This window comes from Magnetococcales bacterium, from assembly GCA_015228815.1.
Classification (GTDB): domain Bacteria; phylum Pseudomonadota; class Magnetococcia; order Magnetococcales; family UBA8363; genus UBA8363.
Genome location: JADGCV010000001.1, coordinates 173015 through 230685 on the forward strand (window position 1 = coordinate 173015; position 57671 = coordinate 230685).

General features: G+C 57.3%; 47 protein-coding genes (2 of these 47 running past the window's edge). 22 read left to right on the forward strand and 25 right to left on the reverse strand.

The features are described 5' to 3' along the window. Positions 1-687, forward strand: partial view of a cadmium-translocating P-type ATPase gene (cadA, locus tag HQL76_00775; GenBank protein MBF0107695.1) — the 3' end only. 1755 nt of this gene lie to the left of the window's left edge; 687 of the gene's 2442 nt are visible here — the last part of the coding sequence; its start codon lies beyond the left edge, outside the window; the stop codon is at positions 685-687. 78 nt (positions 688-765) lie between these two features. Here the strand turns inward: cadA and HQL76_00780 are convergent, their stop codons facing one another. Then, the gene (locus HQL76_00780) at positions 766-3144 is read right to left on the reverse strand and encodes a bacteriohemerythrin (protein ID MBF0107696.1); all 2379 of its coding nucleotides are present in this window, start codon (positions 3142-3144) and stop codon (positions 766-768) included. Positions 3145-3514: 370 nt separating this feature from the next. Here HQL76_00780 and lsrF point away from each other — a divergent pair, with 370 nt between their 5' ends. Beyond that, positions 3515-4390 (forward strand): 3-hydroxy-5-phosphonooxypentane-2,4-dione thiolase, encoded by an 876-nt coding sequence (lsrF, locus tag HQL76_00785; protein ID MBF0107697.1) that lies wholly within the window; start codon positions 3515-3517, stop codon positions 4388-4390. A 108-nt stretch (positions 4391-4498) separates the two neighbouring features. On the opposite strand, the gene HQL76_00790 is transcribed toward lsrF, so the two are convergent. From HQL76_00790 to HQL76_00805, 4 genes are read right to left on the reverse strand one after another with little or no spacing between them, the layout of a single operon-like run. Next, positions 4499-4972 carry a hypothetical protein gene (locus HQL76_00790; GenBank protein ID MBF0107698.1) on the reverse strand — a complete coding sequence of 158 codons (474 nt, stop codon included), beginning with the start codon at positions 4970-4972 and terminating at the stop codon, positions 4499-4501. Positions 4973-5005: 33 nt separating this feature from the next. Then, on the reverse strand, positions 5006-6388 hold the full coding sequence (locus HQL76_00795; protein MBF0107699.1) for a sigma-54-dependent Fis family transcriptional regulator: 1383 nt from the start codon (positions 6386-6388) through the stop codon (positions 5006-5008). Next, positions 6385-9210, reverse strand: a complete 2826-nt coding sequence (locus HQL76_00800; protein ID MBF0107700.1) for a hypothetical protein — start codon at positions 9208-9210, stop codon at positions 6385-6387. The genes HQL76_00795 and HQL76_00800 overlap by 4 nt, the downstream gene beginning before the upstream one ends. Beyond that, positions 9207-10214 (reverse strand): sigma-54-dependent Fis family transcriptional regulator, encoded by a 1008-nt coding sequence (locus HQL76_00805; protein MBF0107701.1) that lies wholly within the window; start codon positions 10212-10214, stop codon positions 9207-9209. The genes HQL76_00800 and HQL76_00805 overlap by 4 nt, the downstream gene beginning before the upstream one ends. Positions 10215-10433: 219 nt before the next feature. Here HQL76_00805 and prmB point away from each other — a divergent pair, with 219 nt between their 5' ends. Next, positions 10434-11351 (forward strand): 50S ribosomal protein L3 N(5)-glutamine methyltransferase, encoded by a 918-nt coding sequence (prmB, locus tag HQL76_00810; protein ID MBF0107702.1) that lies wholly within the window; start codon positions 10434-10436, stop codon positions 11349-11351. Positions 11352-11606: 255 nt separating this feature from the next. Here the strand turns inward: prmB and HQL76_00815 are convergent, their stop codons facing one another. Both HQL76_00815 and glyQ read right to left on the reverse strand, forming a co-directional pair. Continuing rightward, positions 11607-13712: a glycine--tRNA ligase subunit beta gene (locus HQL76_00815; protein MBF0107703.1), complete on the reverse strand. Its 2106-nt coding sequence runs from the start codon at positions 13710-13712 to the stop codon at positions 11607-11609. Between the two features lie 13 nt (positions 13713-13725). Then, positions 13726-14616, reverse strand: coding sequence for a glycine--tRNA ligase subunit alpha (gene glyQ, locus HQL76_00820; protein ID MBF0107704.1), 891 nt, complete (start codon positions 14614-14616; stop codon positions 13726-13728). Positions 14617-14831: 215 nt separating this feature from the next. Here glyQ and HQL76_00825 point away from each other — a divergent pair, with 215 nt between their 5' ends. After that, complete coding sequence (locus HQL76_00825; GenBank protein ID MBF0107705.1) at positions 14832-16133, forward strand: 3-deoxy-D-manno-octulosonic acid transferase; 1302 nt, start codon at positions 14832-14834, stop codon at positions 16131-16133. Continuing rightward, complete coding sequence (lpxK, locus tag HQL76_00830; protein MBF0107706.1) at positions 16108-17214, forward strand: tetraacyldisaccharide 4'-kinase; 1107 nt, start codon at positions 16108-16110, stop codon at positions 17212-17214. Before HQL76_00825 ends, lpxK begins: the two co-directional genes overlap by 26 nt. Here lpxK and HQL76_00835 read toward each other — a convergent pair. After that, positions 17167-17868 (reverse strand): HPP family protein, encoded by a 702-nt coding sequence (locus tag HQL76_00835; protein MBF0107707.1) that lies wholly within the window; start codon positions 17866-17868, stop codon positions 17167-17169. The two genes, lpxK and HQL76_00835, sit on opposite strands and share 48 nt — an antisense overlap. 171 nt (positions 17869-18039) lie before the next feature. Between HQL76_00835 and HQL76_00840 the strand changes: the two genes are divergently transcribed. The 5 genes from HQL76_00840 to treZ all read left to right on the forward strand — a co-directional run bounded on the left by HQL76_00840 (position 18040) and on the right by treZ (position 21573). Further along, positions 18040-18381 carry a hypothetical protein gene (locus tag HQL76_00840; GenBank protein ID MBF0107708.1) on the forward strand — a complete coding sequence of 114 codons (342 nt, stop codon included), beginning with the start codon at positions 18040-18042 and terminating at the stop codon, positions 18379-18381. 20 nt (positions 18382-18401) lie between these two features. Beyond that, positions 18402-18779, forward strand: a complete 378-nt coding sequence (locus tag HQL76_00845; GenBank protein ID MBF0107709.1) for a hypothetical protein — start codon at positions 18402-18404, stop codon at positions 18777-18779. Then, positions 18769-19401, forward strand: coding sequence for a class I SAM-dependent methyltransferase (locus HQL76_00850; protein MBF0107710.1), 633 nt, complete (start codon positions 18769-18771; stop codon positions 19399-19401). The genes HQL76_00845 and HQL76_00850 overlap by 11 nt, the downstream gene beginning before the upstream one ends. 89 nt (positions 19402-19490) lie before the next feature. Beyond that, complete coding sequence (locus HQL76_00855) at positions 19491-19703, forward strand: hypothetical protein (GenBank protein MBF0107711.1); 213 nt, start codon at positions 19491-19493, stop codon at positions 19701-19703. Then, complete coding sequence (gene treZ, locus HQL76_00860) at positions 19693-21573, forward strand: malto-oligosyltrehalose trehalohydrolase (GenBank protein ID MBF0107712.1); 1881 nt, start codon at positions 19693-19695, stop codon at positions 21571-21573. Before HQL76_00855 ends, treZ begins: the two co-directional genes overlap by 11 nt. Here treZ and HQL76_00865 read toward each other — a convergent pair. From HQL76_00865 to HQL76_00915, 11 genes are all read right to left on the reverse strand, one after another. Continuing rightward, complete coding sequence (locus HQL76_00865; GenBank protein MBF0107713.1) at positions 21570-23057, reverse strand: hypothetical protein; 1488 nt, start codon at positions 23055-23057, stop codon at positions 21570-21572. The genes treZ and HQL76_00865 overlap by 4 nt on opposite strands. Positions 23058-23102: 45 nt before the next feature. Further along, entirely contained in the window at positions 23103-23483 is a 381-nt protein-coding gene (locus tag HQL76_00870) for a response regulator (protein ID MBF0107714.1), read from the reverse strand. Continuing rightward, positions 23455-23802 carry an STAS domain-containing protein gene (locus tag HQL76_00875; GenBank protein MBF0107715.1) on the reverse strand — a complete coding sequence of 116 codons (348 nt, stop codon included), beginning with the start codon at positions 23800-23802 and terminating at the stop codon, positions 23455-23457. Before HQL76_00875 ends, HQL76_00870 begins: the two co-directional genes overlap by 29 nt. Before the next feature lie 104 nt (positions 23803-23906). Further along, positions 23907-26069 (reverse strand): chemotaxis protein CheA, encoded by a 2163-nt coding sequence (locus HQL76_00880; protein MBF0107716.1) that lies wholly within the window; start codon positions 26067-26069, stop codon positions 23907-23909. Between the two features lie 63 nt (positions 26070-26132). Continuing rightward, positions 26133-26621 carry a purine-binding chemotaxis protein CheW gene (locus HQL76_00885; GenBank protein MBF0107717.1) on the reverse strand — a complete coding sequence of 163 codons (489 nt, stop codon included), beginning with the start codon at positions 26619-26621 and terminating at the stop codon, positions 26133-26135. 84 nt (positions 26622-26705) lie between these two features. Then, positions 26706-28916, reverse strand: a complete 2211-nt coding sequence (locus tag HQL76_00890) for a methyl-accepting chemotaxis protein (GenBank protein MBF0107718.1) — start codon at positions 28914-28916, stop codon at positions 26706-26708. A 110-nt stretch (positions 28917-29026) separates the two neighbouring features. Further along, entirely contained in the window at positions 29027-29251 is a 225-nt protein-coding gene (locus HQL76_00895) for a hypothetical protein (protein MBF0107719.1), read from the reverse strand. 472 nt (positions 29252-29723) lie between these two features. After that, a complete protein-coding gene (locus HQL76_00900) occupies positions 29724-31154 on the reverse strand; it encodes a sigma-54-dependent Fis family transcriptional regulator (GenBank protein MBF0107720.1) in 1431 nt (476 codons plus the stop codon). A 44-nt stretch (positions 31155-31198) separates the two neighbouring features. Continuing rightward, positions 31199-32926 carry a PAS domain-containing protein gene (locus tag HQL76_00905; GenBank protein ID MBF0107721.1) on the reverse strand — a complete coding sequence of 576 codons (1728 nt, stop codon included), beginning with the start codon at positions 32924-32926 and terminating at the stop codon, positions 31199-31201. A gap of 98 nt (positions 32927-33024) precedes the next feature. Further along, entirely contained in the window at positions 33025-33693 is a 669-nt protein-coding gene (locus HQL76_00910) for a hypothetical protein (GenBank protein MBF0107722.1), read from the reverse strand. Between the two features lie 49 nt (positions 33694-33742). Next, entirely contained in the window at positions 33743-34978 is a 1236-nt protein-coding gene (locus HQL76_00915; GenBank protein MBF0107723.1) for a glyceraldehyde-3-phosphate dehydrogenase, read from the reverse strand. Positions 34979-35161: 183 nt separating this feature from the next. Between HQL76_00915 and HQL76_00920 the strand changes: the two genes are divergently transcribed. After that, a complete protein-coding gene (locus HQL76_00920; protein MBF0107724.1) occupies positions 35162-35590 on the forward strand; it encodes a DNA-binding protein in 429 nt (142 codons plus the stop codon). Positions 35591-35649: 59 nt separating this feature from the next. Here HQL76_00920 and HQL76_00925 read toward each other — a convergent pair whose 3' ends face one another. Beyond that, positions 35650-39882 (reverse strand): phosphoenolpyruvate synthase, encoded by a 4233-nt coding sequence (locus HQL76_00925; GenBank protein MBF0107725.1) that lies wholly within the window; start codon positions 39880-39882, stop codon positions 35650-35652. Positions 39883-40089: 207 nt separating this feature from the next. Between HQL76_00925 and HQL76_00930 the strand changes: the two genes are divergently transcribed. Genes HQL76_00930 through HQL76_00940 form a run of 3 tightly spaced genes read left to right on the forward strand, consistent with a single transcriptional unit; the run spans position 40090 to position 42012 of the window. Further along, positions 40090-40527, forward strand: coding sequence for a type II toxin-antitoxin system RatA family toxin (locus tag HQL76_00930; protein MBF0107726.1), 438 nt, complete (start codon positions 40090-40092; stop codon positions 40525-40527). A gap of 2 nt (positions 40528-40529) precedes the next feature. Further along, the gene (locus tag HQL76_00935; protein ID MBF0107727.1) at positions 40530-40964 is read left to right on the forward strand and encodes a type II toxin-antitoxin system RatA family toxin; all 435 of its coding nucleotides are present in this window, start codon (positions 40530-40532) and stop codon (positions 40962-40964) included. Between the two features lie 55 nt (positions 40965-41019). Next, positions 41020-42012, forward strand: coding sequence for a DsbA family protein (locus tag HQL76_00940; protein MBF0107728.1), 993 nt, complete (start codon positions 41020-41022; stop codon positions 42010-42012). Here HQL76_00940 and HQL76_00945 read toward each other — a convergent pair. After that, complete coding sequence (locus HQL76_00945) at positions 41978-42586, reverse strand: tRNA (cytidine(34)-2'-O)-methyltransferase (GenBank protein MBF0107729.1); 609 nt, start codon at positions 42584-42586, stop codon at positions 41978-41980. The two genes, HQL76_00940 and HQL76_00945, sit on opposite strands and share 35 nt — an antisense overlap. 220 nt (positions 42587-42806) lie before the next feature. Between HQL76_00945 and petA the strand changes: the two genes are divergently transcribed. The 3 genes from petA (at position 42807) to HQL76_00960 (ending at position 45449) form a co-directional block, all read left to right on the forward strand. Beyond that, a complete protein-coding gene (gene petA, locus HQL76_00950) occupies positions 42807-43334 on the forward strand; it encodes a ubiquinol-cytochrome c reductase iron-sulfur subunit (protein ID MBF0107730.1) in 528 nt (175 codons plus the stop codon). Positions 43335-43404: 70 nt separating this feature from the next. Continuing rightward, positions 43405-44604 carry a cytochrome b/b6 gene (locus HQL76_00955; protein ID MBF0107731.1) on the forward strand — a complete coding sequence of 400 codons (1200 nt, stop codon included), beginning with the start codon at positions 43405-43407 and terminating at the stop codon, positions 44602-44604. 17 nt (positions 44605-44621) lie between these two features. Then, a complete protein-coding gene (locus HQL76_00960) occupies positions 44622-45449 on the forward strand; it encodes a hypothetical protein (protein MBF0107732.1) in 828 nt (275 codons plus the stop codon). Between the two features lie 66 nt (positions 45450-45515). Here the strand turns inward: HQL76_00960 and HQL76_00965 are convergent, their stop codons facing one another. From HQL76_00965 to HQL76_00975, 3 genes are all read right to left on the reverse strand, one after another. Then, a complete protein-coding gene (locus tag HQL76_00965) occupies positions 45516-48035 on the reverse strand; it encodes an AMP-binding protein (GenBank protein MBF0107733.1) in 2520 nt (839 codons plus the stop codon). A 62-nt stretch (positions 48036-48097) separates the two neighbouring features. Then, the gene (locus HQL76_00970; protein MBF0107734.1) at positions 48098-48388 is read right to left on the reverse strand and encodes a DUF2312 domain-containing protein; all 291 of its coding nucleotides are present in this window, start codon (positions 48386-48388) and stop codon (positions 48098-48100) included. 169 nt (positions 48389-48557) lie between these two features. Next, complete coding sequence (locus HQL76_00975) at positions 48558-50663, reverse strand: hypothetical protein (GenBank protein ID MBF0107735.1); 2106 nt, start codon at positions 50661-50663, stop codon at positions 48558-48560. Between the two features lie 161 nt (positions 50664-50824). Here HQL76_00975 and HQL76_00980 point away from each other — a divergent pair, with 161 nt between their 5' ends. From HQL76_00980 to HQL76_00990, 3 genes are read left to right on the forward strand one after another with little or no spacing between them, the layout of a single operon-like run. Beyond that, positions 50825-51766 (forward strand): dihydroorotate dehydrogenase, encoded by a 942-nt coding sequence (locus HQL76_00980; GenBank protein MBF0107736.1) that lies wholly within the window; start codon positions 50825-50827, stop codon positions 51764-51766. Between the two features lie 47 nt (positions 51767-51813). Continuing rightward, positions 51814-52752, forward strand: coding sequence for a 4-hydroxy-3-methylbut-2-enyl diphosphate reductase (gene ispH, locus HQL76_00985; GenBank protein ID MBF0107737.1), 939 nt, complete (start codon positions 51814-51816; stop codon positions 52750-52752). 4 nt (positions 52753-52756) lie between these two features. Further along, on the forward strand, positions 52757-53113 hold the full coding sequence (locus tag HQL76_00990) for a PilZ domain-containing protein (protein MBF0107738.1): 357 nt from the start codon (positions 52757-52759) through the stop codon (positions 53111-53113). Between the two features lie 74 nt (positions 53114-53187). Here the strand turns inward: HQL76_00990 and HQL76_00995 are convergent, their stop codons facing one another. Then, positions 53188-56277, reverse strand: coding sequence for a hypothetical protein (locus tag HQL76_00995; protein MBF0107739.1), 3090 nt, complete (start codon positions 56275-56277; stop codon positions 53188-53190). A 510-nt stretch (positions 56278-56787) separates the two neighbouring features. Between HQL76_00995 and HQL76_01000 the strand changes: the two genes are divergently transcribed. Both HQL76_01000 and HQL76_01005 read left to right on the forward strand, forming a co-directional pair. Further along, positions 56788-57441 (forward strand): transglycosylase SLT domain-containing protein, encoded by a 654-nt coding sequence (locus HQL76_01000; GenBank protein ID MBF0107740.1) that lies wholly within the window; start codon positions 56788-56790, stop codon positions 57439-57441. Between the two features lie 201 nt (positions 57442-57642). Then, positions 57643-57671, forward strand: the 5' portion of a protein-coding gene (locus HQL76_01005) for an RNA-binding protein (protein ID MBF0107741.1). The gene runs 295 nt beyond the window's last position; 29 of the gene's 324 nt are visible here — the first part of the coding sequence; the start codon lies at positions 57643-57645; its stop codon lies beyond the right edge, outside the window.

Genomic DNA, 57671 nt, shown 5'->3' on the forward strand with positions numbered 1-57671 from the left:
TTGTTGCGCCGGGAAGGGATCGATGGTTCCACGGTCGAGACGCTTCTCGAAAGACTGGAACGGCTGGGACGTACCGCCATGGTGGCGGCGGTCGATGGTCGGATCGTGGGGATCCTCGCCGTGGCCGATGTCCTCAAGGAAGAGAGCGCGTTGGCCGTGGCAGGATTGAAGGCGATGGGTCTTGAGGTGGCGATGATCACCGGTGACAACGTGCGTACCGCCCAGGCCATCGCCTCGGAGGTGGGCATTGAACGGATCCTGGCCGAGGTCCATCCGGAACGCAAAGCCGAAGAAATCGCCCGCCTGCAATCGATGGGAAAAACCGTGGCCATGGTCGGCGATGGCATCAACGACGCCCCCGCCCTGGCCCAGGCCGATGTCGGAATCGCCCTGGGAACCGGAACCGATGTGGCCATGGAAAGTGCCGCGGTGACATTGATTTCGGGGGATCCACGCGGGGTGGCGGTGGCCATCGAACTGTCCCGGGCCACAATGACCAACATTCGGCAGAATCTTTTCTGGGCCTTTGCCTACAACATCATTCTGATTCCCTTGGCGGCTGGGGTATGGTTTCCCTGGACCGGGGTGCTCCTGTCTCCGGTGATCGCGGCGGCGGCAATGGCGTTTTCGAGTGTGACGGTGGTAAGCAATGCCTTGAGATTGCGGCGGTTCGCTCCTCAACCATAGTTGGTGAAAATAGCACGGTCGAGGCCGGGACGCGGCGAATCCATTCCCGGTCGCGTTTGCCAAAGGCATCATCCACCGTCAGGACACGCCTCGTTCGTTCAAAAAGGGCGCGTATTTTTTATCGACCTTCATGATGTGCTGCGTCAACCATGATTTGAGGAATCCCAGCAGGGCCGGTGCTGCCCGATCATCGCCACGTTGCAGACGGTCGGAAAATTCCTGTACCCGTGTCAGCAGTTTTTCATGCGCTTCCTTGTGCGTCACCGCATCGGGAAAACCATGAGCGGCAAATAAATCCTCTTCGTGACGAAAATGTTCTTCCGTGTAGCGCAACAATTTTGGCAATACCTGCTCAAGCGCTGTCCGTGATTCCCCGGTCTTGATGGAGACATGGAGTTGATTGATCATTTCCACAAGGGATTTATGTTGGCGATCGATGTCGTGAATGTTGACCTCAAGTTCATTGGACCAGGGGAATAGCGATTCGCTGGGCAAAGTCCTGGAGGTGACCATGCGTTGGTTCGCTTTCTGGGCCTGCCGCGATTCTTCGATGGAGTCATTGAATTGGATGACGGGTTGCGGTGTTTCTTCCTCGTCGTCCAATGTAAAGAACCGGACCTCCTCCAATAATTCCTCGGCCCGTTCCGTCATTTCCCGGGCCATCGACGCCATCCGTTCCACGGAATCGTTATTGCGTTGAATGATCTGGTCCAACTCGCGAATGGTCTGATTGACCTCCTCGGCGCCCCGGTTTTGTTCTTCGGAAGCGGTGGTGATTTCCTGTACCAGTCCGGCGGTCCGTTGTATGTCAGGCACCAACCGGACAATGATCGCTCCCGCCTGCTCAGCCACCTGCACGGATGAGGAGGACAGTTGACCGATCTCTCCGGCAGCGATTTGTGAACGTTCCGCCAATTTGCGCACCTCCGCGGCGACCACCGCAAACCCTTTGCCATGTTCACCCGCCCGGGCCGCCTCGATGGCGGCATTCAGGGCCAGAAGGTTGGTTTGGCGGGAAATTTCCTCGATGATGCCAATCTTGTCGGCAATCGCCTTCATGGCATTCACCGCCTGGGCCACTGCCTGGCCTCCATTCGTGGCATCGCTTGCCGCCTGTTCGGCCATTTGTCTGGTAACCCGGGCATTCTCGAAATTTTGCCTGATGTTGGTCATCATCCGTTCCATGGCGAAGGCGGTTTTTCCAATGCGGTCCGCCTGAATGGTGGACCCCGATGAGATCGCTCCCGCTTCGTCACGTACCACGAAACTGTTTTCCATGACCTGCCGAGAAACGCGCTGAATGGTGCCGACCGTTTTTTTCAGATTGCCGACCATCCCTCTTATGGCGCCATAAATGCCTCCACCATAAGCACATGCCCCAAAACGGACCGTGAGATCGCCGTGGGAAACCTGTTGACCAATTCTGGCGACATCCTCCAGGTCGGCCATGTCGCAACCGAGCTGACGGAGAATCTGGCGGGTATAGAAAAGATTCATCACATTGGAAAGAATCAACACCGTTGCCAGCAGTGCCGACATCATGAACAGTGACTGGATGGCATTGGTTTTCAGCGTCTGGATCGAGGTCAGGAGATCATCGGCGACTCTGTCCTCCACCTTTTTGACCAAGTCTATTTTTTCGGTAATGACGGCGAACCAGGTATTGGGATCGATGCCAAAAGCGCCCGTTCCGGCTTTATCGAATGCGACCTGGCGCATCTGTTCCACCTGATCCACGGCCTTGCCCTTGACGGTCTCCCTGAAGAATGAATATTCCTCCGGTGTCGCCTGGGCCGCGAACACCAGCATGTGACTTTCCTGTCCTCCCACCAGCTTGGCGAATTTTTGCAACATTCCTGGCGCAAAGCCATCACGGGCAAAGGTGTTGGTCAGTGTGGCCCGTTCCAGCCCCATCCGTTCCTTGGCATGCAACAGGTTGACATAGGCACTGGCCCGGGACGCCATGTTGACGTCCGCCGAAAGCCTGGTTACCTTGCCGACGATCTGGAGCAGGCTGTCGATGGCGCCGGTATAATAGTTGAGAACCTCGATCACCTGAATCGATTGTTCGTCCACCTTTCCCCGGACCATGGCAAGGTTTTCCAGATGTTTCGTGGCGATTGCCAGAGGTTCGGAAAGATTGATGACATTGATGGCCGTGACGGGATCCCGTAGCAGTTCCCGGAACTCATGCCGTTTGACGTCCGTTCCGACAGAGCGTTGCCGCGCCAGTTCCTGTTTAAATTTTTGCCCCTTGCTGCCGAGGAATCCCGAGGACATTCCCCGTTCTTTCTGTAGTTCATGGACAAGGGCGCCAATCCGTACCGATAACGCCCCCAATCCCGACATCTCCTCCATCCTTGATGCAAGTTCTTTTTTTTCCCAGATGTCTTTGCTTCCGATCAGCAACAACCCCATGATCGGCATCATCAGAATGATGATGAACTTGGTTTTCATTTTCATGCGACCCAACGCAAACATGATGTTTCCCTCTCATAAAACCGCGATGCCCGACAGGACAGAACGTGCCCGTTCTGTCTTCATCGACACCACTTGGAAAAATGAATGAACATTAATTCGCGCAAATAATATACAGGATCCCATGCAGGTTCAAGGAATCGAATTCATGTAAAAAAACGTAGATATTCATGTATTATGTTCAAATTGTCGCTGGTATGGACTTCGCGTGTCTTTTGCGATCAAAAAACAGGTTTGAGGCACGCATCGATTTTTTCAAAACGATAAACGCTTCATTAATGCCGGGAATTGTTTTAGAATTCGGTTGATGGAAAGACCTTGATCAACCAACCACCAGGAACAACCGCGCATGGCCGATACCGACAGCATTCCCGAAACCAAGGAATTTCATTTGGGGGTTCCCCAAACCTCCGCCCCATTTCCGCTCAAGGGGTGTCAGCATCTGGACTGGGGGATGAAGAACCGATTGTCCCACATTTTTTCGCCCCAGAGCGGCAAAACGGTGATGTTGGCCGTGGATCATGGTTATTTCATGGGACCGACCTCGGGATTGGAACGGATCGATGTCACCATCAATCCCCTTCTTCCCCATGCCGACACCTTGATGTGTACCCGGGGGATTCTCCGTTCCATCACGCCGCCAACCTTCAACAAGGGGGTGGTGTTGCGGGCAAGTGGGGGACCCAGCATTCTCAAGGAATTATCCGATGAAAACGTGGCGGTATCGATGGAAGATGCCCTGCGCCTGAATGTCGCCGCGGTGGCGGTGCAGGTGTTCATCGGCGGAGAGTTCGAAACCCGGTCCATCCAGAACATGACGCAACTCGTGGAGGCGGGCAACCGTTTTGGCGTTCCTGTCCTTGGAGTGACGGCGGTGGGCAAACAATTGACCCGCGACGCCAAATACATGCGTCTGGCAACCCGCATTTGTGCCGAATTGGGCGCGACTTATGTCAAGACCTATTTCGTTTCCGAGGGATTCGAGACCGTAACCGCCTCCTGTCCGGTACCAATCGTGATCGCCGGGGGCAAAAAAATGCCTGAGTTGGAAGCCCTGACCATGGCCTGGGAGGCGATCGACCAGGGGGCGGCGGGAGTGGACATGGGACGCAACATTTTCCAGTCCGAGGCCCCCATCGCCATGATTCAGGCTGTTCGCAAGGTGGTTCATGAAAACATGCGCCCCAAGGATGCCCATGAATATTATTTAAGCATCAAAAACTAAGAAGGCGGTATCGGAAAAACTATTGAAAGAAAAAAGGGGTCTGGGGAATTGCCCCCAGACCCCTTTTTTCTTTTAATAGTTTTGTATATAAATATTACTAAAATATAGTTAACGGATCAGTGCGATTTTCAACTGTTCCCTGGCCTTTTGTACCAGGTCCATCGCGTCGCGCATCGCCCGGGCATGCTCCTTTGACCGCTCCCGCAACGGATCCAGCTTCTCGCGAAAACGCCCGATGACCTCCCGCCTTGCCCGAGAAGGATCCTGAGCGGCTCGCACCGCCGTCGCGACGGCCTGGGCAATCTCCCGGCGCCGGTCACTCAGGACATCATGGTAGGCCTGGGTCGCCTCGCGATGGCGCTTCTGCTCCTCGGCCACCATGCGACCAAAAAAGGCTGCCTTGTCACGCCAATAGGCGGCGGGAAAGAGGATTCTCTTCCCCTGTTCCCACAGGCCGTCACCCATGCGCAACCGGGGATCCACCACAATGTCCGCAGAGTCACCGCACCCCGTCAGCAACAAAAACGGAATCAGGACCCAAAAGAAAAAAAATCGATATCCCATCGGCACCGGAGTGGGCATCAGAAGGATTCCACGGAAAACCGGATTGTCACGTCAACGCGCCGCATATTCATTGAGCTTGTTGCGCAAGGTGCGAATGGAAATGCCAAGAAGCTCCGCCGCCCGGGTCCGATTGCCGTTGACCTCATCCAGGGTGCGGTGGATCAGGATTTCCTCCATTTCCCGCACCGTGGTCCCGATGGGCAAACGAATCGCCTCCGCATTTTCACTCAAGGAAGCGGTCGAAGAATGTGATCCCGAAGACCCGCGCTCTTCATCCTCAAGAGTGGGTTCGGCATCGATCATCAAATCCTCCGGTTCGATCGCCCGCCCTTCCGCCATGAGCAGCGCCCGCTGAATGACATTTTCCAACTCGCGAATGTTTCCCGGCCAGGAATAATTTTCCATGGCGCTCAGAGCGGCAGGGGCGAAGGGAATGTCATTGCGTCCCAGTTCGGAGATAAACCGTTTGCGAAAATGATTGGCCAACAGAAGGATGTCCCCTGCCCGCTTGCGCAACGGCGGCAGGGAGACGGGAAAGACGTTGAGACGATAATAGAGATCCTCGCGGAATTTTCCTTCTTCGGCCCATTCCTTGAGATCACGGTTGGTCGAGGCGACGACCCGAACATCCAGGGGAACCGCGCCCCGTCCGCCGACCGGATCGACCTCCCGTTCCTGCAAGACCCGCAACAGCTTGGCCTGAAGGTTGAGCGACATTTCCGAGATTTCGTCAAGGAAGATGGTCCCGCCATTGGCCTGAAGAAATTTTCCCTTGCGGTCGGTGATGGCCCCGGTGAACGCCCCCTTGGTGTGGCCGAAGAGTTCCGATTCAAGCAGGTTTTCCGGTAACGCAGCACAGTTGAGGGCGATAAAGGCCTGGCTGGCACGGTCGGAAACCTGATGGACAAACCGGGCGATCAACTCCTTGCCGGTACCACTTTCCCCCTGAATCAACACCGTGGCCTGGGATTTTCCAACCCGCCGGATCTGGTTGAGCAGACGTTTCATGCCCGAATCGCTCGACAACAGACGGCGACCGTTGCCAAGCTCCGGATCGAAAAAGCGTGCCAGATAATTGTTGAGATGGGTTTTGAGCAGTTCGTTTTCGATGGGCAGCATCAGATAGTCCGCCGCACCGATACCGATGGCCTCCCTGGCATCGGTCACGCTGCCCTGGATGGCGGCGGCAAGGACCGGCAGACCACGGTGGAGAAAAGTGATTTCCCGAATCCATTCCAGGGACTCGCTGCCCGAATCCAATGCGACGATGACCATCCCCACGGTGGAATTGCCGATCCGGGAACGAACATCATCGCCGAAAGGAATCAGGGAGGGCCGACATCCATGGGCCGCGATCTGACCCGCCAGGTTCTTCAGGGCAAGGGTGTCATGTCCGATCAGGATGATTTCATTGCGCTCCGTCATCATGGTCACCTGCCGGCTTCCATAGCCATTTCCAATTGTAAAGCGTTTTCGGAGGATACCCGTGCCCAGGAGGTTCCCGGAGCCAGTTCGGCCGCGCTCAGGTATCGCTGTCTGGCCTCTTCGAAACGACCCGATTTTTGCAGGATATCGCCAACTCGAATATTGGCAAGGGATTGAATCTCCTTGTCTTCGGCCTCCTGGGCAACCTTCTGGAAGGGTTCAAGTGCCCGTTCATCCCCCTTCCAGAGTTGAATGACCGTGGCATAGTTGTAATAATCCAGGCCATCGCCCATGGGGCGGTTGGAAAGAAGATATTCCAGATGTTTGACCGCATGGGGAAACCGGCCCCGCCCCAATTCCGCCTTGGCCATGAGACGGAGGCGACGTTCCCGGTCACGGTCGCCAAGCAATCCCTCCGGAAGCGGTTCCAGAAGCAGTTGCACCGCTTCCCACTCCTCCCTGTCGAGCGATCGCCCCGCTTCGGCCAGACGGACCCGGGCCACCTCGCGGGTCATGGCGCCCCCCAGTTTTCCCTCCGCGCGCGCTTCCTGCAACCAGTTGCCCGTGGCAAGAATCCGCGACAACTGCCGCAAGGAGTCGGCGGCATCATCATCGAGGTTTTCAAGGACCGCCATCGAGGTGACGTTGTCTCCCATCTGCATGAGCGCCTCGGCCAGGAGAATGCGTGGCCTGGCGAATTCCGGATCCTTGCGCCAATCCTGACCATGGATTTCCCCGAGCAAGGCGGCAAACTCGGGACGCCCTTCCTCCATGGCGGCGGTCATCCCTTTTTCCAGAAGCTCCTTCTTGAGCCGGACCGCGCGACGCACGACCGCAGTGCTTTCTGTCATGGTAAGCAGGTTGTTCAGGGTTTCGATGCTTTCACGGTACTGGCGATCGTTTCCCAGCAGTTCGCCCCGCACCAGATAGGCCTCCGCCAGGGCGTTGGGAAGGGCAATCGAGGCGATCACCTTGTCAAGTTTTTCCAGACGTTCCTTGAAAGTCAGTTGTTGTTCCAGGCCCAACTGAAAAATCTGACTCCAGACCGCGGCATCGGAACCAGAATACTGTTTTCGCAGACGTTCGAACAGCCTTCGGGCATCTTCGAGCCGTTCCCGAGCCAGTTCCACTTCCTGCCGTTCCTGGGCGGCATGGGACAGTTGCAGACTCGATTCCGCCGCCCGCAACATGGCCCACGGAACAATGTTGGCCTGATCGGGAAAGGCATCCATGAACATGGCATAGTATTGGAACGCCTTGGTAAAGGCGCCGTACTTGTAATACAGGTCGGCAATGCCCATGATCCGATCCGGGACCATGCCGAGAAAGCCCAGATGCTCGGGGGTGAGCCGTTCGAGGACGGCAAGGGTGGCTTCGGGATCCTGTTTCAAATCCTTGACCTGGGCCTTGAGATAATGGGCCGTGGCGGCATGTTCGCCATGACCGAACGTAAGGGCGTTCACCTGATCCAGCAGGTTTTCCGCCTCGGTGGCGAAACGGGATTCGTTGGGATGGGCCTTGGCCAGACCAAGGTGCGTTCGCGCCTGTTCCAAAAGTAAAACCGTCTTCTCGCGTGGCAGATTGGGGTCGTTCATCATTCCCAGGGCATTTTCAAAACGACCCGCGTCGTTGAACAATTGCAATTGCAGGAACCGATGCCTCGGATGATTGGCGGAGTTGGGGTGTCGTGCAATGGCCGTTTCCAGTTCGCTCAGAAGCCAACCCGGTTTCCACGCCATCCGCCGGGCAAGGTCAAGCCGCAGAAAATCGATAACCTCCCGGTTCGGCGTATCGGGAAAGGTTTCGAGCAGGCTTCCAAGATAGCCGCGGGCATTCTCGTAGCGGTGGTCCTTCTCGAATTCCCTGGCCGATTTCCAGAAATGATCCTCCGTGACTGCCTTCTTGGCAAGCATCTTGGTCTCGCTGGAAGCCTCGTACAGCGGAAACAGGCGGTTGAGGGGTTTGACGATATTCTGCTCCAGGTCGCCTTCCCTTTGGGCAATGATCCGTTTGGCGTCGCTGTCGCGCCCGACATCGCGGGGACTCAGGATTTCGACGATGAAATAGCCCGCCTTGGCGCTTTCATGGAAATGGACCGAATGCGCCTTTTCGTTGAGCAATACCTCAAGTTCCGAGTGCCCTTCGGGAAATTCATAGGCGAACACATTTTCCACCAATCCCCCGCCGACGACAGGTCTCCAGGTTTCCGCCAGACGCGCCGCCTTCAGATGGATCCGGACAACCGGATTGCTCCCTTTTTCAATGTTTTTCTGGATTTCGGTCGAACCGGTATGGGAAAGAATCAAAAGCGTCCCATCCCGCCCCGGAAGAACCAGACCCTCGCGCAATTTCATGGCGGCGTTGGGTTCGGGCGCGGGTTCCTCGTCGATTTCGAACTGGTATTGCGCTCCGGTGACCGGATCCTCGGTTCCCAACGATTCGCGAAAATTCAGGTTTGGTTTCTTCAGTTCCAACGTGACCCAAAGCCCCATCTTGCGCGCCGGAATGCTTTCCACCGCAAGCGACTTGACCCAGGGAGACCGCTCCACTTTGAAGTCACTGGCCGGAAGCGCCAGTATGTTGTGGACTGTCAACAGAAGTTTCGTCGGCTCCACCAGTTCGAGCGTTGGTTTCATCGCTCCGGGGGGAATCGTGAAGGAAAAAACCTCGCGCTTTCCCTCGTCGGCGGTCGTATGCTTCAAACTGGTGAAAAAAGCCAGTGCCTCGGAAACCGGAAACACTGCGAGAAAAACCGCGAAAACCGCGGCAAAAATGATTCCGGACGGGCCGGAAAACCTCTTCGATTCGATGACAGATTGACGCTTCGTCATATCTCGGTCCCCGCGGGTTCCAACCCTTTTTTCTTGATCTTTTCCACCAGCGTGGTACGGTTGAGGTTCAGAAGACGGGCCGCCTTGTTCTTGTTCCACCCGGTGGAGTTGAGCGCCGAAAGAATCAGATTGTTCTCAAAGTTGGCGACTTCGGTGTTGAAATCGATTCCGGAGGTGACGATCGGATTATGCACAAAATTGGTGATCGGCATCACCGGCGGCTCGCCATCCTCGTCGTCCGGCGCCTCGGCGATGCTGCCATTGAACATTTTCTCCGGCAGGTCTTCCGGTTTGACCTGGCCGTCGGCGAGAATGGTCAACCGTTCAATGAGGTTTTCCAGTTCGCGGACATTGCCGGGCCACGGGTAGATCTTGAGAAGTTCCATGATTTCTTCGGAGATGAAATTTTCGACAATGGGACTGTCGCATTTCTTCAGGAAGTGTTCCACCAGGAGGGGAATATCGACGATCCGGTCACGCAATGGCGGAACATTGATGGGAACAACGTTGAGACGATAGAACAGATCTTCGCGAAAACGGCTCTGCGCCACTTCCATTTCCAGGTTCTTGTGGGTGGCGGTAATGACCCGCACATCGACCCGGATCGGTTTGGTCGCCCCCACCGGATCGACCATTTTCTCCTGCAACACCCGCAGCATCTTGACCTGAAGTTTCGGACTCATGTCGCCGATTTCATCGAGAAACAGGGAGCCGCCGTTGGCCAGTTCGAACCGTCCCATCCGATTGTTCGCAGCCCCCGTAAACGCCCCCTTGACGTGTCCAAAGAGTTCCGATTCGAGCAGATCCTCGGGAATGGCGCCGCAGTTGACCGGGATGAACGGTTGATCGGCCCGCGGTGAAAGGTCGTGCAGCGCCCTGGCGATCAGTTCCTTGCCCGTTCCGCTTTCGCCATGGATCAGGACCGTCGATTGCGACGATGCGACCTTTTCGATCAGCTTGTAGAGCTTTTGCATCCGGGGGGATTTGCCGATGATTCCGTACATGATGTCAATAAGGCGTCTTTGTGTTGGATATGGCCGGGAGCCCTTGGTGAACCGGGGGCGGTTTTCCTGATTGCGTCAAAATTCCAACGGCTAAAGTACGACAATTAATCATCCTCAACAAGTTGCTTTCTTTGTTTTCGGCCTCATTTTTTTTCCCGGCCCGTTTGGCACGATGGCGGCATGATGAAGAAACGACGAACTCGAAATCAGAAAAAGGCGATGAACAATACCGTTTTTCCAGGTTCCCGGGCCCCCGTGGTCGCGTGGATCCGGTTTTTGGCGCTGCGCCTGGACCGGTCGCATCTGAGTTTCGAAAATGGAATGCAAAATCCATACCATGAGGCGGAATACCTGACGGCATTCGCTTTTGACATCCCTTTGGATTCGTTGGATTCCTCCTTGAACGCCGCTCCTCCCGCCGATGCCCGGCGACGAATGGAGCAAATCATCGAACAAAGGATTGGCCGTGGTCTTCCCGCCGCCTACATTACCGGAGAGGCTTTTTTCGCCGGGCATCGTTTTCTGGTGGATCGGCGGGTATTGATTCCGCGGTCGCGCATCGAGAATCTGTTCGACGACAAGCCGGGATTCGGCGCCTTGGTTTCCCTTCCCGAAACGCCGTTGGTCCTGGATCTGTGTACGGGGAGCGGTTGTCTGGCGATTGCCTTGGCCTTGGCTTTTCCAGGGGCCGTGATCCACGCCTCCGATCATTCCCCGGACGCCTTGGCGGTGGCTCGTGACAATGTGGCGCGATTTGGGCTCGAAGCGCAGGTATTGTTGTTCCACGCCGATCTTTTCCAGGGATTGCCCAAGGTTCGTTACAATCTGATCGTCACCAATCCTCCCTATGTTTCCCGAGAGACCATGGCAACCTTGCCGCGGGAATACCGTCATGAGCCTGCCATGGCCCTTGACGGGGGGGTGACGGGGTTGGATCTGGTGAGGCGTATTCTCGCCGAGGCGGGAGGGGTTCTCGCACCGGGGGGGGGGGTGATCTGTGAGGTGGGTGATGAAGGAGAGGAGACACTCATGCGCCTCTGGCCCGAATTTCCGGGAAAATGGATCCCGTTTCATTTTGGGGCGAGCGGCGTTTTTTTTCTGGATCGCCCTTCGTGGCCCGATGTGGTGCCGATTTGACGGAAAAGGGAAACCCCAAAAGTTTGGTAACCGCCCAGGCCGCTTTCGGGTTTAATTATTGAAAGAAAAAAGGTAACTGCCCAGGTACCCCCCGGTTCGAGATTATTGAAAGAAAAAAGGGGTCTGGGGGTACCTGGGCAGTGACGCAAAATCAAAAACAAAATCAAAACCCTGGGGGCAATCCCCCAGACCCCTTTTTTCTTTCAATAATCTCGAACCGGGGGGGGCTGGGCAGTTACGTCTTCTGGAAGTCACTCACCCCTCCGGCCCCGCCAAACGACTGACATCGGCAACCCTCTGGAACGCCTGGCGCACCCGAGCCAAAAGAGCCAGACGGTTCAAACGCTTCGTCGCATCGGGATCCATCACCAAAACCGCTTCGAAGAAGGTGTCGATTTCGGGACGAAGCCGGGCCAGATGATCCAGGGCATCATGATAATTGCCATCCCGCACCGCTGCGGCCACCACCCGATCCGTCGCATCAATCCTCTGGCAAAGATCCCGCTCGCTCGCTTCGGATAACGCCGCGGCATCCAGGAAATGCTCCCGCCAGGGATCCTCCGCCTTCTGTAGAATGTTGGCGATCCTCTTGTTGGCCGCCACCAGAGCCGCATACGAGGAAAGTTTCCTGAACCGGTCCAGGGCGTTGACACGCTGCCATGCATCCTGGAGATCATCCAATCCCAACACCTGAACCGCATCGATCAGATCATGGTCGAAACCTTGGGTTTTTAAATGATTCTGCAACCGCCCGTAGATGAAGGTCATCAGATGATCGATCGTCTGTCGCCGCGAATGCTCCAGAAGTCCCGGGGCATAGGCATCAAACGCCGATTCGAGAAGCGGCAATAAAGGAAACCGCGGCGTTTTTGCATCAAGCAGGATGCGAATCACCCCCAGGGCGGCACGGCGCAGCGCAAACGGATCCTTGGCGCCCGTGGGCACCAGTCCGACCGCGAAACAACCGACCAGGGTATCAAGTTTGTCGGCCATGGAAAGCAGACGCCCTTCCAGATGCCCAGGCAAACCGTCCGCAGCCCCCTGGGGACGGTAGTGTTCGCCAATCGCCGCCACCACCGCGGCATCCAGGCCATCATGCCGGGCATAGTAGCCGCCCATGATCCCCTGCAATTCGGGAAACTGCCCCACCATGCCACTCACCAGGTCGCACTTGCACAAACCCGCCGCCAGCCGGACATGCTCTGGATCCACACGCCCGTCCGCCAACGCCACCAGCCGCTCCGCCAGACGCTCGATCCGCACCGTCTTGTCGTACAAACTTCCCAGACGCGCCTGAAATACCACTTTTTTCAGCATCTCGCGCCGCTGCCACAACGGCTGGCGACGATCCTCATGCCAATAGAAGGCGGCATCCTCCAGACGGGCGCGCAAAACCCGTTCATATCCCCGGACCACCAGGGTCGGATCGGAGACCTCGGTATTGGAAACGGCGATGAAACAGGGAAGAAGACCGCCGTCGGCATCCTCGACGGGAAAATATTTCTGATGGTTCTTCATCGACGTGGACAGCACCTCGGGAGGAATGTCGAGGTAACCGGGATCGAACCGTCCAAGAACCGGTATCGGCCATTCGGTCAGATTGGCGTTTTCAAGCAGCAGTTCCTCCGCCACCCGCGCCCGGCCACCCGCCTGGGCGGCAAGACGATGAACCCCCTCCTCGATGATTTCCCGTCGCCGGGACATCTCCAGGATCACCCGTCCCTCGGCCAACGCCCGGGTGTACCCCTCGATGCCCGTGACCGTGAACGGACCACGCCCCATGAACCGGTGTCCCTCGGTGTGGTTCCCCGCCATCAGACCATCCACCGTCCCGAAAGGAAGCACCGCGCCATCGAGCAACGCCACCATCCAGCCGATGGGCCGGACAAACCGCGTCCGCCCCCCACCCCAACGCTGGGTCTTGGGCCAGGGAAACCCTTCCAGGATCCGGGTCATGATGCCGGGCAGCAATTGCGCCGCCTCCTGTCCCGTTTTCTGGATCGAATACGCCAGGTAGACCCCCTTGGACGTCTCGATGCGCCGCAGTTGCGCCACCGTCACGCCGCAACCGCGGGCAAAGCCTTCCGCCGCCCGGGTCGGATTGCCCGCCGCATCGAAGGCGCGGTCCACGGGTGGTCCGCGCATCTCCTCGACCCGGTCCGCCTGACGGGCCGCCAAGCCGGTCACCGCCACCATCAATCGCCGCGGAGTCCCCTGGCTTTCGATCCGGGTCGTCCCCGAAACATGCAGCCCCACCTCCCGCACCTGTTTTTCCATTTCCTGGGCGAAATACCCGACCCCTTCGGGCAGCATTCCCGCCGGAATCTCCTCGCAACCGATTTCCCATAAAAATTCCATCACGGCCTGATCCTCTTCATCCATTGGGTCGGGTAGCGGATTTCTTCAGCAGCGGATGCCCCAGGACTTCCCGTTGCCGGACATAGGCCTCCGCCACCGTCCGGGCCAGATTGCGGACCCGACCGATGTAACCTGCCCGTTCGGTGACGCTGATGGCGCCGCGGGCATCGAGAAGATTGAAAGCGTGGGAACACTTGATCACCTGATCGTAGGCGGGCAATGGCAGTTGGGCCCCGGCCAGGGCAATGGCCTCTTTTTCGTGCATCGAAAACAGTTGAAACAGCATGGCGGTATCGGCCTGCTCAAAATTGAAACGGGAATATTCCACCTCGTTCTGGTGAAACACATCGCCATAGGTGATGTCCCCCGACCATTGCAGGTCGAAAACGTTTTCCCGGCCTTGAATATACATGGCCAGACGTTCCAGGCCGTAGGTGATCTCTCCCGAAACCGGATCAAGGTCGATGCCGCCGACCTGTTGAAAGTAGGTGAACTGGGTCACCTCCATCCCATCGAGCCACACCTCCCAACCCAGGCCCCACGCCCCCAGGGTCGGGCTTTCCCAATCGTCCTCGACAAACCGAATGTCGTGCTGCCCCGGCCTGATGCCGATGGCCACGAGCGATTCAAGATACAGATCCTGAATGTTGGCGGGAGAAGGTTTCAGGATCACCTGAAATTGGTAATAGTGTTGCAGACGATTGGGATTTTCGCCATAACGACCATCGCTCGGACGCCGGGAGGGTTGTACATAGGCGGTACGCCACGGTTCCGGTCCTAAAACGCGCAAAAAGGTTCCGGGATGAAACGTCCCCGCCCCGACCTCCATATCCATGGGCTGCACCACCACGCATCCCTGTCGGGACCAATAATCCTGCAAGGCAAAGATCAATTCCTGAAAAGTCACCTAAAACGCTCCACTTGAAATTTTATTGAATGGTGTGAATAATCTCGCTGGACAGGATCGGCTGTCAAGCGACACCCTGGCACCCGTGGAAAATAAAGTCAAAAACAAAATCAAAACCTTGGGGCGTTGCCCCAAACCCCACTGGGAAGGGGTTTCCCCTTCCCAGACCCATCCATGCTGTTTTTCCTCTTGAAGGATCCGGGTATGGTCCGCTGATGGTTCATCTTTACGCAATCACTTTGTTCCTGATCATCATCATCACCCTTCCTCTTTGGGTATGGCGCTATTGGACCACCCCCAAATACCGCGGCACCATCCTGGAACGCCTCGGAATGAACATCGAACAACGGGACAATGCCCCACGCATCTGGATCCATGCCGTCAGCGTCGGTGAAACCCTGGCGGCACAGGAATTGATCGCCACCCTCAAGAAAACCCATCCCGACATCGAACTGGTCCTCTCCACCGTGACCCGGACCGGACGTCAGGTCGCCCTTGAGAAGATACCCCATCTGGCCAAAATCTTCCATCTTCCCATCGATCTTCCATCAATCACCCACCGCGTCATGCGCCGGATTCGCCCGACACTCCTTTTGATCCTGGAAACCGAACTCTGGCCCGGACTCTTCGCCGCCGCCGCCCGAAATCAGGTACCCATCGTCATCGTCAATGGACGCATCTCTCCCCGATCCCACGCCAATTATCGCAAAGCGCGCTTTTTCATGAGCCGTTTTCTCGCCCCGGTGCGACTGTTCATCATGCAATCGGACCTGGATGCGGAGCGACTGGCATCCATCGGCGCCCCCAGACCGCGAATCCGAGTCTCGGGCAACATCAAGTATGACCAGGCCCTGATTCCCCCCTCCGCCGAAGCCCTGGCCGAACTGGAACGACGCCTCGGACCGACCACCACCGATCCCTGTCTCCTCGCCGCCAGCACCCACCCCGGAGAAGAGGAAATCATCCTCAAGGTCTACCGGCGCCTCCTGGAACGCCATCCCACACTGCGCCTGATCATCGTCCCCCGTCACCCGGAGCGGGCAGAACAGGTCGGACAACTCATCCATGATCATGGCTTGACGGTGCAAACCCTCTCCCAGGCCGACGGATCCTGGGCCGGGCACGTCCTTCTGGTCGATCGGGTCGGCTGGCTGACGCGCCTGTACCGTCTGGCCCGCCTGGTCTACGTCGGCGGCTCCCTGATCCCCCATGGCGGTCAAAACATGTTGGAGGCCGCCGCCTGGAGCCTCCCCACCGCCTTCGGACCACATACCTTCAATTTCAAGGATGTCTCGCGACTTCTGCTGGAAGCGAGGGGGGCGTTTCAAGTCAAGGACGCGGAAGACCTGCATGCCATCTTTTCCCGCTGGCTCGAAGAACCCGAAACCCACGAAACCATGGGCCGGGCAGCCCGTCGGGTCGTCGAAGCCAATGCCGGCGCCCTGCGACGCACCCTGGCCGAGATCGACGCCATCCTCGAAGAATCGGGACATGCCCCCACTGCGCCCCCTTCTTGACGGAAGCCGCCCCCCCGCCGATTGGCTGGAACGTCGTCTTCTGGAACTCCTCGGGACCCTGGGCGCCGGTTACGGCTGGATCCAGGCGGGTCGTTTCTGGGCCTATCGAAAAAATCTCCTGACCCGGTGGCAAGGGACGTGTCCGGTGATCAGCGTCGGCAACCTGACCGCCGGAGGGACCGGAAAGACCCCGATGGTTGCCTGGCTGGGACGATTCTTTCTCGATCGCGACGTCCCCCTGGCCATCGTCAGCCGCGGCTACCGACAACGCGCCACAGGCGCCGTCACGGTGGTCGCGGACCGCAAAAAAAGACTGCTCGATGCCCCCGAGGCGGCGGATGAAGCAGTCCTGCTGGCCCAGGAACTGCCAGGGGTGGCGGTACTCACCGGACCCGACCGCCGCCGTCTCATCCACTTCGCCACCCACCACCTGGGATGCCGCCTTGCCATCATGGACGATGGTTTTCAACACCTGCCGGTCCGGAGGGACCTGGATCTGTTGCTCCTGGACGCCCAGACCCCCTGGGGCAATGGCCGCCTGCTGCCAGGAGGAATCCTGCGCGAATTTCCCGAAGCCCTGCGCCGCGCCGACGGCATTCTCTTCACCCGCGCCGGCGACGATTTCGACCCCGCCGCCGCCGCCGCCATGATCCATCATATCGCCCCGGAAATACCGACGGCCCACTGCCATCATGAACCACGATACTGGCTCGATGCCACCCGAGGCGAAAAACACCCCCTGGAAACGCTCCGGAACCGGAATGTCCTCGCCTTCTGCGGCATCGGTCATCCGGAAAGTTTCCGCGCCCTTCTCGTGGAACAGTCGGTCAATCCCCTGGACCTGATCATTTTTCCCGACCATCACCCCGTCACGAGCAGCCAACTGCGCGAATTGGCAAGACATGCCGGGATTCTCGGAGCCACCGCCCTGGTCACGACCCGGAAGGACCTGGTGAAAATCACCACGCCACCGCCCGATCCGCCATTATTCGCCCTGGACATCGGCATCCGGTTTCCCGAACCGCCCCCCTGGCTACTCGAACGATTGGAGCGGCTGGCGGTGCGGGCAATCGCTCCCTGAAAAACCGCTGCAAACCGCCAGGGAACCCGTACTGCCTTCGGGAAAGGCGCCGCCGATCTGGTTCGCGACCGGTTTTCTCGCCACGCGACGGCGGTCAACCTCCGCATCGCCCTTCGGCCACCACTGCAGCGGATAACGACGCCCTGGAGCCAGATTGTTGACCACGAGGGCGACCAGCAACATGATCAGGGCCCCGGAAAGGGCCGGCGCCAGGGGATAGAGCCACCCCAACGAATGGATTTCATCCGAACCGATGACCGCGATGAGGGCAGTCGCCCCCCCGGGTGGATGCAGCGTCCGGGTCCATTGCATGACGACGATCGCCAGGGAAACCGCCAACGCCGCCGCAAGCCAGGGAACCTGTCCCACCCCCTGAAATACCGCGACCCCCACCACCCCCGACAGCAGATGTCCCCCGAGAAGATTGCGGGGTTGCGCCAGGGGCGAGGTGATGGCCCCATGAATCAGTACCGCGGACGCGCCAAAAGAACCAAGAATCAAGACCAGATCCCGCGGGACAAACCATCGTTCATGCAACCATGCCACCAAACCGATGCCAAGAAAAGCGCCCAACCAGGACCAGAACATCTCCCGCAACGGCATCGGTTCCGGGGCTGTCCCTCCCCCGGCCATTTTCTTCAATAATCCAGACATGCTGCCTCCTCCCGGGTTTCAATGACTCCACCTGCTCCAATTGCAAACGATCTCGGGACCCGTCCCACCCCGGTTCCACCAGAACGATCCGAACACCCTGTCCCGGCCACCATCTTGGCACGCCCCTTGATTGATTCAGGGAAAGATTTTTCTCAGTCCAAGGAGATGTCCATGTCGAATCGTTCGGAAAAACAAACCTGTACCGCGATCAGCCGTTCGGAGATGCCAGCGCGTTTCATTGGAATCTTGACACCCGCCGAGTTTGGCGAAATGGTGGAGTATGGGTTCATCCGCGCCACACCCGAAAACCAGGACAACCCTTTCGAAACATTGACCGAACAGTTTCTCCCGAGCATTCATCGCGGTCGTCTGTGCGATGCCTTGAACAATCGCGGATGTTTCGACCAGCCCACGTTCATCCGTCTTGGGAAAAGATGGCCCCAGTTGGAAATGGCCGAAGTTTTTCCCGGGAATCGTCAACGCACGCCCCCGTCGCTCCCCTTGTCCGCCTGATGCCCACCGGAAACCATCCGATGGAACGGCGCGTCTATTTCGTTGCCGGTGATCTGCTTGCAACCGGTGTCGCGGGATGGCTGGCGGCCCTGGTTGTTCTGGACTGGACCCCCTGGCAAGGTTCGACGATGCACACCATGATGGGTGGCATGGCGCTTGGCATGATGACGGGAATGCTGACGGCATTCGTGTTCATTCCCGTTTTCGGGGCCATGGAGGTCATGTTGCCCGTCATGCTGGCGGGCATGGTTTCGGGCATGCTGACGGGAATGGGATTGGCCCTGGACTGGCTTGATCCGGGCCTGGCCGGTCCGGTTGGCATCGCCTCCGGTGTTCTTGGCTATCTTTGGACCTTTCTGGTTCATCTGCGGGTTGGAGGAACACTCCATGGCCCTTGATCCGGCAACCAGAGACAAAACCCGGCAAAAATGGGATCGGGCCGCGGCATGGTTCGATTTCAGCGCCGCGTGGGGCACCGAACGAAGGTGGGCGCCATTCAAGAAAAACCTTTTCGCCTCGATGAACGGAAACATCCTGTTCATGGCGGCGGGAACGGGGCTTGATTTTCCCTGCTTTCCCCCGGGAAAGACGATCACCGCCATCGACATCAGTCCAAACATGGTGCAACGGGCCGCCCGGAGAGCAAACAACTACCCCGGACACATCGAACTCATTGAAATGGACGCCACCGCCATGACTTTCGCCGATGGCCATTTCGATCAGGTCTTCACCTCCTGCACCTTCTGCTCCGTCCCCGACCCGGTGGCGGGTCTCAAGGAGATACGCCGCGTCCTGAAACCGGGCGGAACGCTTGCAATGTTCGAACATACGGGCAGCAAAATCTTTCCCTTCAACCTGATGCTGCACCTCATGACCCCCATCAGCCGCGCCTTCGGCCCGGAAATGAACCGCGATACCCTGAACAACCTCGATCGCGCCGGATTCGCCATTCAACGGGTGGAAAACCATTTCCTCGATGTCGTCCGCTCCATCCATGCCCAATCCCCCCACCATGGGTGAATCCACCTCAGTCGCCGCCACCTTGTCGCGCGGATAAAAACGGGACCGTTTCAAGCTACTCCATCCATCGGCTTTCGATCAAGAGAAACATGCCTGTGAACAATGGTCGTCTTCGTTTCCCGCATCGTTCGGCGACGAAAAAAGGATTGCCTGCGTTTCATGAACGGTGGATGATGAAGGAGGTCGTGGGCGTTGTCCTTTGCGGCCCCGAAATTCGCGAAAACCGTTTGTTCGCCAGCCGCCAGAACGAACAAAAAAAGGCGTTCGAGACGATCAAAGAAGACCGTTTCCATGATCGATGACCTTGCCAACCGTTCCCATTCGTCACGACGCCACGCCATGAGGTTCGGCACCACCCCTCTTTCCGGAGGGATGACGCGCTTCAACCTTTGGGCCCCCAAGGCAAAAACGGTCCATTTGTGCCGATCCTTCGCCGCGTCCCAGGCTTCGGTCCTCCCCCTCGACCCGGCGGATCCCGGCGTCCCCCGCGAAATGATCGTACACGAGGAGGGATGGTTTTCCCTGGAAGCCTTTGCCCCGCCCGGTACACACTACCATTTTCGTATCGACGACCGGCATGATGTCCCCGATCCCGCCTCGCGGCATCAACCCGATGGGGTCCATGGCGACAGTCGGGTGGTCGATCCGGGAAGTTTTCACTGGCTGGATGAATCATGGCGCGGTCGTCCCTGGCACGAGGCGATCGTCCATGAACTTCATGTGGGTACCTTCTCCCCCGAGGGAACCTTCGATGGAATCACCCGCCGCCTGGAATTCCTGGCGGACCTGGGGGTGACCGCCCTGGAACTCATGCCATTGGCCGATTTTCCGGGCCGTTTCGGTTGGGGATATGATGGGGTGGCGTTGTTCGCCCCCTGTTCACGATATGGTGATCCCGACACACTGAAAAACCTTGTCCAGGAGGCCCATCGCCGGGGCCTGATGGTGCTGTTGGACGTGGTGTACAACCATTTCGGACCCGAGGGCAATTATCTGCACCTCTACGCCCCCTCCTTCGTTCATCGCGACCATCATACCCCCTGGGGACGCGCCATGAACTTCGATGGCCCGAACAGCCGCTGGGTACGGCAATTCTTCATCGACAACGCCCTCTACTGGATCGAGGAGTTCCACTTCGATGGCCTGCGTCTCGATGCAGTCCAGGCAATCGAGGATCGTTCCCCGATCCACATCCTGGATGAACTCCAGGAACGGATCGCTTCGGGACCGGGGAAAAAACGACAGGTCCATCTTGTCTTCGAAAACGGCGACAACGCCACCCGTTTTCTCATCCCCAATGTAAACACCCCCCATTCGGGAGGGCGTTGCCAATGGAATGACGATTTCCATCACAGCGCCCATGTCCTCCTGACCGGAGAAAAGGACGGATACTATCGGGATTACCATCCCGACCCCCTGGGTCATCTGGTCTCCTGCCTCACGACCGGCTTTTCCTTCCAGGGAATGTTTTCACCCTACTTCAACAAGAAACGCGGCAGCCCCAGCGCCCATCTCCCCGGAGAATGTTTCATCAATTTTTTGCAAAATCATGATCAGACCGGCAATCGCCCCCAGGGAGAACGAATCCATGCCCTGGCCCCCGACGATGCGGTTCGGGCCATGACCGTCCTGCTCATGCTGGCCCCGTATCCGCCGATGCTCTTCATGGGCCAGGAATGGGGCAGTCGCACCCCTTTCTGTTTTTTTTCCGATCTGGAACCCGCGCTCCATTCGTCGATCGTCTCCGGACGGATGCGGGAAATGCACCATTTTTTCCGGCTCCGGCCCGGGGATCCGCCACCGCCCTTCCCCGACCCGATGCGCGAGGAAACCTTTCTGGCGGCAAAACTGGACTGGAACGAAACCCGGGACCCGCAACACCGCTCCTGGATCCATCTGCATCAAGAGCTGATCCGCATCCGCAAACAGGAACTCTGGCCGCGACTCGGGGCCCGGATCCCCCTGCAAACCCTCCATTCCCGACATCCCTCGGGCACCCTCGCGGTCTCCTGGTCGCTGCCGAAGGGAGAAATGCTCCACCTCCTGGCCCACCTTTTCCCCACCACCCCCCACATATCGCACCTTCCCAAGGGACATTGCCTCTTTGCCACCGTGCCACAAACGACCCTGCCCCGGCCCTGGTACGTCGGCTGGTTCATCGAAAAGACTTAAAGACCGGGCCTGTGATCAATCAGGTTGATGGCATGTCCAAGACGTTGCGTCGCCTTGTCCAATGAAACCCGCCACGCCGCCAACGCAATGTCCGATGATGGTGTATCTTTCAGGAAACTTTCGAGGAAACCTTCAAGCCGCATCATGACATCGGTGGGAATCGTCACGCCCCTGTCGTTGTCGTCCCCGGACCCCGTCTCCTCCGGTGAAGAGGCCGTTGCGGCGGAAATCCGCGCCACCTCCTTGGTATGGTCCGCCGCTTCATTGGCCGATTGAAACACCTGCCGCGCACTTTCCTTGAGTTCCTGCATCAGACCGGTCACCTGGGCGGTCGCCGCCGTCACCGTCGCCATCGCCTGATCGATCGTTTGCTGAATCCCCTCCTGGACGCCGGTGCTCCGGTCGATGGCCTCGATCGATTGGCCGATCGTATGGATCGCCTGAACGATCTCCTTGACCGCCACCTCGGAATGATGCGACGCCTCCTGCAATTCTCCGACCCCCTCGTAGATCTTGCGTGTCGCCTCCGCGGTCTTCAAGGCCAGATCCTTGACCTCGTTGGCCACCACCGAAAACCCCTTCCCCAACGCCCCCGCCCCCGCCGCCTCAATGCTGGCGTTCAAGGCGAGCATGTTGGTCTGCTTGGCGATGATGCGAATCATATCGACGATGGACTGGATCTTCCGGGTGGCGCCGATGAAACGCTCCATGGAACCGGTGACCTCCTCCGTCCTGCGTTTGGCCATGCGCGACTGCTCATGGGCCTCGCGACACAGGCCACGAACCTCGACCACGCTTGAATTCATTCTGCCGACCGACGATTTCACTTCGGTCACCGCGCCGTTGACCCCCGACAGGACCTCGCCCACACTGTCCATGCCCATGCTCATCAATTCGGTTTCGGTGGTGATGGTGCAGACGCTCTGCGAGGCATCCTCGGTCGATTGGGCGATCCGCTCCAGTTCCCGCAAACGATCCAGCCTCTTGGAATCAAGGGATTCCTGGACATCAATCCCCTGGAACATGGCGTGAATTTCCCGCAATCCAGTCACCATTTCCTGCCGCCATTCCCGATACGGCGTCAGGGTTTCATCAAGTTCCCGTACCGCCCGGTCCTGCAACCAAAGATGAACCTTGCGCAACGCATCGCTGACGGCACCAAAACCTTCTTCCAACCCCAACGCGCCATCGGAAACTTCCCGCGCCCCATGCCGCGCCGTTTCCTCCAGCGCCACGGGCCGCGGGTCCACCACCTTCTGATCCAATACCGCGACCACCCGCCGCCTCCAGCGCATCATCCACCACGAAAAAACGAAGAACACACTCAATACGATCCAAGACAAGAAACGAAGAATGAACACCCCCGATGCGGAGGGATCAATCATCAGCGTCAATGCCGCAAACAGCCCCAGGAGCGACCCCATGACCGTCAATGCCCCATTCATCCAAAAATGCAGGGTTTGAAGATTGTCCGTTCTTTCCATGACGCGGTCATCCCTTTGTGGTCTCTCGGTCCGGGGGCGCGCACATCAATCCGCGACCATTTTTCTGATGGTATCGAGAAAAAGGTTGGGACTGATGGGCTTGGTCAGCCAGCCATTGGCCCCCGCCTTTTTTCCTTCCACCTTCTTTTCGTCCGCGTCGATGGTCGTCAGCATGAGAATGGGGGTTTTCATATCCTCCTTGCGCACCGCCCGGATGAAGGCAATACCATCCATGGTGGGCATGTTAAGGTCGGTGATGATCAGTTTCGGTGGGGTCTTTTTCTGTTTGATTTCGGCAAGTTTGCCAAGCCCCTCCCGACCATTGCCCGCCTCGACGATGTCGAAACCGATCTTGGCCACCAGTTTTCCCACAAGCGAACGAACGCTGGGAGTGTCGTCAACGGTCAGGATGATGGGATTGGCCATGTTCCAGGACTCCTTGTGTTTCATGGTTGTCACCGGTCCTTCCGACAAGAGAAAGTCCCGCCAGATCGAGACGGGCGTTCACCTTTTCGGGAATGTTCAGAAAGACCAGATTCTTGTTGCGCAGGCGCGAAGACAGATGGGCGGCATGGAACAACTGAATGATTGCCAGATCGGTATCGGTCACCTCGGTCAGATCGACGACAATGGTGGGGACAGGAAGGGCCAACAGTGTCAGCAAGGCGTCTTTCAAGGGATCGACCGCTTCGATCTCCACTGCCCCCCGCAACTTCAAACGTCCCTTTTCTTCATCGAGATTCATATCCTGCTCCCCGAAATGCGATGGACATCATGAAAAAACCTGCACATCTCCAGTCAATAAGATCAAAGCGAGAGAAAATCACAGCCCCTCTCCCAGACCGATCCTCAATGTTGCGTCCCCTGATTTCTTGCCTGGGCGCGTGCAGTTTCGATGATCCGGGCGACATCGAGGATCGGAACCACCCGACCATCACCAAGGATGGTCGCCCCGGAAAATTCGGCCACGTTGGAAAAAAGATCGCCCAGAGACTTGATGACCACCTGGCTTTGGCCAATCACCCGATCCACCACCATGCCGACGCGGTCGCGATCCACCTCGGTGATCACGACCTGTTCCTGACTCAGGGGACCGCCATCAAGATGAAAGACATCGCGCAGACGAATGTAGGGGACCACCTCGTTGCGTATGTTGATGATCTGCCGCCCATGATTGTCGGCGATCTCTTTTCGGGTCAGTTTGACGCACTCCTTGACCGTGGACAGGGGCAGGACAAACTGATCCCCGCCGCTCTGAACCAGAAAACCATCGATAATGGCCAATGTCAGAGGAAGGCGGATGTCGATGGTGATTCCCTGATCCTTCCGATCCACAATCTCCACCGAACCACGAATCCCCTCGATCGTCTTTTTCACCACATCCATGCCGACACCACGGCCCGACACGCTGGTGACGGTGGAAGCGGTGGAAAATCCGGGAGCAAAAAGAAGATTGACCACCTCTTCATCGGAAAGCACGGCGCCCGACGGCGCCAGACCCCGTTCGATAGCCTTGGCCAGGATGCGCTGCCGATCGATGCCTCGACCATCATCCTCGACCCGGATCAAAACGCTGGCCCCGGAATGAATCGCCGACAGACGGATCGTCCCGGTCGGGGTTTTTCCCTTGCGCCGCCGCTCGTCGGGCGTTTCGATGCCATGATCCATGCTGTTGCGCAGAATGTGGACCAGGGGATCGTTCAAGTTTTCGATGACGGTCTTGTCCAGTTCGGTGTCCCCCCCTTCGGTGACCAGACGAATCTCCTTGCCCAGTTCGCGGGACAGATCGCGGACCAGACGGTTGAAACGACCGAACAGAGTGTCGATGGGCAGCATGCGGATTCCCATCGTGCTGTCACGCAGATTCTCGGTCAGACGGGTGATCTCCTCGGACACCGTGGTCAGCTCGGGAACCTCGCCGCAATGGGCGATCACCTGGCGCAATCGCGCCTGGACGATGACCAGCTCTCCCACCTGGTTGATGAGTTCGTCCAGTTTGTCGGAGGCGACCCGGACGCTTGACACGGAGTTTTCCCGACGCCCCCCTTCGGCCATCTGCCGCACCATCTTTTGTTGTTGCAGCGCCGATTGAACCCGGGATTCGGGCAGATAACCCTCGGAGACAAGGGTTTCACCAAGTCGGGGCTTTTTCGACAGCGCTTCGGCCAACGCCTCGCGGGAAATATCGCCTCGTTCCAGCAGAATGTCCCCCAAACGCGGAACCGATGGTTCAATCTCCGAAAGGGAATCCCCCGCTTCAGGCTCGGGGAGGACATGAATGGCCAGCTCCTCCAGTTCATCCTCGATGAACATGAACTCGCCACGAATGTCATCGTCGCTGCAATCACTCACCAATCCCACATCCCAGGAAAAATAACAGACCGTCGGATCGATCTCCTCCAACGGAGGAACCCGTTCGTCATGACAGGTGACACGACAGGTTCCAAGCTGTTTCAGGGCGCGCAGGTAGACCAGAGGATTGGTGGCCCGCTGGAAGATGGGATCATCAACGCGAAATCGGAACCGGACATTGCGACAGACCGGTCTTGCCGGTTCATCCACGGATACCGGAGTGGACCTTGAAACCACCTCGCCACCGCTGCCACGATTTGGCCGCAACAACCCGGAAAAGGCATCGGCGATTCGTTTCTGTTCCCCCCGGTCTCCCTTCACCGGCCCGTCGCCGAAAATCATCGCCAACAACTGATCCCGGGCCGCCAGGGTCAGATCGATGACCTCCTTGGTCAGGACCGCCTTGCCATTGCGTACCACATCATAGAAATTCTCGATCTGATGGGTGAACCGCGAGGCCTCCTCAAACCCGTACATGCTGGAGGTCCCCTTGATGGTATGCATGGCGCGAAAGACACGTCCGATCAATTCCTTGTCCCGTGGCGCCGCCTCCAATTGCAACAGGGCATCCTCCAGATCATCGAGGTTTTCCTGGGCATCGGTGCGAAACTGGTTGATGTCCTCTTCGGAAATGAATTCCGACAGTGACAGGGATTCCATGGATCCACCTTGGCGTTGAAATGGTATTGAATGGCCCGGGGACCGGACCTCCCCGAATCCGGTTCAATGCCCCTCCCGAGGTTGTCCCCGATCGAGAAGAATCAACTCCTCCTCGGAAAACACCCGGTGGACATCAAGCAGGATGACAAAACGATTCTCCAGCTTGCCGATGCCCCGGATGTACTCGGTCTTGAGATCGATCCCCACCTGCGGCGCCGGTTCCACCTGCGATTGGGGAAGATCGAGCACCTCCTCCACCGAATCGGCCAGGGCCCCCAACACCATGTTCTTCTCCCGGATCGTGCTTTCCACGATGATCACCCGGGTCTTGCGGCTGCCGACGGTGGCGGGTTGACCAAATTTACGTTTCAGATCGACCACAGGCACCACATTGCCGCGAACATTGATGACCCCACGCAAAAATTCAGGCGATCCGGGAATGGCGGTCATGTCCGGCATCTTCAGGACTTCACGTACATTGGCGATGGGGATGGCGAAGGTCTCCGCCCCCAACTGGAAGGTCAAAAACTGCGTGATCAGGTCCGTTTCCATGATGACTTCTCTCAAGGTGTGACCCGTTGCTCCCGTACCCGGTTCGGGTCCATTGCCACGCGCCTCCGGGCGATGCCGCCCAACTCAATAGCGTTCGAAATCATGATCGCCACTTTCACTTTCCTCCTTCATGTCCAGGTGAACCCCTCCACCACCGCCTCCGGGTGACGCGGCGCGAAGCACCGGGGCTTTGGCGGCCATCTTTGTGGGTTTCACCCTTCCCTTCGCCCCGCCCCGGACCGCCAGCGCACGGGCGCCGGGCGCCGGCAAACGACGCGGGGGATTCTCGGGAAGCCGCGCCACGACCTGGCCTTCGGTCCCCTCTTCCTTTTCGACAATCTTGAAAAATGCCATCGCCCGCTGCACCCGGTCCGCCTGTTCGGTCAGATTCTGCGCCATGGCGTTCATCTCTTCCGATGCCCCGGCATTCTGCTGAATCACTTGGTCCAACTGCTGCACCGACTGGTTGATCTGCTCCACCCCGACATTCTGCTCGGCGCTCGATGCACTGATCTCCTGTACCAGTTCCGTGGTCTTCTGGATGTGCGGCACCAGCTCCTGCAACATTTTCCCCGCCTCCTCGGCAATGCTGACGCTCGACAGGGAAAGGGCGTTGATCTCCGAAGCCGAAACCTGGCTCCTTTCCGCAAGCTTCCGCACCTCCGCCGCCACCACCGCGAACCCCTTTCCATGATCTCCCGCCCGGGCCGCCTCGATGGCCGCATTCAGGGCCAGAAGGTTGGTCTGTTCGGCAATCTCCTGGATGATCTCGATCTTGCTGGCGATCTCCTTCATGGCATCGACCGTCTTCTTCACCGCCTCGCCACTCTTGATGGCGTTGTCCGAGACCTGGAGCGCCAATTGCCCCGTCTTGGTGGCATTGTCGGCACTCTGCTGAATGTTGGAGGCCATCTCTTCCATGGCCGATGAGGTCTCCTCCACCGCCGCCGCCTGCTCCGAAGCCCCCTGCGACACCTCCTCCGCGGTCGCCAGAATGGCGGCGCTCCCCGAGGTCACCGATTCCGCCGCCTCCTTGGTCCCCTCGATCACCCCCGACAGTTGTTCGATCATCTGGTTGAGGTTCTGTTTGAGTTCATCCAGGCTGCCACGCAGTTCCATTTCCATCTTGTGCCGGAAATCCCCCTGGGCCATCCCACCCGTAACGGTCAGGATCCCCTTCACCGCCCCATCCATGGTCGTCAGCAAATCATTGAGCGTTTGCATCGCCTGCCCCACCTCGTCGCGGGAATCGACCTGAAGACGCAGAGAAAAATCATAGTCCTGCCCTACCTGCCGCATCACCTCCGTCAGACGCCCCAAGGGACGGGTCACCGCACGGGTGATCCATAAAGCCAGGAAAAGACCCACCAACAAGGCGATCCCGGAACCGGTCATAATCATTTTGTCCGCCCTGGAGGAAATTTCCTCCATTTGCCGCTCCTGGTCGGCGATCGTCTCGTAGACCTTCTCCTCCATCTTCTTCCCCGTCTCATCCATCAGCGCAAGTTGCTGATTCTGTTGCCCCAGCATCTGGACATACCCGGTGGATTCCTTGTCATAGAGCGTCAGCGCCGCCATGAATCTTTCCGCAATGCCACGATCCTGTTCATTGCGCATCAGTGACTGCAACTCCCTCGCCTTCGACTGAAGGCCGGTCAGAAGCTCCCGGTGCTCGCGGATCATCTTTTCATTCAAACCACGGCTGATGACGATTTCTTTTTCCAGTTTACGCATTTCCTGCATCCCGACATTAAGATCTCCGCCAAGGACCATCGGACGAAGAAGCTCCTGAACCCCCTTTCCATCTCCCCCTTCGCCAGCCACTTTCTGGAGTTGTCCCTCCAGGGAATCATGCAGCGACTTGATCTCCCTGCCGCCCTGCCGTCCCGCCTCCCGCATCCGCTCCATCCCCTGGGCGCGCCCCTCGATCAGGGACTTCAACTTTTCGAATTCCTTGCGATACGATTCCGCCACCTGCCAGATCTCGTTCATCATTTGCTTGTTCGCGGGATTCTCGAACACCCGGTCCCGCATCTCTCCGGCCTGTGTCTGGACCTTCCCCAAGAATTCCAGGGTCTTTTCGGTATCCGCCGCCGCCTCGCTGATGATGTAGTCACGCCGCGACAACCGCATCAGGTTGTAATGATCCACGATTTCATTCACTTTTTTGACCTTCATGCCTCGATCGTTGACCGATTCGAGCCCATCCCAGCCCACGAAGGCAACCACGAGGGTAAAGAGGAGCACCCCCCCGAACCCAAGTCCCAATTTCATCGAAACCTTCAGGTTTTTCATCACCCTTTCTCCCTTCGCAGGCCATTGTTCCCTTCACCCCACCCGAGCGTGGGGTGAAGGAGACGACCTCATCATGATTCGTAGGCACTACTGAAAGAAACATGCCGGATCTATACCAGGCATTGTTCAACGTGATCGGAATGGACACCCGCCGCATCCTGATCGAGCGCCATCCGCATGCGATCACTGGAGGTATAAAGTTCCAGGCAGGCGCCATTCTCAAGCTGGAACAAGATTCTCTGTTTCAGTGTCGGCAGATTCATCTCCTTGATGATTATGTTGACTATTCTAGATCCGATCGATTGATTGATGATGTCCTGCTCCCTGTTAGGCATGGTGATACCCCCCGTTTATTGTTGATCGAAGCGTTATCCATTCTCCCTTGTCTTCAAGATCCCGGTCGATATGGAAAAAATTGATTCAAATCTTCACGCTTCTGACTCTCTCTCTGATACATTCCATATCCGCAATCCTGATGCCAGTTATCGGAACCTTGGTTTCAGAACCGCCAGCTCCGGCCATCCACCACAGGATTGGCGATACGGCATCAATTATTGTATCATGTTGTTATCAGTATTTTTTCCAATTGAGACTGTCATTCAAAATTCATATAAAAAATTGTCTCAATTTGATAATTGACATATGCGAACCATCAACGGAACGGAGCAACAAATGCCCGACCGGAAGGATGAACGGCATGCAACATGTAGTGTGAAAGCGTGTGGAAAAACAGGATAATCCGTTGTTTCTACATTTGATTATCTTCAAGAAACGAATATTGCGTCCCGCAATGGATGTTGCAGGGGTTCAGGTGGGATTGTCTTTTGATGTCTTGGCGCGCCGCGCCAGACGTTGATTCAGGGCCTGACGGGTGATGCCAAGAAGGGCTGCGGCAACACCCTGATTGCCGCCAGAGGTTTCCAGGGCATGATGCATCAGGAAATCCTCCGCCTCCTTCAAGGTTGGCGGCTGGACGCCGCCGGGCCAGGAAAGTGGCGCAGACGACCGGGATTGGCCCTCCGGTTCGCGGACAAGGGGTTGACGCAGCGCGTCGCTCCACGGTTTCAGCGAAAGCATTCCATGCTGGCTGCGGGCCACCGCGTCGATGGTCATGGCACGCAATTCACGAACATTTCCAGGAAACGGATACGCTCCGAGAACCTGAATCGCCTCGGGCGGAATGGCGGGAGGGTGATCGCGTCCGGACACCCGCGCCGCCTCTTCGACAAAAGCGGCCAGGAGCAGAGGAAGGTCCTCCGACCGTTCGCGAAGCGGTGGCAGCCGTACCGAATGCGTCGCCAGACGATAATAAAGGTCGCGGCGAAACCGCCCCTCCTGAATCCGTTCCTGTAAATTCTGGTGGGTCGCGGTGACCACGGTGATGTCGGCGTTGCGATAGACATCCGATCCCAGGGGTTGGTATTTCCGCTCCTGCAACAGGCGCAGAAGCTTGACCTGATTGGATTCGGAAAGGTCACCGATTTCATCCAGGAAAAGGATTCCCCCCGCCGCCTTGGCCACCATCCCTTCGCGCATCCGGTCGGCGCCGGTGAAGGCCCCCTTGCGGTGCCCGAACAGGGTGTCGGAAAACATATGATCGTCCAGTCCCGCCACATTGACCGCCACGAAAGGCCGGTCCCCGCCACGAAGCCGATGAAAAGCCTGGGCCAGGAGTTCCTTTCCGGTCCCGGTTTCCCCGGTGATCAGCAGCGGCTCCCCCGTCAGGGCAGCGGCTTCCAGATACTTGAAGACCGCTTCCATCTTGCGACTGCGGGTCAGAATATCCGCGAAGGCTTCGGGATGGGTCAACCCCTCGCCCAGAAGATAATTCCCGAGGGTTGCCACCTGCAACCGCAGGGAGGTGTTTTCGTGCGCCTTGCGCACGGCGGCAAGAAAACGACTTTCCTCCAAAGGTTTGAGCAAAAATTCCACCGCTCCCGTTTTCATACAGGCGACCGCCGTCTCCAGGTCGTGGACCGCAGTGATGATGATGACGGGAATTTCCGGATGGCGTCGGTTGACCTGTTGCAGAATTTCCTGGCCCGACACATGCGGCATGCCCAGGTCCAACAACAATACCGCTGCCCCATGCCGTTCCAGGGCATCGATCACCGTGCGGCTGTCGCCAATGGTCACCACCCTGGAAAAACCGGCCCGCCGCAACAGCAGATCCATGCCATGCCGTATGTCCGCCTCATCATCGACCACCACGATCGGCGGCAATTCCTCTTTCGTCATTGGCCCTGCTCCTCTGATTCACGATCCTGACGAAAAGGGGCATCTCAGGCGCCACAACATTCGTCACGGATCAAAGCAGCGGGAAAAATCAGGGTCACCTTCGTTCCCTGACCCAACGAGGAGACGATGTCCATCCTTCCACCGTGTCGCTCCATGATCGTGCGGCAGATGGATACCCCGAGCCCCAACCCCCCTTCCTCGGTTCGGGTGGTGAAAAAAGGTTCGCCAATCCGATGCAGGTCTTCCGCCGCAATCCCTCTTCCCTCATCCACCACAACCACTGAAATCTCGGCACGCTCCGTATCGAACCGAGTCATGATCCGCACACCATGTTCCGGATCGGGCAAGGATTGCAGCGCGTTGACGACAACGTTGACCACCACCTGCTCCACCTGATGCAGATTTCCCTGAATCGGCGGCAGATCCCCCTCGGGGATCCAAACCAGTTTTCGCGTCCTTTTGGCAATAAAATCATGCAATAATGATACCGTTTTTTCAATAACGGCATCAAGATCCAACAATTGTTGCACCGGGTCGTGCCGAACCTGGGCCAATTGTTTCATGTTGGAAACGATGTTCTTGATCCGGCGGGCGTTGTCGGCGATGCTTCCGAGCAGCAGCGGCACCTTCTCCCTCATTTCGCTGAAGGGGAGCCCTCCCATGGAAAAATCACCATTCTCCTCGAAATAGGCGCCCAGAATGGGCATGGCATCGCGACAGGCCTCCTGCAACAGGGAGGCCCCAAGGACGACGGAATTGTTGGGATTGTTGACCTCGTGGGCGATTCCCACCGAAAGGGTCCCCAGGGTCGCCAGACGGGCGCTCTGAAGGGCCTGCCGGTGCAGGCGTTCCTGCTTCTCTTCATTCCTGATACGTTCGGTCATGTCGGTGACGATCCCCACCACCCCCTGGATTTCTCCATCCGCCAGACGCAGGGGAAAATGGCGCACATGAAACCAATGGGATTTTTCCGCCTGTCCCGGCAGGGACAGTTCCACCCGGTCCCGCTCCGCCGTCTCTCCCGCAAACGCGCGATGAATATCGTCCATGACCCCGTTTTCACGCAGAAAGGGAAAACAGTCGTCGGGTCTGTGTCCCAGAACAAGCGCCGCCGGAACACCGCTCAACCGCTCCATCGCCCGGTTCCAAACCCGATGCAACAAATCCCGGTCGAGAACGACCAGACCTTCACCGATGCTTTCGACGATGGTTCGATTGAAGATTTCCGATTCCTGCAATCGTTTTTTGTTCAAAATACGACCGGTGACATCCCGCAACAGAAAAATAAGCCACGTCACCGCTCCCTGAGAGTCCCGGACCGGGTCCAGGGTCCAGTCCCAATAAGTCACCCCCCACTCGGGATGATCGGGAAATTGGAACGGTTTGGCCTCTATGGAAAACGATTTGCCGGAACGGACGACGTCGCGGAAGATCGCCTCGTTTTCGGCATGGGGATAGAGTGCGAAATGGTTTTCCCCCACCATGGCGTCGGCATCACGACCGCACCATTGGGCATAAGTCTTGTTGACCCGGAGAAAATTGAATTCCCGGTCAAGAAAACAAATTCCTATATGTTGATTTTCGAACAGTTTTTCCAGAAGTTCACGGGAAAGCGCCAGACTCTCGTTGGCCCGGCGCAAGGCCTGGTCCTTGTGTTCCAGGGAGGACACGAGTTTTTCGACCCGGGTAACTTCCTTCAAGGATTGAACCTTGTGAAACAAATCCAGGGGACGGGAAAAGGTTTCCCGGACCGATGATAAAAGTCTAGTCAAAAACAAAATTAAAATCCTTGGGCAGTCCCAAGACCCCTTCATCTCTTTTGAATTGGTGAGGCAATCGATCAATAAAAATTAAAGTGGAAAAAAAAGAGTTATCGACGCTTGCCCGGGTCCCCTTCCAATCTTGGATCGTGCATTCCTCCGGGTGGTTTCAGTGTCCGGCGCCCACCCGAGCGGGTTTCAAGAAAACCATTATCATGGTAGAGTTTTTCAAGGATTTCGATCACCGTGTCATCGGGATCGAAAATTCGACGGGCCCAGGCGAACTCCCACAGTTTCCAGAACCGGCCACGGCAGTGCTCCCGATCCTGTTCATTGCCTCGTTGGCACAGGCAGGAGGCCTGGAGGTCCATGATGTCCTGCAACAATTCGGTGTTGCCGTCATCATCGCTGGCCAGCCGTTGCGCCTGGATGGCGTTGGGAAGACGGTTTTCCAGATCGAACAGGGATTGCTGCAATGCCCGCGACAAGGGTATGGCGAAGCGGCTGTTTTCGATGGCGGAAGTCTGCAAGGTGCAGGTGATGGCCTGGCGCGACCGGGGAAAAAAATCGGGACCCACCGCCCCCAACGCCTCGCGCAAGGGGTTGAAGGTCCCCCGGTCCGCCAGGTCCACCATTTGTTCCACCCCCGGATCGTCCAACGCCTCGCGATCCAGCATCGATTCCAACTGCCCCCGGGTCATGCGGTCATAGCGCAGGCTGCCATCGGCCCTGAGTATGATGGAAAGCAGTTTCCTGGCCTTTTCTTCTTCGTCGGACATTGTTCCTCGATCGGTTCGCCTTTTTGGAAAAAGTACCAAAAACCAGGGGTCAGACCATCTGCCGCGCCACCCGGATGGTCAGTTCCCCCAACAGATGGGCATAGCTGCCCAATTCATTGTCATACCAGCCGAAAATGGTCGCCTGGGTCACGGGAACCTCCAGGGTTCCCTCCCCGAGCGCCGCCAGTGCCTCGGGGGTCAATCCTTCGAGACGCCGTGGATCGATGGTGACAAATCCGGTCCGGGTGTGGGTCTCCCGGGCCTCGATGATCGCCGCCTTTCGTGGATGGCCGATGATGTCGGAAGAGACATTCTGCTCCTCGGAGTATTCCAGATAAGCGCCATAAGCCCCCGCGACGGCGCGACGGTAGACTTCGAGAATCTCCTCCCGATCGATCGGTCGCTCCTTGCGGTCCGATTGCAGGTTGACGTTGAGAACGATCAACGAACCGGTGGAAGTAGGAATCCGCACCGATTCGGCCATGAAACCGATGCGTCCCATCTCGGGAAGGACCAGACGCAGGGTATTGGCGGCCCCGGTTGTGGTGAGAATGATGTTGTTCATGACACCGCGGGTCTTGCGCAGATCGGTCGCCCCCGCCTTGGGGACCGAATCGAGGACCTTCTGACTTGGGGTCGCGGCATGGACCGTCACCATCGACGCCGACAGAATACCCCCGGCGCCAAAATGATCCAGCAGTGGTTTCATCATGAAGGCAAGACACGTCGTCGTGCAGGAAGCGCTCGAAATGATGTTGTGCCGCGCCGGATCGATTTCGGAATCGTTGATGCCGGTCACCACCGTCACGGCATCCCCGGGCATCGCCGTCCCCTTGTTCTTGATCTTGAAGGGAGCCGACAGGATCACCTTGGCCGCCCCCGCCTCCAGGTGTCCGCGCAGTGCCCCCCCCGAGGCCGTCGCCGGAGCGGTCGGATCCATGAAGACCCCGGTGCAGTCCACCACCAACTCCACCCCGTGCCGCCGCCATTGGACCGCTTGCGGATTGCGATGGCTGCGCAAAAATCGAACCACGACACCATCGATGGTGGCGGTTCCCGCCGCTTCGTCCATGTTCTCGATCACCCGGCCACCACCATAACCATGCAGCCAAGCCCCAAGATGGCCATAGGTGCTGTCTTTTTCGAGGGTCTGCAACAAATCTGGCAACCCGAGTCCGACCTCGCGGCCCACGTTGACGACAATTTCGGAAAAATGTTTCCTGGCGATCTGATTCCACAAGGACAGCTTTCCGATGCGTCCCATTCCATTGATGCCGATCTTCATCCGCGTTCTCCTTTGGGATTCCACCAACCGGTCTCTCCCCCGATCATCCCGATTGACCTCGGGGGAATCAAGGGTTTAACATTGGCGACTCGAAAAAATGTCAATACAACACATTCAATTCAAGAATAGCACATGTTTTCCACCCTCCCAACCGTCGTATCGTGGCATTGAGGAGAACAAGTCATGTTCAATGAGGTCACCTCCGGACGCCATTTCATGGGCCGGGTCAACCATGGCGAGGATCTTCTTGAAGCCCTCAACCGGGCCTGTCGCCAACATGACATCGGACTGGGGATGGTCAGTGCCATCGGCGCGGTCCAGAAGGGGGTTCTGGGCTATTACAACCAGGTGCAGCAGGTCTATCACACGATCCACCTTGATCGACCTCTGGAAATCGTTCACCTGTCGGGAAATATTTCCATGAAGGACAATCAACCGTTCGTCCACGCCCATGCCATTCTTTCGGACGCCTCGGGACAAACCTTTGGTGGTCATCTTTTTCCCGGCACCATCGTCTTTGCCTGCGAAACGATCATCCATGCCCTGGATGGAACGGCGCTCCAACGCCAACTGGATCCGACCACGGGGCTTCCTCTGTGGTCTCTTCCTTAAGAAAACAAAAATAAAAACCCTGGGGGAAATCCCCAAGACCCCTTTTTTCTTTCAATAGTTTATTTTTCAGAGGGGAACCAGCCCCAGTACAAGAGGCCCCTCGCGCCGTCCACGCCGATCGGGTCGCCACAACGAATCTCCCGCCCCGTCGCCAAACTTCGCGCCGAATCCCGTCCCACCACAAGATCCTCACACCCGACAACACACGTCCGGGCCAGCTTGGCGGCAACGATGGCGGCATGACAGGTCTGGCCACCACGACTGGTCAAAAGCCCCTGGGTCATGGAAACCTCGCGGATGTCCTCGGGAACGGTATCATGACGAATGAGGATCAACGGCTCATCGCCAAACTCGGCGCGCAACCGATGAATCTGATCCAGATTGAACACCGCCCGCCCACACAACGCCCCACCCGCAACGCCGATTCCCCGGGCGATTCTGCTTTCGCGAAGCTCCGGAGTGTCCTGAAAACGATGGTGGGCCGGAACACGGTTTTTCGCCGTGACCATGTCGCGGGTCTGCAATAGATACAAATCATCCGCCCGCGGACCCTCGAAGGTGAATTCCAATTCCTGGGGATTGAAACGGCGCTGGTAGATCAAATGGGTCGCCACATCATGCAACCGGCCATGGACCTCGGGAAAACACCGCTCCAGGGAAATTTCGGGATCCCGACCCTCGTAGTCGCATTGATCCAGGGAAATCGGTCGGGTGGTCACCAGACCGTTGACGACATCCTCCCCCTGATTGCCGGTGGTGTAGTCGCCCCACAACAACACCCGGTCAAGTTTTCGATGGGGATGGGCGGTAAACACCACTCCGGAACCCGCCTGACGGCCCAGGTTGCCAAACACCATCCGCTGAATCACCACCGCCGTCCCCCAGGCATCGGAAAGATCCATGATCCGACGATAGCTCCGACTCTTTTCCGACGACCAGGAATCGACCACCTGATCGATGGCGGTCTGAAGCTGTTCCATGGGGTCCTCGGGAATGACAATCCCTTGCCCCTTTGCCGCGGCAAGATAATCGAGGGCGAGGTCGCGGATCTGTTCATGACTGAACTCCTGTTTCCAGCGAATCCCCGCCCGGTCCTTATGGCGATGCATCAGGTCCGTGAAAATGGCCCGGTCCATGTCGCGGGTGGCACACCAGGATTGAACGAAGCGACGATAATTGTCCCAGGCGAAGAAAGGATTGCCGGTTTCCCCGGCCAGCGCCGCGACGACAGCCTGGTTGATGCCGACGTTGTGGATGGTCTGCATCATGCCGGGCATGGAGAACAAGGCGCCGCTGCGCACCGAAACCAACAACGGTCGGACAGGAGCGCCCAACACTCGCCCCGTCTGATTTTCGATGAGCCGCACATGCGCCCGCAAACGATCCATGAAATCCTTCCGCGCCGGAGGATAGGCACGGATCACCTCACGACAACGGAAGTATTCGGTCGTCAACACCGTTCCCGCCGGGATCGGCAGCCGATCCGCCGCCATGTCCAACAGGTTGAATCCCTTGGACCCCAAATGCAACAGGTCCATCGTCGGATGCCTGGGATCGGCGAGGGAATGAAACAACCGCCCCGGATGAAAATTCATGAGCTGGTTGAGCAACGGCAGCGACAGCCGTTCCTCCTGACGCCGCAGCAGATGCAACAGCCGGGTGATGAAGCGATCGAAGGATTGCAACCCAAACGTTTCCGCCACCAGATCGCGCAAAAAGGATTCGCTGATCCGTTCCATGCCGATGTCGGGATCGTCATCGAGCAGGGAATGATACTTTGGCAACAACGCCTCCCGGGGGATCATGGGGATGATCGTGGCCAGGGTATCACGATGATGGGTGGTGAAATAGGTGGCGACCAGGTCCTTGATCCCCTCGGCAAACCCCTGGAAGACATCGATGTATTGATGAAACGTGAATTCATTGAATTCAAGAAAACGTTCCAGAACGCCGTTGAGGTGGACAAGCCGCCGCGACGACACCCCATCCAGATCGAGGGCGCGCAGAAAAAAACGGATGATGGCATGGACCCGGAAGAAAGAAGATCGGGTGATGAATTCCTCCCTGATCTCGACCGCCAACGCTTCCAGTTCGACCGTGGCCAGGTTTTCCAGGCGAAAACCAAGCGACAGGGCATCGAATTTTTTTTCCGAGTACCGCCCATAGACGGAAGGTATGTCCACGGCAATATGCCGTTTTTGATAGATTTCCTCGTGCGGAATGAAGGTTTCGTCGCTCAGGATGATCCGGTTGAGCCTTTCCAGGACCGTGAGCAGGGTATCGAGTTTTTCGTCGCCCGCGATGGGTTCCCCCCGTTGTTGGGCATCGAGAAGACGATCGAGCGGTTCGAGACCGGGAATGCCATCGGCCATCGCCTGCCGCAGCGGTTCCCGAATGTTACGAAACCCGAGGTCGTATTTTTGTTCCAACAAATGATAGAGATGAATCACGAGCCAGACCCGTTGGCGTTCCCCGTCGCTGCCCGATTCAAGCGCCATGATGCGGCGTTCCGCCTCGGCGGTGGTCCAGGAAAAGGGATCCACCCCTTCCGCCGCCGCCTGGGCGAACAGCGCCTGCGTCACCCGATGCACCTCGTCGAACAGGGGACCGCCGGTGGTGAGTCCCTGAAAAACCGGATCGCTGACCAACCCTTCCAGATGACCCCGATCACCATCCTGCCAGTAGAGGAGAATTCCACGGGCCAGGGCGACGATCCTGTTGGTGCTTTCGACATGGCACTGTTTGCGCAGAAAATGGATCAACGCATCCTTGCGTTGATGCCGTTCGTCAAGTTGAGTCGAAACCTCGCGCAACAACCCCTCGGCGCCGATTTCGTTGTAGTAGACCGGCAGCAGGCGGCAAAACTGGCGCGCCAGGTTGTAGACAGGACGAATGCCGCTGTCGAGAAGGCGGGTCACTTCCCTTTGGAACAGATCGGTATCGCGAATCAAAACCCCGGTCAGTTTGAGATTGACGATCAGGGCGGAAAACAGGGTGGGACTCCAGGGGGGATTGCGGCGGATCAGGCCAAGCCAGACGCGAATGTTGTGCAGATGGTTGGGGTTGCAGATCGGTTGCCATTCGGCGCTGACGCCGGTGACCTGACGATACTGAAAACCGAATTCAACGGTCCGTTGCAGAAAAATCTCCACCAGACGGCTGTTGTCGCGGCGGAACACCTCTTCCCCCAGGATTTCGATGGACTGAAGGGCGGTGTGGGGATAAGAGGCGACGTGTTCCCGGAACAAATGAAAGGTTTCATCGAAGCGCTCCCGCAACTCCTCGAACCCCTGACGCATCCGGATCAGTTGCACCAGGGCCTGGTTGATGGAGCGCAACGCCTGTTCATGGACCAGGCGCAATCCATCGATGCGCATGATGTGGAAAAGAAAAACGAGTTTTTTCTTCAGGATCTCCCCGCGATCCTCCCCCGCCCGAGGTTTTGCTTCTCCTGCCTGGTCGATCCGTTCCGCCGCCCGATGATACATGTGGACGATTTCCATGTAGTCCGGAAGGGCGAGCAGCGCCGCCAGATTGTCCCTCCCTGCGGGAGCCGACTCCAGTTCCAGGAGACGGCTCTTCAAGACAAGCAGGGCCTCGGGAACGATCGCCGCCACCGCCTCCCGGGCCTCGGAGGCCCAGAGCGACGGATCGGGAAGGGCAAGCCAGTAATCGAAACTGGCGCCCAGGGAAGCCCGGGTGAACCCCTTGAGGCTGTCCCAGGGGATGATGTCTTCCGCCACCGCGGCACTTTTTTCGAGCAATGCCAGAAGGGCGCGCCGCAACGAAAACGGCGATTGCCCGAGAAGGCGCAGTTGGTCGCGCGAAAGATTCCCCAGTTCGGCGAAGATGTCGCGAAAGGCCTCGCCATGATCACGCAGGCGCTCCACGGGCATGAGGTCGATGGCCCGGGCGAGGACCGCCGAGAGCGCCTCCAGGGCCGGACGGGAAAGATCGGTTCGCACCCCTTCGGTGGACGCCTGCAAAAACAGCCGGCACAACAATCGAAGGCCCTCCGGACCCCGCTCGTGCCGCAGGTGGATCCCCATGTTCTTCAGGGCATACCCTCTCAGTTCCGGCAAAATCAGGGTCCAGTTGCGAAAGGGATGATTCAGTTCCGACAAAAGGCGGTCCAGGGATTCCTGAATGCCTCGATAGTGCGCAACGACCTCGCGCAAGATTTCGTGTTCCCTGGCGATGGTCACCGCCGATACCCGAGTCTGTTCCAGATTGGCCGAAAGGGCCTGGGAACGAATCACGGATCGGGAAAAGTCCGGTTCTGGTTCGGTCACTTTTTTTTCCTTCATTCTTTTTCGAGACACAACCACCACCATGGAACAAAATCGCCACCATGGAAAACGTCATCCCTTGATCAATCCCGTATCGGAGGAACCATAATTCATGGACCCGTCCGTCACATTGCAATATGCTTGGCATCGAGAATAATTGAAACGTCACTCCGTTGACAACAACCGCATCCAGCCCTCCACGATTTTCCCATGCCAAGAATTCGTGTCAGCGAAACCCTGCCCTTTTCCCCAAGGCAGATTTATGATCTCGTCGTGGATGTGGAACGGTATCCACAATTCCTGCCATGGTGCGTCAAGTCCAGAACCTGGGATCGGCAACCGCACCAGTTCATGGCGGAACTGACCATCTCCTTCAAGGGGCTCAGGGAAAGTTTCCAGACCCTGGATCTGGTGGTTCCCGAAAAAAAAGTCGAGATCAACCTGAAATCGGGACCGTTTCAATATCTGGTCAGCACCTGGCTCTTCACCCCCCAGGAGAAGGGGACGAAGGTTGACTTCTTCATTGATTTCAAATTCGACAGCCGCATGAAAGAAATGATCATGGGACCCGTTTTTTCTCAAGTATCCAAACAAATGATCGGCGCCTTCCGCAAACGGGCGCAGGACCTCTATGGACAGGGGGTCTGATCATGCCGCGGCGCAGTGTCACCATCGATCTTCCCTTTTCGGCGCGGCAGATGTTCGATCTGGTCGTGGACATGGACCGTTATCCCGAATTCATCCCCTGGCTCGTCAAATCGCGAAAGTTTGACATCACCGAGACAACATTCAAATCGGAAATGACCTTCGCCTTCAAGGGATTGCGCGAAACCTTCTTCACCCGCGACGAAATCGATCCCCCTCATCGCATCACCATCACCCATCTTTCGGGACCGTTTTCCCACCTTGAGAGCGAATGGCGCTTCACCGACCTGGCCACGGGCGGATCCAGGGTGGAATTCTTCATTGATTTCAAGTTCAGCAAAAAGCTGGTCGATCTGGCCATGGGGCCGGTCTTTGGCAAGGCCTCCTCCTCCATGGTCGAATCCTTCCGTAAACGGGCCGAACAGATTTATGGGGCCTGATTATTTTTTATAAAACGCAATCACTCATTCTTTTTCCATCGTCGAGGATGCCGTAATGAAAAAATTAACAATGATGCTTTTCTCTGTGCTGCCATCATTACTATTGTTGCCAATCGCATCAATGGCCGAACCGGTCGCCCGGATCGGCGACTGGACCCTCGACAAGGCAAAGGTGGATGCCATGCTCGCGGGACAGTTCCATGATCTGCGCATGGAGAAGATCGAGATGGAAGTCCTCGATCATCTCCTGGAACTCGATGCCAAGGCCAACAATCTTCCCAGGGATCAGGTCGAGGAGAAGATGGCAGCCAAGTTCCTCGTGACACTCACCGAGGATCAGGTCAAACAGTTCATGGAGGCCAACAAGGAACGGATTCCCGGCAACGATCCCGCCATCAAGGAAAAAGTCCGCACTTTTCTTGAAAATCAATCGCTCAAACAGGCCAAGATGAAATATCATGAAAGCCTGGTCGAGAAATACAAAGCGGAAATACTTCTGGAAGAGCCTCGTTATACCGTGACGGGTCCCGAGGATTTAAGCCGTGGCCCCGCCACGGCGCCGGTCACCATCATCGAATTTTCCGATTTCGAATGTCCCTATTGCCGCAAGGCCCAGGGGGTGTTGTCGCAATTGAAGGAAGCCTACGGCGACAAACTGCGTTTTGTCTTCCGTCATTTTCCGCTGCCGTTCCACAAACAGGCCCCAAAGGCGTCGGAGGCGTCGATGTGCGCCAACGAACAGGAAAAATTCTGGCCCTATCATGACGCCCTTTTCGTCGAATCCCAATCGCTGGCCGAAGACGCCCTCAAGGAACTGGCAAAGAAGTTGAGCCTGGACATGACAAAGTTTGAAGAATGCTTAAAGAGCGGTCGTCACGCCGCCCGGATCACCGCCGATTCCGCCTCCGGAAAGCAACTGGGAATCACCGGAACGCCGACCTTCTTCGTCAACGGCATCAAACTGGTCGGCGCCATACCGCTCAATACGTTCAAGGAAATCATCGATCAGGAAATCAAACCCGCCCCAGGTCCGGCTGCCGGGAAATGATCCCCTTGATTGCGACGGGTCCGGAATGGAGTTTTTGGCCGGACCCGTCCATGAAATTTGCTGGTCCGTCCTCTCCGGTCCGGACATCCCCCCCTGCAACCACATCAAGTCCCGAAAAACCATTCCGCCGCAATCCCTCGTAGAGGACAATGGCGACACTCATCGCCAGATTGAGGCTGCGACACCCCGGAACCATGGGAATGCGGAGCAATGCCGAACGGTGCTCCTCAATCATGGCCTCGGGAAGCCCCGCCCCTTCCGAACCGAACAATAAATGCTCCCCCGGAACATGGTCCCAGTCACCATGGTGCCGGGTCCCCCTGGTCGAAACCGCCACCCGCCCCCGGCCTGATTCAATGTCCGGAAAGGCCTGGCGATAATGGTCCCAGTCGCGCCAGCGGCTGACCTGGGCCAGATCGCGATAATCCATCCCCGCCCGCCGCAACCCCGGAGCATCGAGCCTGAATCCCAGGGGACCGATCAGGTGCAAATGGCTCCCGGTCGCGGCACACAGCCGGATGATGGTCCCGGTGTTGGGTGGAATTTCCGGCTGATAAAGCACCACATGAAACATCCCTTTTCCCCTGGTGAAGATTCACAACCTTTTCCGGATCAAAAAAATGCGTTTTTCGTGGATTTCTCAAGCGGAGGTGGGTTGACAAACCCCGCGCCAAACGGGAACATGACGCACTTCAAGACGACACGTTGGCATCGACCGGTCCTGCCCGGACGATCTTCCCGAACCCAATACGGCAACCCTCTTCACGAATACCCCTTGGAGGTCGAAATTGTCCATGGCTATCGAGGCAGAAGAAAACCGCCGGGATTTTCTCATCCTGGCCACAAGCGCCTTCGGGGTGGCGGGCGTCGCTGCCGCCGCCTGGCCGTTCATCCGCTCATGGAGTCCGTCGGCGGACGTTCTGGCGCAGGCGACGACCGAGGTTGACATCAGCGCCCTGCAACAGGGACAGATGATCACCATCCCCTGGCAAGGCAAGCCGGTCTTTGTCGTGCATCGCACCGCCGAAATGATCACCATGGCCCAGACAGGCGACAAGGAAAGCCTTCCCGACCCCGCCAAGGATGCCGATCGGGTAAAAAAACCGGAATACCTCGTCCTTCTGGCGGTCTGCACCCACCTGGGATGCGTGCCGCAACCGATCGGGACCGGAAACTTCGGCGGTTTCCTCTGTCCCTGCCACGGCTCCCACTACGATACTTCCGGACGCATCCGTCAGGGACCCGCGCCGCGAAATCTCGAGGTCCCGTACTATGACTTCAAAGATGAAAAAACTCTGGTCATTGGCAAGGCGATGGCCTGACCGCCGACCGTGTTGCATGTAACAGTCGTCCTGCCTCTCTAAGATAGGAGTGTTTGACGTGTCGAAAATCATGGAGTGGATAGACGCCCGTCTACCCGTAACCGAACTGATCAAAAGTCAGGCAACCGAGTATCCAACGCCGAAAAACCTCAACTACTGGTGGAACTTCGGCTCTCTGGCGCTCATGGTGCTCATCCTCATGATCGCCACCGGTTTGTTCCTGGCGATGCACTACAAGCCCGACGCCATCCTGGCCTTCAACTCGGTCGAACACATCATGCGCGATGTGAACTTCGGCTGGCTGTTGCGCTACATGCATGCCAACGGCGCCACCTTTTTCTTCATCGCGGTCTACATTCACATTCTCCGGGGGATGTACTATGGGTCCTACCGCGCCCCGCGGGAAATTCTCTGGTGGATCGGGATCGTCATTTTCTTCATGCTCATGGGGACCGCCTTCATGGGCTATGTCCTCCCCTGGGGCCAGATGTCCTATTGGGGCGCGGCGGTGATCACCAACCTGATGAGCGCCATTCCGGTGGTCGGGGAAGACCTGGTGGTCTGGATCTGGGGTGGTTTTTCGGTTGCCGATCCGACCCTCAACCGGTTTTTCGTGCTGCACTTTCTCCTGCCGCTGCTGGTGTTCGGCGTGGTGGTGGTTCATCTGTGGGCGCTGCACGCGGTCCATTCGAACAATCCGGTGGGGATCGACGTTCACGAGGGCAAGGATACCATCCCATTTCATCCCTACTTCACGATCAAGGATCTTTATGGGATGGGGGTGTTTCTCATCATCTACTGTTACTTTGTCTTCTTCGCCCCCAACGCCTTCCTTGAAGCGGACAACTATATTCCCGCCAATCCGATGCAAACGCCGGCGCACATCGTCCCTGAATGGTATTTTCTCCCCTTTTATGCCATTCTCCGTTCGATCGATTTTCTCGGCTCCTTCAGCAAGCTGGCGGGGGTGATCGCGATGGTGCTGTCGATTGCGATCCTGTTCATCCTGCCGTTTCTCGACCGCTCGCCGGTTCGTTCATTCCGTTACCGTCCTCTCAGCAAACAGTTGTTCTGGATTTTCGTCATCAACGCCTTCGTTCTGGGTTGGGTGGGGTACAATCCCGCGGACGCCAGTCTGTTTCACGGGGCCGTTCCGCTGATTCTCATCGGTCGGACCTGTACCGCCATCTATTTCAGCTACTTCATACTCCTGTGGCTCATTACCGCGTTGAAGATTGAAAAGCCCAGACCCGTGCCTAAAAGCCTGTGAGGAGAGGTGTCCGGATCATGAGACTCATCAAAACAATTCTGGCCGTTTGTCTTCTGGCGGCCATGGTACCCATGGCGCTCCATGCCTCTTCCGGCGCGCCCCAACCTCCCAGCCAGGACTGGTCCCATCATGGAATGTTCGGAAGTTACGACAAAGGGGCCGCCAAGCGCGGCGCCCAGGTTGCCGTGGAAATCTGCATGGGATGTCATTCCATCGGCCTGATCAAGTTCGATCAGTTGCGCAAGCTGGGTCTCACGGAAGATGAAGTCAAGAAACTGGCCGAAATCCAGGGTCGTTCCAAGCTCGACCGGATGAACGCCGCCATGGATGAAACTTCCGCCAAGGAATCTTTTGGCGTCATTCCGCCCGATCTGTCGCTGATCACCAAGGCTCGCAAGGGATATGAAGATTATGTGTTCGGTATCCTCACCGGTTACCTGAGCGACGAGGAGACCCAATTGGTGACCAAGACCATGGCCGATGGTGAAATCTCCGAGCAGGAGGCCATGGAACTGCAATCGGCCCTGTTGATCGACACCCACGACAAGGCCCAGGTCAAGGCCAAACTGGAACGCATCGCCAGTGGCAGTCCTTTCAATAAATATTTTCCGGGCAACTTCCTGGCCATGCCGCAGCCGATGACCGCCGGTCAGATCACCTATGCCGACGGTACCGAAAATTCCCTCAAGCAGTTGTCGCACGATGTCGTCGCCTTTCTCGCCTGGGCTGCCGAACCGACCATGGAAGAAAGAAAATCCCTGGGATTCTGGGTTCTGGGATACCTCTTCATCCTGACAGTCCTGCTGTATGCCATCAAGAAACGGATCTGGGCGAAGGTGCATTGACGGACCCTGGGGCTTTGCCCCAGATCCCACTGGGAAGGGGCCAGCCCCTTCCCAGACCCATCCACACTATTTTTTCTTGACAAATTTTTCGTAGATTCCCTCGATCGACTCAAAATCCATCACCGAAATCATTCCTGGCTCGATCCTCAGTTGACACACCTGGTTCAACATTGTCACCAGTTCGACAATGGCCAGGGAATCAAGCAACGAAGTCGAAACCATCCGATTCCAATCGGGATTGTCGTGCAACGGCGCATGATCCCGCACCTTTCTTTGCACCAGACGAAAAAAATGATCACGACTTCCATCCCACACGCTTTGTTCCGGGGGAGGATCGTTTTCTTCAAGATTGATCACGCCAAAGTTTTGTTCCAGCAACCTCAAGGGGACATCGATCCACTCCGGATCCAGATGCGTGCCATCACCAAGACGTTCCGGGGGAATCATTCCCTCTTCATTCAGAAGGGGGGTACAGACATCGATAAAATGGATGACCAATTCGGCACACATCGATTGCATCGCCGCATAAAACCGCTGCTGATGGCGATACCGTTCCCGGACCGAACCACAAACAGGCCATTGCCGGTCGCCATTGTCCCGGTCAAGCGGGGCCGTGGGAATTCCGGTCATGTAGGCGAGGCGTCCCGGCCACAATTTTCGCAATACCAGAAAAAATTCACGATAGGCATCGACCGCCTGGCGGATCCGCATTTCCGGATCGGGACTCCTGGGAAACAGGGTGCGGCATTCCGGTTCTCCCGCCTGAATGACCAGGGGGTCGCGGTCCTTCATGTGGGTGACGAGTTCGGAAAAAAAGGGGATGGTCTTTTTCCAGTTTTCCGACCACAGGAGACCGACCCAATAGGCATGAATCCCCTTGAAACGGTTGTGGTGCGAGGTAGCGCTGGTCCAGAAGATGCGAACATGGCTGTCACCACACAGATGAATGGCATCCTGCATCCCTTTCAGATAACGTTGCAGATTGTTTTCCCGGGCCATTTTTCCACTGGATGTTTTTCTGAGCCATCCCCGCGGCACCATGGCGACGCGAACGGGAACGTCGCAGAGAAGGTTCAGTCGGGTTTGCAGGTCCTGGCCTATCCGAACTCTTTGTCCAAATGGCAGATGTTCTTCGGGTTCGACCAGGGCATAAGTGTTTTGGGTATCCAGTTCGGGATCCACGGCGCCGACGACCGCCACCCGACCGGGATGAACGGCGGGATGGGCATCGATCACCGCCTCCACATCCTGTGGATGGATGTTTTTGCCATTCTGGATGATCAAATCCTTGATGCGACCGCAGAGGAACAGCCGACCTCCATGAAGAAATCCCAGGTCCCCTGTCGGAAACCATCCATCGATGGCCCGCGGTGGCGATTGGTAATACCCGGTCACGGTACACGGACCCCGCAACCAGATTTCCCCGACCACTTCCCGCGATGGCGACTCGATGCGCACCTCCACCCCGGCCAAGGGAAAACCACAACCGATCACCACCCGTCCTCCAGCCATGTCACGGATTTCGCCATCCAGGGCCTGCCCCCGTCCCCAGGGATGGACCCGATTGCGACGCAAGGAGGCGGCATCGACGTTCAGGCAAAAGGGTGGTTTGCCGATTTCCTCCTGCGTGGCGGCAAACACATGTTCCGCCAGGGCATAACACACCGACAACTGATCCGCTCGAACGCCATGGGTCGTCATGAATCGTTGAAACGCGGCCAGGGAAACCGGTTCGGAACAGTTGATGAAGGCCCGGACATGCTCCAGGCGTCTGGGATGGGGATTCTTGCACAAAAAGGAAAAGGCAAAATTGGGCAACCAGGTAAGGGTGCCGCGATAACGCTCCATCATTTCGAGAAGAAGACCCGGAGATGCCGCCCATTGAAAAGGATCCAGATAATAGACCGGCGTTGCCGTCAGGAGTGGCAACAGAAAGGTCGCCACCAGACCCATGTCATGATAGAGGGGCAACCAACTGACGATGCGGTCGGTTTCGGGATCCAGACAGAGCGCCTGGCGATAGCCATCAAGCTGGGCGATCAACAGTTCCTCGCGAATGGCCACCGCCTTCTGAAGACCGGTCGTTCCCGAGGAACATTGCAAAAAGAGTTCACCCCCTTCCGGTGGTCCACGCCATCCGGGAAAATGTGTTGGATCGAGGACCGTATCGTCTTCAAGCCGATTCAATGTGGTCCCGGTCAACACTTCCGGACAAATGGGACGATCCTCCTCTTCGCCGATGAAGGTTGCGCTGCCGAACCGATCCCGGTAATTGACCAGTTTTTCACCATAGGCCTCGGGTGTCGTCTTGTGATTGGGATAGGAGATGAATGCCGGCAACCGTCCGGCGAGGATCGCCCCGAACCAGGCGGCCATCATCATGGGGGTCGTGTGCCCGAAGATCATGATGACCCGATCGGGGGTTTCATGAATGCGGCTGGCCCAGGTAACGGTCAAACGATAAAATTCGCTCCGGTCGCAACCACGCATGGCCACGGGATCCTCGCCAAACCGGGGATCGTGGACAAAAAGCAGGGACCCGGAACGCTCCCGCAAACTTGAGATGAATCGGGCAATGAGCGACATGTGATTCCAAGGTGTTCCGGAGGGGGAGGAATTCTCCCCCCTCGGACCGACGGACATGGTATTTACTGAATGGTTTGAAGTGTCATGCCCAGCGCCTCTTTGTAGAGGTGCAGAATGGCATCCTCTTCGTCGATCTCTCCAGGATCCTTTTTGCGCAATTTGATGATTTCCCGCATGACCTTGGGATCGAACCCGTTTCCTTTGGCCTCCTGGTAGAGATCACGAATGTCCTGCCCCAATTCCGCCTTTTCCTCCTCCAACCGTTCGATTCGTTCGATATAAAGGCGCAACTCCTCGCCGGGAATCGAGGTATTTTCCACTGCGGCGACCGCCGATCCATGAACATGTTGCATTTCCGACATTTCCTCCTCCACCAGGCTGCATGATGCGCGTGACAGGTATCCAATTTTTGACGATTGACCGACATCTCGGAGAATTCATCGGCCAACAGCCGTTAAATGCAATAACGGTGCCTGATCTCCGAGAGAATCATTGACATTAAATGATGCGTATCAATACATTCTAGAATTGTCGTTCGTGAACCCACGAACCACCCCCCCATTCAAACAACGTTTCCAAAATGGATCTTCCCCGTGCTGGCAAAACCACAACCCCGCGCCAAGTCCGGTCGATTCCGGGCCATGATTTATCTTTAATTGAGAAAACAACACGATAAACAGGATTCATGGCCTCGGGCCGTCCCTTCGCGTCCAACCGTGCATCGACCGGTCCGCCATGGATCGAAGCCAACTCGGGAAGATCCAGCGTCGTGGATTCAGCTTTGCCAATGGAAACAAGACGCAGGGCAAGCGAAGGAAAGGCGTTTGCCGGAAAATAAAATCGCCCTTCTTTTCCAAGGGCGACCTCCCGAAGGTTCTCCTCTTTGGCATATCCCAGGATTTGCCATTCGTTGCCCGCCAAGGTCAGCAATGGGAGAACGGTTCCAACCCATTCGCCAACATGAAGCGGATCGGCAAGCCACACCACCCGTCCCGTTTCGGGGGCGATCACGGACAGTCGATCTTTTTTTCTCTTGAGTCCCGACCAGACAACCTCTTCTCTTCCCTTCTGTTGCAAAAGGTTTGCTCTGAGTTCCAGATTTCCGACCGCCACCAGACTCCATTCCAGACGTCGTTGCAGCACCTCCATTCTTTTCCGGCTCGACAACAGTTCCAGGTCCAATGCCGGCACGCCAAGGCGAAGCATTTCCTCGCCCCGTTGCACCACCCTGCCCAGGGAAACCCCGAGGTTCTCGATAATTCCTTCCTGCGGTGCGTAGACCGGACGCAGGATTTCAGGACGTATCACGGCGCCGATCTCGACCGAGGCGGGCCAGGGAACGAGCAACACAACCACCACCGCCATCAACCATCCCAACAACCGTCCCGCGACGCGCCCTCCACCCGGATCGGCCATCAAATCACCCCACACCCCCAGTTCCCGCGCCACGGGACGAAGAACGAACCAGCCCAATTCGACAACGAGCAGGACCAGACCCAGAAGTTTGAAAAAAAGGTGATACACCAGCAGGGCAATGGAGACGAACAGCAGCAGACGATAGCACCAGGTTGCCCAGGCAAAGGCGATCAGGAAACGGCGCCGCCCCACCGGCCACGGTTCCGGGGGTGGCATTGAAACCCCAAGGACGAGCCGACGCAACCACCAACACCCCATGGCAAAGGCACGATCATGCAGGTTGGGGATGTCCATGACGTCGCTCAAGAGAAAATAACCGTCAAAACGCATGAAGGGATTTGAATTGATGGCCAAAGTCATGATCCACGTCGATCCCGCCAACAAGAACAAGGCCTCCCGCACCGGACCGTCCGGCGACAAATTCCACAAGGCGGTCGCCCAGATGGCCAAACTCAACTCCGCCTTCATCCCTGCCGCGGCAATTTTCAGACGTTGCCGCCGTGAGGAAATTTTCCATGCTTCGCTCAATTCGGTGTAGAACACCGGCCACATCACCATGAAGGCAACCCCCATCGATGGGACATGAATGCCCAATCGTTTCGCCGCCAGGGCATGTCCCAATTCATGGACCCCCTTGGCCAGAAGCAGCGCCACCGCCAACAGCATGGCGCCCTCGGGTCCATACACCCGTGGAATCGTATCGATAAAACGATCCCAATGATGCATGGTCATGAACCAACCCCACAGCAACATGACCCCCTGAACAACCAAGAACCAGCGCGAAAACAAAAAATCGACCCCAGGGAGAATCCGCCCCAGAAACGGATCGGGGTCGATCAATGGAATCCGAAAGAAAAGATAGTGTCCCAGAAACGACCGCCACCATGGCGTCCGACGGGCCGGATTCGATTCCAGCCCCTGAAGGGACAGCAGTTGATGATCCCTGAGAAAAATGAACAAATCGTAAATTTCCCGGCGTGAAAATCGGGATCCTGTCCGTTTGTCCTCGATGGCGTTCCAAAGCGCCTCAAGGGTGATGCCCCCCTTCCAATGATTCATCATGTGCAGTTGTCGCGGACCAATGCGAAAAAATCGATGGCGGACGGGATCATGGATGATCCAGGTCGGAGTACCATCCAAAGAATCGATCGGACCCGGCACAATGGCCAGGTCTTCCCTCAGGGCCGGAAGGGGACGATGCTTGAATTTCATGGACCGGTCCACCCCCTCCCTGGTTCATCCCTCTTCCTGGAATCTTGAGGGGGAGATACCTGGGCCGTTACAAAATGCCTTTTGCCAATCCGCCCCGTTCGTCGTAACATTCCCATCCTGGTAACCTTGCCATGATTCACACTTGATATTCACGGTACACAATGAACATAAAGTCCGATATCCGTGTCACGCTGGCCGGGGTGCCACTGGCCTCTCCCATCGTTCTTCTTTCCGGCTGTGTCGGATTTTGTGAGGACCTGGCCCGTCTTGAAGGTTTTGATTTCTCCCCCATTGGCGCCGTATTCCTCAAAGGAACCACCCTCGAGCCCCGGCAAGGCAACCCACCCCCCCGGGTCGTCGAAACCCGTGGCGGAATGTTGAATGCCATCGGCCTGCAAAACCCCGGCGCACGACAGGTCGTTCAGGAAATCCTCCCCGCCATCCGCCACCTTCCAACCCGCCTGTTCGCCAATATCGCCGGGTCCACCATCGAAGAATATGGCGAAGTGGCCCGCATCTTCGATGACAGCCCCATTGATGGCATCGAAATCAATATATCCTGTCCCAACGTCAAGAAAGGTGGCGCCGCCTTCGGTTCCGATCCCATAATTGCCGCACGGGTCGTGGAAACGGTCAAACGCGCCACAACCAAACCAGTCATCACCAAACTATCCCCCAACGTCACCGACATCACCCTTCTGGCCCGGGCCGTCATCGACGCCGGCACCGATGCCATCTCCGCCATCAACACCTTGATGGGAATGGCCATCGACCTGGAAAAACGACGTCCCGTCCTCGGCAACGGTCAGGGAGGACTGTCGGGACCCGCCATCAAACCGGTCGCCCTGCTTCAGGTCTGGCGCATTTCGCAAATCGCCACCCCCCGGGGTATTCCAATCATCGGTCAGGGGGGAATCGCCTCCGCCCGCGATGCCATGGAGTTCATCCTCGCCGGCGCCACCGCCATCGGCCTGGGTACCGCCCTGTTCCGAAATCCCATGATGGCTGGAACGTTGTTGACGGAAATGACCTCCTGGCTGCACCGGTTTGGCGCAAAATCCTTCCATGAACTCATGGGAACGCTCGACACAACATCTGGATAAGAAATATAATTAACAATATAAATAATAGTCAGCACGAAGGAATCCATATGCATGTCATATTGGCGCAGCCAAGAGGTTTTTGTGCCGGGGTGGAACGGGCCATCGCCATCGTCGAAAAAGCCCTCGAAGTCTACGGCGCCCCTCTCTATGTCCGGCATGAAATCGTCCATAACCGTTGGGTCGTCGATTCCCTGAAAAGAAAGGGGGCCGTGTTCGTGGACGAACTGATCCACGTCCCCGATGGCGCCACGGTCATTTTTTCCGCTCATGGCGTCTCCAAGGCGGTCGCCGCCGAAGGACAACGCCGTCCCTTGCGGGTATTGGACGCAACCTGCCCTCTGGTCGAAAAAGTTCACCGGCAAGCGGTCCGCCTGAACAATGACGGTTACCGCGTCATCCTCATCGGGCACCCCGGCCATCCCGAGGTCGAAGGAACCGTCGGACAACTTCCTCCCGGAAGCATGGAGGTGATCCGCGACGAGGATGCCGTATCCTCCCTGCCCGAAGATGACCATGAAAAAGTGGCCTACATCACCCAAACCACCTTGTCCCTGGATGAAACCGTCAAGGTAGTCGATCGCCTTCGCGACCGCTTTCCCTCCATTCGTTCCCCTGGCCGGGAAGACATCTGCTATGCCACCCAGAACCGACAGAATGCCGTCAAGGCCCTGGCCCGGCGTTGTGACCTGATCCTGGTATTGGGCGCACCAAACAGCAGTAATTCCAACAGACTGCGTGAAGTTGCCGAACGCGAGGGAACCAAAGCCCATCTGATCGAATCGGCGGACGATGTCCAAATGGCATGGCTCGACGGCGTCACAACCCTTGGAATCACCGCCGGAGCCTCCGCCCCCGAAATCCTGGTCGAAGGATTGCTGAACCATTTGGGCATCGACGATCGAATGGTTGAAATTCTCTCGGTCAGCGAAGAAAATCTGGTCTTTCCCCTGCCACGAGAATTGATGCAATCGACCAATAGCAGGTGACAGAATGATGATGACAACCTCGCAAAAACCGCAAAACAGCCTCATCGAGCGAATTTCCAGCCGCCTGGATCACCGCGAACCCGCCATGCTCAGGTTTGGAAAAGAACGTTTTCCCGTTGAACTCCAGGATATTGGTGTCGCAGGCTTTGGACTCGATGCCCTGGTTGGCCTGGACATTGATGACCTGGTGGAATTGGAGGTTTCCAGTGACGGCGGCATGGATATCTATCGATGCAAGGTCGTCTTCTGCCGTCGCAAGGGACACATTTTCCGCATCGGATTGGAAATCATCGAACAAGAACCCGATCTTGTTTTTCTGACCCATGAGGGTGAAGAATACACGCAACTCGAAACTCTTTGATCTTTTCTTCTCTTGATAAAAAAAAGAGCGCACCAAGGTGCGCTCTTTTTTCATCAACAACGAATACGACCAACCTACCGGGCGGAAAAGGTACCCTTGACCCGTGAAAAGTTGGAAACATTGCTCGCAGGACCGATACCGGTGAAGGTGGGTCCGGACAGATCGACCGAATAATAATAGTTGCCCACCGCGCTCGTGCCGTTGAGCGATTGGGCCAGGATGGAATTGCCGTGGGTCGAGGCAATGTTGAACAACTGGGCAATCCGCACTTTGAGATCGGCACTGAGACTCGACTGGTTGGACCCCGAGGAAGTCACCAACAGATTGGAAACGGCGGCATTAGACAAGGTGGCACTGCCAGCCGAAGTCGCCGCCCGGGTATAGTAACTCACCGAAGCGGAAGAGGGACTCGTCAAGGTCAACGTCGTCCCATTGCTGCTGTAAGGAAGGCTGAAGGTCGCGGAAATTTTCCGTTCTCCCGATGTCCTTTCGCCATCGCTGCCATCCAGAAGGGTCATGGTCACCCCCAAAGACCCACTCCCCGAAGGAATGTTGCTCAAAGTAAAGTTCAACACCGGCGGGGTGGCGGAAGAAGAGGTGGTGGAACTGGCCAGAAGAGACAGATTGGACGCGCTGACCGACACCGAAGAGGGCAACGAAACGATCAGCTCCCCACCAGAGATGGAAGGGGTGGCAGGAGTCAGGGTCGTCGCGGTGTTGCTGGGGTAATCGGTCAAGGTGATGGAGTTGAGCGGTACCCAGAAGGCAGAGGTCGATGCGGAAGGAGAAGCGGAAGCAGAGGCCGAAGCAGAGGCCCTTGCCGCAGCCGAGGCGGAAGCGACCGCCGCAGCGGAAACCGCCGCACTGACAAAGATTGCGTTTGCATGAGCAACATTGCCTGAATAGGAGGCGACCTTGGTGGAATCAGTAAGATTGGCCGCCAGGGTACTGTTGACCATCAACGGACGGGCACCGACCGCCATCGTCGTCGAAAGTTGATTGGAAATTCCAAGATCGGCCAAGCTGCTGACACCGAGAACGGCCATCGCAGTGGTCTGGGCAAGCTGCCATTGAGTGACCGCGATACCGCTTGGTTTGACGTTGTCGAAGGTGGCGGTAGCGCCGGAATGGACCCCGGTGACCGACGATTTGATCGCGTTGAGCGCGGAACGCTGCGTACCGGTGGTATCGGTGATTTTCAGACCCCCCGAGGAAAATACCTCGTTGAGGACAAAAAGTGCGTTGCTCTGGACAAACGAACGAACGTTGGCCATGTCGAAACCGGTGATCCCGGAGGAAACCGTGGCAGTGCTGCCGTCCGCCTTCCTCATGTTTCCATCGAGAGAATCATCGGAAAGGTCCTGACCAAGAGACATGAACAGCTTGCCAATGTTGCTGCTGCTGACACTGCCAGCGGTACTGGCGGTACGACGGACGGTTTCGGACAGGGCTTCACTGGCCTGGATGAAAGTCGCCAGATTGGACGCCCCCAGATTGGCGGTGATGGGATTGAAATCATCGGTGGAAGTACCGTCGGTATTGGAATCAACCCCGAAACCGAAAACAGATAGAACCGCGGTCGCCTTGGTCTTGAGTTGGGTCGAGATGTTGCTGGTAGTGATTTGAGCCTCGGCCAGGTTGCCCTTGTCGCCGACGAGGGCATAGTAGATGAGGGTGGAGAATGGCGAAATGTTGGCGACGCTCTGGCTGGTCGTGCCGATGATGGAACGCATGTTGGTCTGGGGCATCGTACCGCCGGTGTTGCTATGCACCGAGTCGGTGCCGCCCGAAAGATCGATGGCCAGAGGTGGCGTGCAGGAGCCGATATTCAGGGTGAACTGGGCATTGGAATTGGTGGTGGTCGCAGCAGCCGAACATTCGGTGCCATTGGCATTATACACCTTGATGGAGGCGCTCGACACCGGCCCTTCGATCGCGGTTCCACCGACCGTGATGGAACTCGTCGTCGTGGTGGCGCTGGTCGAACTGGTGGCGGAAAGGGCGGCACTGACGTTGCCCGAGTAGGTCGCGACCTTCGAGGAGTCAGCCACGGAGGATGCCAAAGTCGAATTCACCGCCTTGGAACCGCGGGAACTGATCGTCTGAGTCGTGGTCAATTCCGTGGAAATACCCAGGTCCGAAAGCGCGGAGACCCCCAGAAGGGCAATCGCGGTCTTTTTGGCGTCGGACCATTGGGAAACCACGGTGGAACTCGGCTTGACGCTGTCGTAACTGGTCGTCGCCGTGCCGCTGACACCGGCAACGGCGGTCTTCAGGGCCGACAGAGCGCTGGTCTGAGACCCGGTCTGATCGGTGATGTTGAGGCCGGTGGTGGAAAAGATTTCGTTGAGGACGAAAAGGGCATTGGAGCGGGCATAGGCGCGGACACTGGACGTGTCGAAGCCGGTAATGCCGGAAGAAACGGTGGTGGAGGTCCCATCCGTTTTCTTCATGTTGCCGTCAAGGGTATCGTCGGAAAGATCCTGGCCCAGGGTCTTGAGAATGGCGGTGATGTTGGTGGAACTGACACCACCGGCCGCCTTGGCGGTACGACGGACGGTTTCGGAAAGGGCTTCGCTGGCCTGAACGAACGTGGCGATGTTGGCGTTACCCAAAGAGGCGCTGACCGGATTGAAGCCGCTGCTCGTCGAACCGTCGGTGCCGGAATCGATGCCAAAGCCGAAGGCGCTGATTACCGAAGCCGCCTGCGACGTAATGGCGCTGGAGGTGTTGGTCGTCGTCAGACCGGCGTCGGTCAGGTTGGTTTTGTCCTTGAGAAGGGCATGATAGATCAGGGTCGAGAACGGCGAAATGTTGGCCTTGGAGGAAGCGCTGCTGGCGACGATGGAGCGCATGATGGCGGTGGGAACCGTCACCCCAGCGGAGGAGTGCAATGTATCGGTTCCGCCCGAAAGTTCCAGCACCAGAGGATAGGTGCAAGAACTGCCGTAGACCGTGAAGGTTGCATCGGAGTTGGTTGTGACCGCCGCCGCGGAACACTGCGTCCCTCCCGCGTTGTACACCTTGATCGAGCCGTTTTTAACCGGGCCATCGACCGCAAGCCCCCCCACTCCAGTAGCGGAACTGCCGCCACCGCCGCCGCAAGCGGCGACGCCAAGAGTGAACAGGGCGGACAGGGCCAGAATACTCGTGCTTTTGATCATAATGTAGGTTCCCCAGTGCTGATTAAAGTGAAAAAAGTCAGGTCGCGGACAAACACAAGGCTTCCCCATGGCCAAGCGAAGATACGAACCATTCACCCACTGTCACCCAGGTCGATCAGGTGGCCCGCGGCAACGTTTCAAATCGGTGTTGGGACAAAAACGAAATACCGGATCGTATCCGGCATCCGGCTCGTGGAAAAATCGCCTGATGCCCCGAAGCGGGCCCGGAACAAGGTAGCACCCCTCCTAAAATAACACCATGCTTACGTGATCCTAGTGGATCGATCCAATTCTGTCCAGAACTTTTCCTGAATCGGTCAAGAATCATGGCCCCAACGGCTCTGCTCCAAACGTATTCGAAGAAAATTCCCTTGATGAAGGTCGTATTTTTTATTAATTTCGATGCGAATATCTTCGTGTTTCGTTCCGGGAAACCCCGACGCCGTCAATTCGGTCAGGTTTCCTCATACGAATCTCGATTCGACCCATCGGCAGGGACACATTGCCATCATGCCAACCCGAACCGCGCCCACTGCGTACCGTTTGCCGGCATCCCTGTTCCGAACCGCGACACGGGTCATCGGGGTGGCGCTGCCGTTGCTTTCGGGATGCGCCACCGTTCCCGCCAACATTGATCATGCCTGCATCCTTCTGGACGATCGCGAGGATTGGTTCGAAAGCCTGAGGGCGACCGAGAAAAAGTGGGGCATCCCCATGCACGTCCAATTGGCCATCATCCACCAGGAATCGAAATTCCGCCCGGATGCCCGTCCCCCGCGAAAACGATGGCTCGGTTTCATACCAGGCCCGAGAATTTCGAGCGCCTTCGGCTATGCCCAGGCCCTGGACGGAACCTGGGACTGGTACAAGACGAAGACCGGAAATTCCGGCGCCGACCGCGATGATTTCGAAGATGCCGTCGATTTTATCGGATGGTATGCCGACATCAGCCACAAAACCCTGGGACTGTCCATGGATGACGCCAGAACACACTATCTGGCCTACCATGAAGGCCACGGCGGCTACAAGAACAAAACCCACCTGGCCAAGAAATGGCTCCTTGATGTCGCCGACAAGGTTGCCCGACGGGCGCGCGAATACAAAAGCCAGTTGCAAAAGTGCCGTCAATCCTTCGAGCACCGCTCCTCCCCGTCCCTTTTTTAAGAGTTTTCTTATCCTCTGCCTCCTTGCCCCATCCCCGGCCCTGTCCAGTGATACGGCTCATTTTAAAATTTGTTTGGACGGTAACGAAACGGACTGGTGCAAAGTCCATGGTTGCGTGTAGTATGGTTTCGGTGAATAGGACCTGCCGATCCATTGAATACTGGATGGTCGTCAGGTCAAGACTTGTTCGAGGGGGGCGCCGTGGACAAGGTTTTCGTTGGCAATCTGCC

Coding starts and splice junctions, on each gene's coding strand:
- HQL76_00780 (MBF0107696.1), bottom strand. CDS start 3,144: ATGAAAACCAAGTTCATCATCATTCTGATGATGCCGATCATGGGGTTG.
- lsrF (MBF0107697.1), top strand. CDS start 3,515: ATGGCCGATACCGACAGCATTCCCGAAACCAAGGAATTTCATTTGGGG.
- HQL76_00790 (MBF0107698.1), bottom strand. CDS start 4,972: ATGCCCACTCCGGTGCCGATGGGATATCGATTTTTTTTCTTTTGGGTC.
- HQL76_00800 (MBF0107700.1), bottom strand. CDS start 9,210: ATGACGAAGCGTCAATCTGTCATCGAATCGAAGAGGTTTTCCGGCCCG.
- HQL76_00805 (MBF0107701.1), bottom strand. CDS start 10,214: ATGTACGGAATCATCGGCAAATCCCCCCGGATGCAAAAGCTCTACAAG.
- prmB (MBF0107702.1), top strand. CDS start 10,434: ATGAACAATACCGTTTTTCCAGGTTCCCGGGCCCCCGTGGTCGCGTGG.
- HQL76_00825 (MBF0107705.1), top strand. CDS start 14,832: ATGGTTCATCTTTACGCAATCACTTTGTTCCTGATCATCATCATCACC.
- lpxK (MBF0107706.1), top strand. CDS start 16,108: ATGCCCCCACTGCGCCCCCTTCTTGACGGAAGCCGCCCCCCCGCCGAT.
- HQL76_00835 (MBF0107707.1), bottom strand. CDS start 17,868: ATGTCTGGATTATTGAAGAAAATGGCCGGGGGAGGGACAGCCCCGGAA.
- HQL76_00840 (MBF0107708.1), top strand. CDS start 18,040: ATGTCGAATCGTTCGGAAAAACAAACCTGTACCGCGATCAGCCGTTCG.
- HQL76_00845 (MBF0107709.1), top strand. CDS start 18,402: ATGGAACGGCGCGTCTATTTCGTTGCCGGTGATCTGCTTGCAACCGGT.
- HQL76_00850 (MBF0107710.1), top strand. CDS start 18,769: ATGGCCCTTGATCCGGCAACCAGAGACAAAACCCGGCAAAAATGGGAT.
- HQL76_00855 (MBF0107711.1), top strand. CDS start 19,491: ATGCCTGTGAACAATGGTCGTCTTCGTTTCCCGCATCGTTCGGCGACG.
- treZ (MBF0107712.1), top strand. CDS start 19,693: ATGATCGATGACCTTGCCAACCGTTCCCATTCGTCACGACGCCACGCC.
- HQL76_00865 (MBF0107713.1), bottom strand. CDS start 23,057: ATGGAAAGAACGGACAATCTTCAAACCCTGCATTTTTGGATGAATGGG.
- HQL76_00870 (MBF0107714.1), bottom strand. CDS start 23,483: ATGGCCAATCCCATCATCCTGACCGTTGACGACACTCCCAGCGTTCGT.
- HQL76_00875 (MBF0107715.1), bottom strand. CDS start 23,802: ATGAATCTCGATGAAGAAAAGGGACGTTTGAAGTTGCGGGGGGCAGTG.
- HQL76_00880 (MBF0107716.1), bottom strand. CDS start 26,069: ATGGAATCCCTGTCACTGTCGGAATTCATTTCCGAAGAGGACATCAAC.
- HQL76_00885 (MBF0107717.1), bottom strand. CDS start 26,621: ATGGAAACGGACCTGATCACGCAGTTTTTGACCTTCCAGTTGGGGGCG.
- HQL76_00890 (MBF0107718.1), bottom strand. CDS start 28,916: ATGAAAAACCTGAAGGTTTCGATGAAATTGGGACTTGGGTTCGGGGGG.
- HQL76_00895 (MBF0107719.1), bottom strand. CDS start 29,251: ATGCCTAACAGGGAGCAGGACATCATCAATCAATCGATCGGATCTAGA.
- HQL76_00900 (MBF0107720.1), bottom strand. CDS start 31,154: ATGACGAAAGAGGAATTGCCGCCGATCGTGGTGGTCGATGATGAGGCG.
- HQL76_00910 (MBF0107722.1), bottom strand. CDS start 33,693: ATGTCCGACGAAGAAGAAAAGGCCAGGAAACTGCTTTCCATCATACTC.
- HQL76_00915 (MBF0107723.1), bottom strand. CDS start 34,978: ATGAAGATCGGCATCAATGGAATGGGACGCATCGGAAAGCTGTCCTTG.
- HQL76_00920 (MBF0107724.1), top strand. CDS start 35,162: ATGTTCAATGAGGTCACCTCCGGACGCCATTTCATGGGCCGGGTCAAC.
- HQL76_00930 (MBF0107726.1), top strand. CDS start 40,090: ATGCCAAGAATTCGTGTCAGCGAAACCCTGCCCTTTTCCCCAAGGCAG.
- HQL76_00935 (MBF0107727.1), top strand. CDS start 40,530: ATGCCGCGGCGCAGTGTCACCATCGATCTTCCCTTTTCGGCGCGGCAG.
- HQL76_00940 (MBF0107728.1), top strand. CDS start 41,020: ATGAAAAAATTAACAATGATGCTTTTCTCTGTGCTGCCATCATTACTA.
- HQL76_00945 (MBF0107729.1), bottom strand. CDS start 42,586: ATGTTTCATGTGGTGCTTTATCAGCCGGAAATTCCACCCAACACCGGG.
- petA (MBF0107730.1), top strand. CDS start 42,807: ATGGCTATCGAGGCAGAAGAAAACCGCCGGGATTTTCTCATCCTGGCC.
- HQL76_00955 (MBF0107731.1), top strand. CDS start 43,405: ATGGAGTGGATAGACGCCCGTCTACCCGTAACCGAACTGATCAAAAGT.
- HQL76_00960 (MBF0107732.1), top strand. CDS start 44,622: ATGAGACTCATCAAAACAATTCTGGCCGTTTGTCTTCTGGCGGCCATG.
- HQL76_00965 (MBF0107733.1), bottom strand. CDS start 48,035: ATGTCGCTCATTGCCCGATTCATCTCAAGTTTGCGGGAGCGTTCCGGG.
- HQL76_00970 (MBF0107734.1), bottom strand. CDS start 48,388: ATGCAACATGTTCATGGATCGGCGGTCGCCGCAGTGGAAAATACCTCG.
- HQL76_00975 (MBF0107735.1), bottom strand. CDS start 50,663: ATGAAATTCAAGCATCGTCCCCTTCCGGCCCTGAGGGAAGACCTGGCC.
- HQL76_00980 (MBF0107736.1), top strand. CDS start 50,825: ATGAACATAAAGTCCGATATCCGTGTCACGCTGGCCGGGGTGCCACTG.
- ispH (MBF0107737.1), top strand. CDS start 51,814: ATGCATGTCATATTGGCGCAGCCAAGAGGTTTTTGTGCCGGGGTGGAA.
- HQL76_00990 (MBF0107738.1), top strand. CDS start 52,757: ATGATGATGACAACCTCGCAAAAACCGCAAAACAGCCTCATCGAGCGA.
- HQL76_00995 (MBF0107739.1), bottom strand. CDS start 56,277: ATGATCAAAAGCACGAGTATTCTGGCCCTGTCCGCCCTGTTCACTCTT.
- HQL76_01000 (MBF0107740.1), top strand. CDS start 56,788: ATGCCAACCCGAACCGCGCCCACTGCGTACCGTTTGCCGGCATCCCTG.